53 protein-coding genes are annotated in these 42,251 nt (G+C 72.4%); 18 read left to right on the top strand and 35 right to left on the bottom strand.

What is annotated here, in order from left to right:
• Window positions 1–75: 75 nt before the first annotated feature.
• From HEQ75_RS21800 to HEQ75_RS21650, 32 genes are all read right to left on the bottom strand, one after another.
• Window positions 76–849, bottom strand: a complete 774-nt coding sequence (locus HEQ75_RS21800; RefSeq protein ID WP_168034237.1) for an N-acetylmuramoyl-L-alanine amidase — start codon at window positions 847–849, stop codon at window positions 76–78.
• Window positions 846–1,223: a hypothetical protein gene (locus HEQ75_RS21795; protein WP_168034236.1), complete on the bottom strand. Its 378-nt coding sequence runs from the start codon at window positions 1,221–1,223 to the stop codon at window positions 846–848. Before HEQ75_RS21795 ends, HEQ75_RS21800 begins: the two co-directional genes overlap by 4 nt.
• Before the next feature lie 81 nt (window positions 1,224–1,304).
• Window positions 1,305–1,667: a hypothetical protein gene (locus HEQ75_RS21790; protein ID WP_168034235.1), complete on the bottom strand. Its 363-nt coding sequence runs from the start codon at window positions 1,665–1,667 to the stop codon at window positions 1,305–1,307.
• 236 nt (window positions 1,668–1,903) lie between these two features.
• The gene (locus HEQ75_RS21785; protein WP_168034234.1) at window positions 1,904–2,698 is read right to left on the bottom strand and encodes a hypothetical protein; all 795 of its coding nucleotides are present in this window, start codon (window positions 2,696–2,698) and stop codon (window positions 1,904–1,906) included.
• Window positions 2,698–4,470 carry an SGNH/GDSL hydrolase family protein gene (locus HEQ75_RS21780; RefSeq protein WP_168034233.1) on the bottom strand — a complete coding sequence of 591 codons (1,773 nt, stop codon included), beginning with the start codon at window positions 4,468–4,470 and terminating at the stop codon, window positions 2,698–2,700. The genes HEQ75_RS21785 and HEQ75_RS21780 overlap by 1 nt, the downstream gene beginning before the upstream one ends.
• Before the next feature lie 2 nt (window positions 4,471–4,472).
• Window positions 4,473–4,880 carry a hypothetical protein gene (locus HEQ75_RS21775; protein ID WP_168034232.1) on the bottom strand — a complete coding sequence of 136 codons (408 nt, stop codon included), beginning with the start codon at window positions 4,878–4,880 and terminating at the stop codon, window positions 4,473–4,475.
• 32 nt (window positions 4,881–4,912) lie between these two features.
• A complete protein-coding gene (locus HEQ75_RS21770; RefSeq protein ID WP_168034231.1) occupies window positions 4,913–6,289 on the bottom strand; it encodes a phage head spike fiber domain-containing protein in 1,377 nt (458 codons plus the stop codon).
• Window positions 6,289–7,077, bottom strand: coding sequence for a hypothetical protein (locus HEQ75_RS21765; protein ID WP_168034230.1), 789 nt, complete (start codon window positions 7,075–7,077; stop codon window positions 6,289–6,291). The genes HEQ75_RS21770 and HEQ75_RS21765 overlap by 1 nt, the downstream gene beginning before the upstream one ends.
• A 1-nt stretch (window position 7,078) precedes the next feature.
• Complete coding sequence (locus HEQ75_RS21760; protein WP_168034229.1) at window positions 7,079–8,656, bottom strand: hypothetical protein; 1,578 nt, start codon at window positions 8,654–8,656, stop codon at window positions 7,079–7,081.
• Window positions 8,656–9,762 (bottom strand): hypothetical protein, encoded by a 1,107-nt coding sequence (locus HEQ75_RS21755; protein ID WP_168034228.1) that lies wholly within the window; start codon window positions 9,760–9,762, stop codon window positions 8,656–8,658. The genes HEQ75_RS21760 and HEQ75_RS21755 overlap by 1 nt, the downstream gene beginning before the upstream one ends.
• Window positions 9,763–9,768: 6 nt before the next feature.
• Entirely contained in the window at window positions 9,769–12,903 is a 3,135-nt protein-coding gene (locus HEQ75_RS21750; RefSeq protein ID WP_168034227.1) for a coiled-coil domain-containing protein, read from the bottom strand.
• Complete coding sequence (locus tag HEQ75_RS21745) at window positions 12,900–13,577, bottom strand: DUF6441 family protein (RefSeq protein ID WP_168034226.1); 678 nt, start codon at window positions 13,575–13,577, stop codon at window positions 12,900–12,902. Before HEQ75_RS21745 ends, HEQ75_RS21750 begins: the two co-directional genes overlap by 4 nt.
• Window positions 13,578–13,591: 14 nt before the next feature.
• Complete coding sequence (locus HEQ75_RS21740) at window positions 13,592–13,846, bottom strand: hypothetical protein (RefSeq protein WP_168034225.1); 255 nt, start codon at window positions 13,844–13,846, stop codon at window positions 13,592–13,594.
• Window positions 13,847–13,929: 83 nt separating this feature from the next.
• Window positions 13,930–14,526, bottom strand: a complete 597-nt coding sequence (locus HEQ75_RS21735; protein WP_168034224.1) for a hypothetical protein — start codon at window positions 14,524–14,526, stop codon at window positions 13,930–13,932.
• A gap of 113 nt (window positions 14,527–14,639) precedes the next feature.
• Window positions 14,640–15,815 (bottom strand): hypothetical protein, encoded by a 1,176-nt coding sequence (locus tag HEQ75_RS21730; protein ID WP_168034223.1) that lies wholly within the window; start codon window positions 15,813–15,815, stop codon window positions 14,640–14,642.
• Window positions 15,816–15,818: 3 nt separating this feature from the next.
• A complete protein-coding gene (locus HEQ75_RS21725; RefSeq protein ID WP_168034222.1) occupies window positions 15,819–16,040 on the bottom strand; it encodes a hypothetical protein in 222 nt (73 codons plus the stop codon).
• A gap of 12 nt (window positions 16,041–16,052) precedes the next feature.
• Window positions 16,053–16,547 carry a hypothetical protein gene (locus tag HEQ75_RS21720; protein WP_168034221.1) on the bottom strand — a complete coding sequence of 165 codons (495 nt, stop codon included), beginning with the start codon at window positions 16,545–16,547 and terminating at the stop codon, window positions 16,053–16,055.
• Window positions 16,548–16,551: 4 nt separating this feature from the next.
• Entirely contained in the window at window positions 16,552–16,869 is a 318-nt protein-coding gene (locus tag HEQ75_RS21715; protein ID WP_168034220.1) for a head-tail joining protein, read from the bottom strand.
• Complete coding sequence (locus HEQ75_RS21710; RefSeq protein WP_168034219.1) at window positions 16,866–18,590, bottom strand: HK97 family phage prohead protease; 1,725 nt, start codon at window positions 18,588–18,590, stop codon at window positions 16,866–16,868. The genes HEQ75_RS21715 and HEQ75_RS21710 overlap by 4 nt, the downstream gene beginning before the upstream one ends.
• A gap of 12 nt (window positions 18,591–18,602) precedes the next feature.
• Window positions 18,603–20,105 carry a phage portal protein gene (locus tag HEQ75_RS21705; protein WP_168034218.1) on the bottom strand — a complete coding sequence of 501 codons (1,503 nt, stop codon included), beginning with the start codon at window positions 20,103–20,105 and terminating at the stop codon, window positions 18,603–18,605.
• 4 nt (window positions 20,106–20,109) lie between these two features.
• Complete coding sequence (locus HEQ75_RS21700; protein WP_168034217.1) at window positions 20,110–20,328, bottom strand: phage head-tail joining protein; 219 nt, start codon at window positions 20,326–20,328, stop codon at window positions 20,110–20,112.
• Between the two features lie 9 nt (window positions 20,329–20,337).
• Window positions 20,338–22,368, bottom strand: a complete 2,031-nt coding sequence (locus HEQ75_RS21695) for a phage terminase large subunit family protein (protein ID WP_168034216.1) — start codon at window positions 22,366–22,368, stop codon at window positions 20,338–20,340.
• Complete coding sequence (locus HEQ75_RS21690) at window positions 22,346–22,876, bottom strand: terminase small subunit (protein ID WP_168034215.1); 531 nt, start codon at window positions 22,874–22,876, stop codon at window positions 22,346–22,348. The genes HEQ75_RS21695 and HEQ75_RS21690 overlap by 23 nt, the downstream gene beginning before the upstream one ends.
• A gap of 196 nt (window positions 22,877–23,072) precedes the next feature.
• Entirely contained in the window at window positions 23,073–23,618 is a 546-nt protein-coding gene (locus tag HEQ75_RS21685) for a hypothetical protein (RefSeq protein ID WP_168034214.1), read from the bottom strand.
• A gap of 237 nt (window positions 23,619–23,855) precedes the next feature.
• A complete protein-coding gene (locus HEQ75_RS21680) occupies window positions 23,856–25,799 on the bottom strand; it encodes a hypothetical protein (RefSeq protein ID WP_168034213.1) in 1,944 nt (647 codons plus the stop codon).
• A gap of 1 nt (window position 25,800) precedes the next feature.
• Entirely contained in the window at window positions 25,801–25,965 is a 165-nt protein-coding gene (locus HEQ75_RS21675; protein ID WP_168034212.1) for a hypothetical protein, read from the bottom strand.
• On the bottom strand, window positions 25,965–26,990 hold the full coding sequence (locus HEQ75_RS21670; protein ID WP_235962040.1) for a CHC2 zinc finger domain-containing protein: 1,026 nt from the start codon (window positions 26,988–26,990) through the stop codon (window positions 25,965–25,967). The genes HEQ75_RS21675 and HEQ75_RS21670 overlap by 1 nt, the downstream gene beginning before the upstream one ends.
• The gene (locus tag HEQ75_RS28425; RefSeq protein ID WP_235962039.1) at window positions 26,987–27,235 is read right to left on the bottom strand and encodes a hypothetical protein; all 249 of its coding nucleotides are present in this window, start codon (window positions 27,233–27,235) and stop codon (window positions 26,987–26,989) included. The genes HEQ75_RS21670 and HEQ75_RS28425 overlap by 4 nt, the downstream gene beginning before the upstream one ends.
• Window positions 27,232–27,477: a hypothetical protein gene (locus HEQ75_RS21665; RefSeq protein ID WP_168034210.1), complete on the bottom strand. Its 246-nt coding sequence runs from the start codon at window positions 27,475–27,477 to the stop codon at window positions 27,232–27,234. Before HEQ75_RS21665 ends, HEQ75_RS28425 begins: the two co-directional genes overlap by 4 nt.
• Before the next feature lie 228 nt (window positions 27,478–27,705).
• Window positions 27,706–28,035 (bottom strand): hypothetical protein, encoded by a 330-nt coding sequence (locus HEQ75_RS21660; protein ID WP_168034209.1) that lies wholly within the window; start codon window positions 28,033–28,035, stop codon window positions 27,706–27,708.
• Window positions 28,023–28,526, bottom strand: a complete 504-nt coding sequence (locus HEQ75_RS21655; protein ID WP_168034208.1) for a hypothetical protein — start codon at window positions 28,524–28,526, stop codon at window positions 28,023–28,025. Before HEQ75_RS21655 ends, HEQ75_RS21660 begins: the two co-directional genes overlap by 13 nt.
• Entirely contained in the window at window positions 28,523–29,188 is a 666-nt protein-coding gene (locus HEQ75_RS21650) for a hypothetical protein (protein WP_168034207.1), read from the bottom strand. Before HEQ75_RS21650 ends, HEQ75_RS21655 begins: the two co-directional genes overlap by 4 nt.
• Window positions 29,189–29,214: 26 nt before the next feature.
• Between HEQ75_RS21650 and HEQ75_RS21645 the strand changes: the two genes are divergently transcribed.
• Both HEQ75_RS21645 and HEQ75_RS21640 read left to right on the top strand, forming a co-directional pair.
• Window positions 29,215–29,694, top strand: coding sequence for a hypothetical protein (locus HEQ75_RS21645; RefSeq protein WP_168034206.1), 480 nt, complete (start codon window positions 29,215–29,217; stop codon window positions 29,692–29,694).
• A 15-nt stretch (window positions 29,695–29,709) separates the two neighbouring features.
• Complete coding sequence (locus tag HEQ75_RS21640; protein ID WP_168034205.1) at window positions 29,710–30,285, top strand: hypothetical protein; 576 nt, start codon at window positions 29,710–29,712, stop codon at window positions 30,283–30,285.
• Here the strand turns inward: HEQ75_RS21640 and HEQ75_RS21635 are convergent.
• Complete coding sequence (locus HEQ75_RS21635; protein WP_168034204.1) at window positions 30,282–30,515, bottom strand: helix-turn-helix domain-containing protein; 234 nt, start codon at window positions 30,513–30,515, stop codon at window positions 30,282–30,284. The two genes, HEQ75_RS21640 and HEQ75_RS21635, sit on opposite strands and share 4 nt — an antisense overlap.
• Window positions 30,516–30,599: 84 nt before the next feature.
• Between HEQ75_RS21635 and HEQ75_RS21630 the strand changes: the two genes are divergently transcribed.
• The 14 genes from HEQ75_RS21630 to HEQ75_RS21570 all read left to right on the top strand — a co-directional run bounded on the left by HEQ75_RS21630 (window position 30,600) and on the right by HEQ75_RS21570 (window position 40,170).
• Entirely contained in the window at window positions 30,600–31,070 is a 471-nt protein-coding gene (locus tag HEQ75_RS21630) for a helix-turn-helix domain-containing protein (RefSeq protein ID WP_168034203.1), read from the top strand.
• A 191-nt stretch (window positions 31,071–31,261) separates the two neighbouring features.
• Complete coding sequence (locus HEQ75_RS21625) at window positions 31,262–31,441, top strand: hypothetical protein (protein WP_168034202.1); 180 nt, start codon at window positions 31,262–31,264, stop codon at window positions 31,439–31,441.
• Window positions 31,438–31,614: a hypothetical protein gene (locus HEQ75_RS21620; RefSeq protein WP_168034201.1), complete on the top strand. Its 177-nt coding sequence runs from the start codon at window positions 31,438–31,440 to the stop codon at window positions 31,612–31,614. The genes HEQ75_RS21625 and HEQ75_RS21620 overlap by 4 nt, the downstream gene beginning before the upstream one ends.
• Entirely contained in the window at window positions 31,611–31,883 is a 273-nt protein-coding gene (locus HEQ75_RS21615) for a hypothetical protein (protein ID WP_168034200.1), read from the top strand. The genes HEQ75_RS21620 and HEQ75_RS21615 overlap by 4 nt, the downstream gene beginning before the upstream one ends.
• Window positions 31,884–31,944: 61 nt before the next feature.
• Entirely contained in the window at window positions 31,945–32,286 is a 342-nt protein-coding gene (locus tag HEQ75_RS21610; RefSeq protein ID WP_168034199.1) for a hypothetical protein, read from the top strand.
• Window positions 32,283–32,411 carry a hypothetical protein gene (locus HEQ75_RS28890; RefSeq protein WP_268887795.1) on the top strand — a complete coding sequence of 43 codons (129 nt, stop codon included), beginning with the start codon at window positions 32,283–32,285 and terminating at the stop codon, window positions 32,409–32,411. Before HEQ75_RS21610 ends, HEQ75_RS28890 begins: the two co-directional genes overlap by 4 nt.
• Window positions 32,408–33,556, top strand: a complete 1,149-nt coding sequence (locus HEQ75_RS21605) for a hypothetical protein (protein WP_168034198.1) — start codon at window positions 32,408–32,410, stop codon at window positions 33,554–33,556. The genes HEQ75_RS28890 and HEQ75_RS21605 overlap by 4 nt, the downstream gene beginning before the upstream one ends.
• Window positions 33,557–33,762: 206 nt before the next feature.
• Complete coding sequence (locus HEQ75_RS21600; protein WP_168034197.1) at window positions 33,763–34,341, top strand: hypothetical protein; 579 nt, start codon at window positions 33,763–33,765, stop codon at window positions 34,339–34,341.
• Window positions 34,338–36,593: a ParB/RepB/Spo0J family partition protein gene (locus HEQ75_RS21595; RefSeq protein WP_168034196.1), complete on the top strand. Its 2,256-nt coding sequence runs from the start codon at window positions 34,338–34,340 to the stop codon at window positions 36,591–36,593. Before HEQ75_RS21600 ends, HEQ75_RS21595 begins: the two co-directional genes overlap by 4 nt.
• A gap of 81 nt (window positions 36,594–36,674) precedes the next feature.
• Entirely contained in the window at window positions 36,675–37,739 is a 1,065-nt protein-coding gene (locus tag HEQ75_RS21590; protein ID WP_168034195.1) for a phage Gp37/Gp68 family protein, read from the top strand.
• Window positions 37,736–38,053 carry a hypothetical protein gene (locus tag HEQ75_RS21585; RefSeq protein WP_168034194.1) on the top strand — a complete coding sequence of 106 codons (318 nt, stop codon included), beginning with the start codon at window positions 37,736–37,738 and terminating at the stop codon, window positions 38,051–38,053. The genes HEQ75_RS21590 and HEQ75_RS21585 overlap by 4 nt, the downstream gene beginning before the upstream one ends.
• The gene (locus HEQ75_RS21580) at window positions 38,046–38,411 is read left to right on the top strand and encodes a DUF4326 domain-containing protein (RefSeq protein ID WP_168034193.1); all 366 of its coding nucleotides are present in this window, start codon (window positions 38,046–38,048) and stop codon (window positions 38,409–38,411) included. The genes HEQ75_RS21585 and HEQ75_RS21580 overlap by 8 nt, the downstream gene beginning before the upstream one ends.
• Entirely contained in the window at window positions 38,404–38,739 is a 336-nt protein-coding gene (locus HEQ75_RS21575) for a hypothetical protein (RefSeq protein WP_168034192.1), read from the top strand. Before HEQ75_RS21580 ends, HEQ75_RS21575 begins: the two co-directional genes overlap by 8 nt.
• 213 nt (window positions 38,740–38,952) lie before the next feature.
• The gene (locus tag HEQ75_RS21570; RefSeq protein ID WP_168034191.1) at window positions 38,953–40,170 is read left to right on the top strand and encodes a tyrosine-type recombinase/integrase; all 1,218 of its coding nucleotides are present in this window, start codon (window positions 38,953–38,955) and stop codon (window positions 40,168–40,170) included.
• Between the two features lie 195 nt (window positions 40,171–40,365).
• On the opposite strand, the gene HEQ75_RS21565 is transcribed toward HEQ75_RS21570, so the two are convergent.
• Window positions 40,366–40,590, bottom strand: a complete 225-nt coding sequence (locus HEQ75_RS21565) for a hypothetical protein (protein ID WP_168034190.1) — start codon at window positions 40,588–40,590, stop codon at window positions 40,366–40,368.
• Window positions 40,580–41,194, bottom strand: a complete 615-nt coding sequence (locus tag HEQ75_RS21560) for a hypothetical protein (RefSeq protein WP_168034189.1) — start codon at window positions 41,192–41,194, stop codon at window positions 40,580–40,582. Before HEQ75_RS21560 ends, HEQ75_RS21565 begins: the two co-directional genes overlap by 11 nt.
• A 112-nt stretch (window positions 41,195–41,306) precedes the next feature.
• On the opposite strand from HEQ75_RS21560, the gene HEQ75_RS21555 reads away from it, so the two are divergent.
• Entirely contained in the window at window positions 41,307–41,762 is a 456-nt protein-coding gene (locus HEQ75_RS21555) for a hypothetical protein (RefSeq protein ID WP_168034188.1), read from the top strand.
• Window positions 41,763–41,870: 108 nt separating this feature from the next.
• Window positions 41,871–41,999 (top strand): hypothetical protein, encoded by a 129-nt coding sequence (locus tag HEQ75_RS28885; protein WP_268887794.1) that lies wholly within the window; start codon window positions 41,871–41,873, stop codon window positions 41,997–41,999.
• Window positions 42,000–42,251 lie beyond the last annotated feature (252 nt).

Below are 42,251 nucleotides of genomic sequence, written 5' to 3'. Positions count from 1 at the left end.
CCCCCCCTCAGAACGCACTAAGCCCGCCTGACGCAATGCCAGGCGGGCTTAGTGGTCGTCCTGATCTGCCCGAGGCTACCGCCGCACAAGAGCCCGGAACCGCGCCATCGGAAACGCCGGCCCCGGGTCCAGCTTGCGGCCGGGCGAGAGCTCGTCGTGCCCCACCACCTCCCGCACCGCCGGATAGGCCCGCAGGATCGCGCGGACCAGCGCCTCCGCCGCCCGCAGCTGCGCCTCCGGATAGGCCTCCCACGCCATCACCTGGCCGCCCACCTGGTGCCGCGCCACAACCACCATCTCCGGCGGCAGGGTGCGGCCGAGGCCCTGGCGGGTCCAGCCGGCGCCCGCCCGCCGGTCCAACCAGCCGAGGTTGGCCAGTTCGATCCCGATCGAATGGGCGTTGAGCCCGTTGTAGCCGCGCCAGGTGGAATCGCCGGCGTGGAATGCCATCCGGTTGCACGCCACCGTCTGGATGACGGTGCCATCACGGTCGATGAAGAAATGCGCCGAAAGGCCGCGGTCGGCGATCGCGCGGATCGAACTGCGGGCGGTGCCGCCGGCGGTGTAGTGCATCACCACGAACAGCGGCAGGATCTCCGCCCCGACATGGGGCGACGGATCGAACAGCGCGCCGCGCAGGCGGTGCGCCTCGATGGCCGCCGGGGGCGCGGAGGCCCCGGGCGGCGGCGCCGGCGCGGCCGGGGCATCGCCCACAGCCAGCACCGGGATGGGCGCCACCGGCATGGCCGGGGCGGGGGCGCTGGCGGGGCTGGCGGCGGTGCTGGCGGCCGGCGCTGCGGCCTCCCGCCGCTTGCCCCACAAGGCGGAGAGGAGGGCGAGGATGGTCATTGCGGCGCCCCCGCCCGCTGGTAGCTGGCCGGCATCGAAAGGGTGACGCTGCGCGGCGGCAGGCGGGACAGGAGCCTGGCCGCCTCACCCGCCACCATCTCTGCCGCCGCACCGGGCGGCACGCCCAGCTGCCGCAGCGTTCCAGGCAGCCGCTGCCGCAGGTAGCTGACGCCCACTTCCGCCGCGGCCCCCAACGCCGCGGCGCCGAGCTCCTGCACACGCGGATCCGCCAGCACCAGGCCGGCGGCCCGGCCTAGCCCCGATTCCAGCCGAAGGCGGGCTGCGCGGTCGCGCAGCCAGGCCCAGGCGTAGCCCGCCAGCGCCGTCAGCGCGGCACAGGCCAACGCCAGCGCCGCCTCTCTCAAGGCATCCATGGTCGGTGTCTCCATTTCGGTGATGCCGCCTTGCCCGGGCGGCGCGGGGTCGGGCCGCCGGCGGCGCCGGAGGCGACCGGCTCAGGCCGGGTCCATGGACAGCGCGCTGCGCTGTCTTGATTCCAGCGCGCGCCGCAGCATCTGCGTCTCATCACGCAGTCCCTGCAGCACGGCGCGCATCTCGCCGATCTGCGCCGCGATCAGCGAGGATGCGCCGCGCGCGGCAGATGTCTCGGTCTCCAGGCTCGACAGCCGGCGGTCGTCGCCGCGCTGCTGTTCCGCCATGGTGAGGGTCGCGCTGGCATAGCTGTCCAATTTCTGCCCGAGCTGCGCCACCTGCTGCTGCAGCGCGCCGATCGCCGCCTGGTCCTGGCGGCGCGCCTGGCTCATCTCGCCCCACTGCACCAGCCAGGCCGTGCCACCGAGGGCCAGGGTCAGCGCCATCGGCAAGAACAACTTCGCCCAGTCCGGCAGGCCCCGCGTTGCCTCCACCGCCGTCATCGCCCCATCGGCCCCGAATGGGATTCGGTGGACACCCCCAGCGCACCGCGCGCAAGATCGTTTCGCGTCTCGTATCTCCGCATTGTGAACTCCCATGATGCGGTGGTGCGGCGTCGCCGCGGGAAACCGTGGCGCGCCCCGCCGCCGGTAGGACGGCGGCGGGGCGGCGCAAGGCAGTCTCAGGCCGACCAGGCCGCGTAATTGGTCGCCCAATCCAGCGCCATGATCTCCGCCAGGGTGCGCCCGGACCCGCTCAGATCCTGCATCCAGGCGGCGTAGAATTCGTGCCGCGCCGCGCTGCCGAAGGTGGGCGGGATATGGCCGATGAACGGGTAATCGTCAGCCGCGCCCTCTGTCCAAGCGGAGAACGCCGCCGCGCTCGATTCCCCCACCAGATCCTCGTCGTAGTAGGTCCGGACGATCTGTTCCTCGTCGTCAAGGATTTCGATCTCCGCCACCAGCCGATGAAGCTCGGTGTCGGGCGTCACCCCGGTGAAGGCCTGCGAGGCGCCATTCATCACCGCGGTCAGCCCGACGATGCTGCTGCTGCTGATGCTGCACCCGAATCGCCAGATGCTCTGCGCCGGGGATGCCTGAACGTGGCCCGCCAGGACCAGCGGGTTCGCCGGCGCGGTCAGCGTCGTGAGCCGGAACCAGTAGCCGATGGCCAGGTGGCGCGTGGTATCCGGGATCTTCCAGTTGTCGCCAAGCTGGATGCGGTTCTGGACGCTGACCAGCCCCAGCTTTGTGCCATCGAAGGTGATGGTGGAATTCTTGAAAACATGAGGGTCAACACCCTCTACCAGATCCGGCAATTCCGTGTCGGTCGGCACCGGATTGGCGGCGCTGAACACGCCGGGGGCGGAGGGCACGATCATCCCGCGCGTGCGAGCATCGATGATCGGGTCCGCGTACAACTTCTCGGTCGAACTGGCCAGCGTCAGGCCCAGATACTGCGTCAGCAGTGCGGTCATTACAGCCACCCCCTTGCCTGGATTGCATCGGCCACAAACTGCGCCACCACGGCGTAGCCGGCCGGTTCCGTCAGGTGCAGCGAATCCACCCGCAGAGAGGCCGGCACCACGCCCAGCGCCGCATCGATCACGTCCTGCGGCTCTTCCGGGTCGGCGGCCGCCAGCAGCGTCGGCATCGGATCAACCACGTTGTCCGGATAGGCTGCCAGCAGCGCGGCCAGGTGGCGCTGCCGCTGCTTGTAGCCGATGGACCCGATCGGTTCGTCGGCGCTGTTGATGTAGGGCAGGATCAGGAACCGCTTACCGTAGGTGGACAGGAAGGCGACGAAGGCGGCCACCTCATCCAGATAGCGGCGCAGCTCGCCCGGGTTGTTGTGCCCCGCCCACAGTACGCAGATTTCTTCGTCCCAGCCGGTGCGATCCGGCACGAACGGCGTGCCCGGCGGGCAGGCCGTGGCGCTGCCGCTGCCCGTGCGCTCGAAACTGATCCCGCTGCCCGAGGCACGCAGGTAACCCGGAACCCCCGCCAGCGTGCCCGCCAGGTTGGTCGGGTTGCTGCTGTAGGCGGTGATCGCAGTGTCGCCACTGGCGGCTATTTCATTGCCGGAGACGGTGATGCGCGCCGGCACATAACCAAGCCGCGCCGCGACCCGCGTGGATGTGTCGCCGTTGACGCCCCGGTTCGTCACTTGGACGCCCAGGATATCTTCCAGCGTCTCCGGGTAGCCCCGAAATGTCATAGAGTCCCCAAGGCAGGTGATGCGGCCGTAGGGCCGCAAAGCCCGCTCGCGCGGTGCGGACAACGGCGACCAGAAATGCCCCAGTGGCGGCCCGCTGGCGCGATCGCTTGTCCAGCCCACCGCATCCGGCCCCAGCAAAACGGGCGCCGTGTTGTTGCTGCCGGCAGCGGATAGTTGGGTGATCACGCCCGTGGTCCGATGCTCCGAGTAGACCTGCGAATCGCCCTCTCCGTCCAGCGCGGCATAGACCACGTAGTCGGCGGCGGTCTGCACGGCCTCCGCTGCATCCGCCGAGGCAGGCGCGTAGAGCGGCACGGCGGACAGGATGCGCCGGTTCGCATCCACCTCCACCCGGGCATAGGCGGCCAGGCTGCGCGCGTAGGGCTGCGGCGTCAGCGCCACGCGGGTGACGCCGGCCGGCAGAACCTCCTGCGTCAGCGTCGCGCGGTCCAGGGTGACGGCCGCCCGGTAGCGCATGCCGGTTGGCGACAACTGCCAGATGATGTTGCGCGCGGCATCCAGCCCATAAACCCCATCGCCGCGCTGGATCACCTGCTGCACCGCGCCGATGGCCGGCGTGACCTGCGCTTCCACCGGCGACAGGCGCGTGTCGATGCCGGCCACCGTCGCCGTGCTGATCTGCACCCAGGCGGCGCTACGGCGGGCATACAGGCCGTTCAGGCTGGCGGTGCTGTCGCTGGTCACCTCGACGGACTGGCCATCGGTGTAGTCGGCCAACGCCGCGTCCGCATCCGCCTTGGTGGCGAAGCTGCCGGCCAGCGCGGCGGCGGACAGGGCGTTCTGCGCGGCGGTGCTGGCGGTCGCGGCGAAGGGCTCGGCGGTGGCGGTGGCGACCGTCTCGGCGACGGCCGTTGCCGCCGACTCCGAGGCCGCCACCGCCTGATCCTCCAGCACCCCATACTCGATGCTGCGCACGCCGGCCGCCTGGGTCAGCAGCAGCTTGTCGGCGCGGTCGATCGTCGTCGCGGCTGGGCGCGTGCTGGCCCGGCCAACCTTGATCAGCGTGGTCACACTCAGCCCTCCATCACCGTGCCATCATCCAGCAGGATGAATTCCCCCTCGTCGGTCACCAGCACCGCCGCATCATCGGGGTCCTGCGCGAAGGCGCCGGCCGCCACCGTGAACTGGCGCTCGTCGTACCGGACACCGCTCGCCATCAGCCGGGCCAGCCACACGCCGGCCAGCGCCGGCTCCACCGTCGCGGCGTAGACGCCTGTTGAGACCAGGGCCGTCTCCACCTCCAACTCCACCGCCGCATCCGTCGGTGGCCGCAGCCGCACCACCACGCCCTCGGCCGCGGCCAGCGCATTCGTGGCGGGGTCGCGGAACTCGCCGTAGATCGTGACGCTGCTGCCGAGGAAGATCGTCGGGTCGCGTGCCTCCACGCGCCCGGCAAATCGCAGGCGCCCGATCGGCGCCACGGTTGCTGACATCTGCAGTGTCTCCGGTGGAATCATGCGGCGAGGAGCGCCGCGGCCTCGGCCGCGCTGGGCCAGACAGGGTAGAAATCGGCCGTCAGCCCGCCGCCCATCGGCAGCGCGCCGGCCGCATCGGCATGGCCCAGCAGCGCGGCGGACAGCCCGGCCGGCCGCGCCGCGACGGCCGAGACGATGCCGCCGCCGGACACGCCCAGCCGCACCCCGCCGACCGACCACGCCAACAGCACGCGCGCCGCCGTTCCCGCCGCCAGCGCCGCCGGCGCGGCCAGCGTGGCGAGCGTGACGCCGGCGGAGACCACCAGGGCCTCCACCACGCCGCCGCCCGGCGCCACGCGCACCACGATGCGGTTGTCGTCGGTGCCGTCGTGCAACTGCACCAGGCCGAGGGCGGAGGCGCCGGCCAGCGCGTCCAGCGAGACGGTCAGCACCAGGCAGCCGCGCAGCGGCATGGCCGCCGGCGCCCAGGCCGGCACATCCACCCCGCGCGTGCTGGCCTGGGGCGATCCGGCCGGCGGCAGGATGGGCGCGCCGATATCGCCAGCCAGCTCCACCTGCGGCGCCCACACGCGCACCGTTCGGCCGGTGCCCGTGTGGCTGGGCAGCCGCGCCGCCGTGCCGCTGGTGATGAAGGTCAGGCGCGTGGTGCCGGCGGAGCTGCTGGCCGCCGTCACCGCCAGGGCAATCAGCCACCAGCCATCGCCCAGGTCGGTGATGCTGGCGGTGCAGTTGTCGGCCCGCGTCACGGCGCCGCCCAGCAGGTCGAAATTCGCGAAATGCGCGGTGCCGAAGCCTCCGCCGCCGGAGATCTGCACGTACTGCGCGCCCGCGCCGGCCTGCACGACAAACCCTTGCGCGTGCACAGCACCCGAGACCACCGTGATGCCGCCGGAACTCAGGCTGTGGCTGTTCGTCGTGGTATTCTCGACGATGTCCACCGCCGTCCCTGCGCCGCCATCCGGCCCGGTGACGGGGGTGGCGCTGGCCAGCTGCGTCAGCGTCCAGCCGGTGCCGCCCGGCGTGCGGGCATTGGCCACCAGGTTGGTCCGCGGGCCCTGCACGCGCAGGCGCCCGGCACTGTCGAACCGTGCGGCATCCTGCCCCACCAAGCCCCAGCCGCCGGCGGCCAGGCGGGACGCCACCTGCGCGCCGGTGGGCGAATGGGCCCGCGACACCGCCACCGCATCACCCAGCGCGTAGGCCGCAACCAGCGGCACGGCGGCCGGCAGCGCCGCGCTGACGCCGGCCGAGGCCACCGTGACGTCCAGCAGCGGCACCACGGCCCGGGGCGGCCCACCGGCCACCAGCACCGGCCGCAGCAGCACGCCGCCGGACACCGCCCAGGGCGGCAGCGTGCCCCAGGGGTAGGTCCCGGGCGGCGCGTAGCCCAGCATCACAGACGCTCCACCAGGTTGAGTTGCAGGGACCGGCGCAGCGCCGCGGAATGGGCAAAGCCGGTGGCGCTGCGCGGCCGTGTCAGCCGCCCCCAGACGGACCGGCGATTGAGTTCCGCCTGCGTGTCGGCGGTGTTGGGCACCAGCAGGGCATCGGTGCCGGCGAAGATGTCGTCCCGCAGCGCCAGGTATTCCGCCTGCGTCAGGTAGGTCAGCGCGCCAGCGATGAATCGCGGGTCGCCAAGCGGCGCCGGCACATCGTGGCGGGTGCCCGTGAAGGCATTTTCCAGCGCCTGGCCAAAGGGGACGCGCCCCTCCGTCAGGCCCTGGATACCCACGTCCAGCGTCAGAAGCGGCCCCGCCACCAGAAGGCCGATATCCCGCACGCTGCCGGTGGCGCAGGTGATGTCGATTCGCAGGTAGCGACACGCCGCGCTGGGCGAAACCGGCCGCACCACCTGGCCCTGGCCGGCGTCGCTGGCGGTCGCCGTCAGGGTCACATCCAGCGCATCGCCGGCGGCGCCGGTGGCATCCGCCGTGCTGCCGCGCAGCCGCACCGTGTCGTCGGCCTGCAGCGTCGTGCTGCCCAACAGCACCACCCCCACCTCCACCGCCGCGCCTGCATCGGCCAGGATCGCGAAGGCGCCGGAATCGGCCAGGAAGCGGGCGCGCAGGCGGGGCTGCGCATCCTGCAGGTTTGCCACGGGCATGGATGACACGCCCGCCCCCACCGGCACCGTCAGCGCCGCCGCGGCAAGGGCGTTCGTGGTCAGGATGCCAACGGCCACGTCATGCCCCTCCGCCAAAAATGACCAGTTCCTGCCGCCGCCCGGCTGCTGCCTCGCTCCAGCCCAGCACCACCCCGAACAGGCCGGATTGCAGGCCGGCCCCGGGAAAGGTCACCCGGCCCAGCGTGCCGGCGTCGATCTGGCCGAGGTATCGGTCGGTCGTCACGCGCCGCAGGCTGCGGCCGGCCAGCAGCGCGCCGCCGATCACCTCCGCCCGCGCCTGCGCATCCGCCGCGGCGTGGTACAGGCCAGGCAGGCGCAGCACGCGGCGGCGGGCCACGCGGGCCTCCACCACGGCGGAGCCCCACCGCGCCACGGGGGCGGCGGCATCGGCCAGGCGCTGGCGCTCCGCCTCCTCCACCACCCCGGCGATGCTGGAGACGGGCGCCCAGTTGCGCCCCCATTCCACCAGCACCTCCGCCGGAGTGGGCGAAAGGTCCGCCGGCAGCGGCACCGGCACCGGCTCCGCCAGGATCATCGGCGCCGAGAGGTCGAACTGCACCGTGCTCGCCGTGGTGAACGGGTCCACCAGCCGCAGCCGCCCATCGCGCCCGCCCGCCAGCAGCGCGCGGGAGCCGGCCAGGATCTCGTTGCAGGCCGCCAGCGCGGTCGGGTCGCCGCCGTTGGAATACCAGCCCACCACGCCCGGCAGGTCCGCATCCGCGAATTGCCAGGAGGCCGCATCGCGCGCCGCCTCGCCGAGTTGCGGCCCCATGCCGGAGATCAGCCGCCACAGGATGCCCGCCGTGCTGTCCGGATAGACGCCGCCGAACGCATCGCCGCGCGCGCCGCACGTCACCTCCCCATCCGGGGAGGCGCCGAGCTGGAACACGCCCAGGGTGGGGTGGTCCCGCGCCTCGCCCACGCCAGGGGTAGTGCCGACCAAGTCCTGTGCCACGCCGCGGATGCGGACGGCATCCACGCCGGCCGCGGCGCGCCAGTGGTACTGGTAGGTCGGCAGCGCCCCGTCGCCGAGATCCACATTGCCCAGCGCGATCGGCGCCAGGCTCCACACCTGGCCCAGCAGCACCGGACGCGGGCGGTCCGCCAGCGTCTCGGGCCCCTCCAGCCCGCCGGTGCCGGCGTAGCGGCTGGCCTGCAGCGGCGTGTCCAGCGCCAGCGTGGCGTCGTCCAACTCCAGCGTTGCGCGGCGATCCGTGCCGCGGCGCACGGCCCGCACGGTGCCGGTGAAGAAGGGCTGCGCATCGCGCAGCGGCGTGCCGAGGTCGCTCGCCCGCGGGTCCAGCACCGGCACCACGCGCAGCTGCGCGGCGCGGCCGGCGGCGAGGCCCAGATCCTCGAGCGGCCCAGCCAAGCCGCCATCCGGGTCCCACAACTCCACCGTGCCCACGGTGGCGGAGACGGACAGGCCGCCGGACAGCGCGGCGGTGCCATCCACGGCCACGGTGACATCGCCCAGGATGCCGGCCCGCCAGGTGGTGGAGGCCGGGGTATCCACCGGGTCCGAATGCCAGTCCGTCGTGGCGTAGCGCAGGGTCGAGAGCCCCTGATCCGCGACGGCGGAATCCGGCAGCACGCCCCAGGGCACGCTGCCCCAGGGGGCGAAGCCGAAGGCCATCAGCGGCGGACAAGGCGCAAGCTGGCGGAGCCCGACACGAATGTGCCCGTGCTCAGCCGCAGCCGGATATGGGACGCCGCCGCATCCGCGATGCGACCGCCGGCGAAGGTGCCGTGCAGCAGCGGCGCGCTGGCCGGGTCCGCATAGATCGAACTGCCGGCCCACAACCGGAACCGCTTGGAAGGCGACCCCGTGTCGAACCGGCAGCTGCCATAAGCGCCGCCGATCGAATCCGCCGTGTCGGTCAGCAGGATGGCGGAGCCCGTGGTGGCGTTGGTGTTGGTGGTGGAGGCGCCGGTGACGAAGTTGTAGCTGGTCGAGTAATCACTGCCGCCGGAATCGAAGGTGGACCCGCCATCAGTGGACACGCGCAGGCTCAACTGCGCGTCGGCCGAGAAATTCAGCCGGCTGAAGGCCAGTTCATATTCCGCATCCGTCACCGGCAGCGCGAAGTCGATTTCGGCTGGCGTGCCGCTGACGCTCTGCGTCTGCACCAGCGCCATGCCGGAGGCCAGGCCCACGGCATACCAGGCGGTGCCGTCCGAACAGATCTCCACGCTTTCGCCCGGCATCAGGGCCAGCGTGGTGGCGCCGTTGATCGTCTCCGACCCGTTGGGGTCCAGCAGCAGCGCGGCACCGCCGGTGCCGGCATTGTGCACGCGCGTCATCACGTTGCGCGGCACGGTGCTGGCCACCGGCAAGGACAGCGTGCGGCCGGTGCTGCCGGTCATCACCACCAGCCCGCCGTATTCCGTCGCGGCCAGGGAGGTGCTGGCGGAGAACGTCCACAGCTCCCGCGAGGCCGGCATGGCTTGCAGCCACACATCCTTCACGCCGGCGTCGAAATTCACCAGCGAACCCGGGCCCGAACTGCCCCACAGCACGGTGGTGCGGGTCAGCGTGCCCGGCGTGCCGTCGTCATAGGTGCCGATGCCGAATTCCCACTGCGTGGAGCCCGCCAGCCGGGCGGAGTAGTAGACCGGCTGCGCGCCGGTGACCGCCGCCTCGAACTGGCGGAAGGTCGTGTCACCGGCGATCAGCGTAAGGGTGCCGGTGCCGGTCGTGGTGCTGCCTTGCTTCGTCGCGAAGAACCGCGGAATGGGCATCGTCGTCTATCCCTTCTTCGCTGCGATGGCCCGGACTTCCGCGGCCAGGCGGTCGAACCGCTGGGCGAGATCCGCCACCGCGTCACGGTTGCTGAACAGCGCGATTTCCAGCCGGTCCGTGCCGCGGGTCTGCGACTCGATCAGCGCGGCCATGCCGCTGTAGTCCCCCTCCGGCGCGAATTCGCGCAGCGTCCCGGTGACGCCGCCGACCACGCCGGCATAGGCGGTGCTGGTGCCCAGGTAGTCCCGCAGCACCGGCAGCGTGGCGGTGGCGACGCGGCTGTATTCTGCCACCCGCTCCGTCGTCGCGCCCTGCAGCAGCGCGGCGCGCGCGCTGGCCAGCGATTCCTGCGCCGCCAGCGCCCGCGCCGCCGGCGACAGCCCGCCCAGGTCCCCGAATGCAAGCTGTTCGTACAGGCCGCGGCTGGCATTTACCCGCGCCTGCGCCGCCTGCGCTTCCGCCGCCGCCGAGGCCTCCGCATAGCGGCGCTGGATGTCCAGCCGTTCCAGCGCCAGCACCTCCTCCCGCCGCGCGATCTGCGTCAGCACATCGCCGGCGGAGGTGCCGATGCGTTCCAGCTCCGCGCGCAGGGAAGCCACATCGGCCTCGCCCGACAGCTGCTGCGCCAGCAGGTCCGCATCCTGGTCCCGGCCGATGGCGCGGAAGTAGCGCACCGTGGTGGATTCGGTCGCGCTCCGGAAGGCGCGGCGCTGCTGGTCTACCAGCTGGTCCACCTGGCGCTGCTGCGCCGCCACCAGCCTGTCGGTTTCAAGCGACAATTCTCGCGCGCGCTGGATGGCAGGGTCGGTGGCGGCCTGGATGCTCGCCATGGCCGCGGCAAATTCCGACAACGGCTCCGCCGCCGCGCTGATCTGGGCGTAGAGGCCGGTGACGAAGTTGGAGATCCCCAGCGCTTCCTCCAGCCCCGCATCGGGGCGGGCGGAGAGCGCGCGGGCGATGGTCGCATTGCCGGAGGTGAAGCCGAAGGAGCCGAGGGCATCCGCAAAGGATGCGGACTGGTCCGCGGAGTTCACGCCCGTGATGGCCCGGCGGTTGTCCTGCACCGTCAGCTGCGCGGCGGCCAGCGCGGCATTGGCCTGGGCCACCGCCTGCTGCGCCTGCGCCAGCACCTCCGCCCCACCATTGCCGTTGCCCGTGGTGCGCAGGGCATCCGTGCCGAACCGCCCGCCGGAGGCTTCCAGGTTGAAGCCGAAGGCGTTGGTCTTCGGGCCCGGGCCGATCAGCCCACCGCCACCGCCGCCCAGCGCGCCGCCGATCAGGCCGCCCAGCGCCGTGCCGACGCCCGGGAAGACGAAGGTGCCGAGCGCCGCGCCGCCGGCGGCACCACCGGCGCTGCCGATCTGCGCATTCTGCTGCCGCGCCGCGCTATCCCCGGCGGTGAAGCCGCCGATGATGCTGCCCAGCGCATAGCCGCCGCCGATGCCGCCGGCGACGGCGCCCAGCGTCGGCGCGCCGCTGGCCGCGAAGCCATTGTAGACCGGCCCGGCGACGTTGCCGCCCCAGAGCGGCGTATTCGCCAGCCCGGCGAAGCCGCCCATGTCGGTGAGGCCGAGCGCGCCGGCGACCTGGTTGGCCGCGCTGGTGTAGCCCAACAGCTGCGACAGGGTGCCGCCCGTCTGCTGGTCCCCGGCCAGCCCAAGGTAGCTGACCGCGCCGGAAACGGCCGGCCGAATCGCGGCCTCCACCACGATGCGAAACGGCGCGGTCGCCAGCGTCTGCTGGAAGCCGCGCAGCATGGCATCCAGGCGGAACCCGCCTTCCTGCGCCGCATCGGCCAGGCCATCGGCCAGGTAGCCGGTGATCCGGTCCGTCGTCCGCTCCGCCTGGCGCGCCCGCTGTTCGTCGGCGCGTTCCTGGGCGCGGGCGATCTGCGCCTGCGCGCGGGCCTCCGCGTCGATCGCCGTCTGCGCCGTGCGACGGGCCAGATCCTCGGCCCGCTCATACTCGCGCTGGTCACGCTCCGCCTCGCGGGCCGCACGCTCCGCATCCCGCGCGGCGGAGCCGCCACCGCTACTCCCACCAAGCCCAGGCGGATCGGGCGGGCCGGCCGACTCACCGTAGATCGGCCCCTGAAGAACGGACCGCGTGTTCCGGAACTCATTCTCGGCCTCGCCGAGGCGTCGAATCTCGTCCTCCAACCGGATGCGCTGCTCGCGCAGCTGATTGACGGCGTCCCGCGCTTCTGCCGCGCGCTGCGTCGCACGATTCGCCTCGGGCAAGCTGCTTGCGCCAAGCAGGGCGCGGTTCCGGAGGAGCGGGTTCGAAGATTCGGACGCAGCCTGAAGCGTGAGGCTGGTTGCCCGAGCCTCCGCGTCGGCCGCGGCACGCTCCGCTTGCAGAAGACGCGCGTCGAGCTCCGGCAGCCTCGAAATCAGCGAGCCGCGCGTTTCGATTGTCCTGCCGAATGACAATTCCAGTTCTGCAAGCTGGGTCTTCCTGATTGCCTCAGCGGCGGCATTGGCCTGCCGCGTGGTCTGCTCAAGCGTCGGGTTCAGACGCAGCAGCGTGGCGTTCCACTGCGTCATGGCGTCGTCAGCGGAAAGCGCTGCGTCGCCGGCCTGGGTGATCCCTACGCCGACCGACTGAAGCACGAGGGGAAGCCCCGCAAGAGCGGCCATCCCCAAGACACGCGCATTCAGAAGGTTCAGCACGCCCTCGAACCGGCCGGCCGCCAGGCTGGCCGTGCTGAACAGGTCGGCCAGGTTGCCCGCCGCGCTGGCCACCGGGGCCAGCGCCCCGGCCACGCCGCTGGCGCCCAGCAGTTCCAGCGCGCCGCGCAGCTCGCCCACGCGGGTTGCCGCGCGCTGCGCATTGCCCTCCATGCCGCCCAGCGCCGTCGTCAGGCCGGCCACGCCGCGCGTCTGCGCCTGGGACGCCGCCAGCGCCCTTTCCTGTTCGGCCCGCAGTTCCGCCGCACGCTTCGCCGCGCGATCCGTGGCGTCCTGCGCCGAGGTCAGCGCGCTGGCCAGCTGGGGGCTGGCCTGGATCAGCCGGTTGATGGCGCGGTCCGCCTGTTCCGTCTGCTGCGCCAGCCCGCCCAGGTCGCGGACGAATTCCTGCATCCCCTCGGCGGAGATCCGGAAGGAGTAGAATCGGGCCCCGCCCGCGCTGCCGCTCACCGGCCCAGCCCCATGGCGCGCGCGGCACGGTCCGCCAGGCTGGGCAGCAGGGCCTGCCAGTTCTGCATCACCGCCTCCGGTTTATAGCGGGCCGGCAGGCGAACCGCCGGCACCAGGAAGAACATGACGATCATCTTCGGGCCGCGGCCCTGCCTGCGCCGGCCCGGCGTGGCGCGCCGCACCTTGCCGCTGCGCCCCACCGTCTGCTGGCGCAGTACCAGCATGCCCCAGGCGCGGCCCGTGCTGCCGCGCGGGCGGGGCACCAGGTCCAGCTTCTCCCCGAAGTGCCGCTGCACTTCGTCCGGCGTCATCGGCCGCCGGCCGCGCACCAGCGGCACATGGCGGGTCGGGATTGCCAGCGTGGTGCCGGGCTTCTTCGGTTCGATCAGGGCGCCACGGTGGCCGGTCAGGATCCGGTTGGCGGTGGCATCGCGCGGGAAGATCCAGCCGACCGGGGGCTTGTCGTCGCGCGGCGGGTAGAACTTTGCCGTCACCAGGGTCGGCGTGCGGTTGCCGCGGAACCGGCTGCCCAGCTGCTGGCGCAGCTCGTCCCGCGCGCCGATCGTGGCCCCTTCCACTGCAGCGGCCACCACCTGGCGCGCCGCGTCGCCGAACTGGCGCACATGCTGCGTCAAGGACTGGCCGGCCTGCGCCATGCCGATGCGCACCACCATGCCCCGCCTCCCCGCTACACCCCGCGCCGCGCGCGCTCCGCCTCATCCAGCCGGGCGCCCTCGGCGCTCAGGATCCCGAAGGCGGTGATCAGCCAGGCCGGCTGGTCATTGGCGCCACCAGCCTCCGGCAGCCAGCCGCGGCCCATGCCGCCGGTGCTGAGGCGCCACAGGCGCTCAACTCGCGCCCAACCAGGCGGCTGGACCAGCGCCGGGTTGCGCCACCAGCGCACCGGCACCACCGCCCCGCCCGGCCCCGGCATCTCCCCCACCAGCCACCAGCGGGCGCCCTCCTCCAGTGGCCGCAGGCTGCCGCCGAAGCGGGCCCGGTCGCGCGCGAGGTGGAGGGCGGTGATCAGTTTTTTGCCGCGTCCTGGCCGGGGTTCACCAGCCGCACCGCGACCGCCGCCAGCGCGGCCATATGGTGCGAGGGCAGGGCATCCAGCCCGGCATCCGCCATTTCGACGGCCTCGCCATCGATGGCCACCAGGCAGGCGCGCACCAGCACGCGCGCATCCGCATCCCGCGCCCGCAGCATCGCCGCCCGCGCATCGCGCACCTGGGGGCTGGCCGCTGCCAGGTGCAGCGCCAGCTCCCGCTTCCGGCCGGCCTGCATCTGCCGGCGATAGGCCGCGTGCAACTCCGCGCCGCGTTCCTCCTGCCAGGCGCGCCGGCCCTCCGTCTCCACCTCGGGCGGGCGGGACATGTGCAGCAGCGTCACCTCGTCCTGCGCCACCTCGTAATCCTCCAGCGCCGCGACCAGCTCGGGGTGGGTCTCCCGCAGCGCATCGGCCAGCAGGTACGTCAGCACGGCTTCCGTCGGCGCGAATTCGCCGGCGCGTTCCGCCTGCAGGGCGGAGAGGCGGCCGAGGGTCGGCGGCGCGAGGGTGTAGGCGGTGCCATCCAGCACCACCTCCCGCCGCTGGGCGGCGGAGAGCACGGGGGTTTCCATCTCGGGATCCTCTTGTCGGAGAGGGTGGGTGGCGGGCGGCCCCGACAGGCCGCCCGCCCGTCGCGCGCGCGAACTCGCCCCGGTGTCGGCCGGGACCTCTCAGCCGGCCCGGGTCAGTAGCAGGCCAGGAACATGGGGGCGTCGCCGAGCGAGGGCACGCCGGCCATGGCATCCACGCCCAGCCCGTCGCGCTCCGCATTGCCCAGCTCGGCCAGCATCATCTCCGGGCAGCTGATCATGAAGCGGTTGCCGGCCGTGCTGCCCCAGGCGGCGACCAGCGGCGTGTAGGTGCCGGCGCTGAACAGGCCCTGCCGCAGCGGGCTGTCCGTGGTGTTGCCGTGCGGGTCCAGCGTCCAGCGGCCGCCGGCGCCGGTGATCAGCGGCAGGCCGCGGCCGTTGATGGATTCGGGGTCGCTCGGCTCCACCGCCCGCACACCGCCATCAAAGCTCAGCGTTGCCATGCGGGCCAGCGCCCGGTTAAAGCGGCTGACGCCCTCCGCCCAGCGCGGCGGGTTGCGAGTGACCGGCACATAGGCCGTGGGCAGCGCCACCGCCTCGTTCCAGCCGGTGACCTGGCCGACCAGGGTGAAGACCAGGTCCGCCGGCTGGCCGCTGCGCAGGCCCAGGCGGAAGGTGCCGACGCAGCCCACCATCTTGTGCCGCAGCCCATCGCGGAACAGGTAGACCGTCGCCGTTTTCTCCACCGTCTCGTCGGAGGTCGGGCGGTACAGCACGTTGACCGGGATCTGCAGCGTCGTGTTGCTGTCCAGCACCGGGGAATAGGTGCGGCCCAAGGTGACGACGCGGCCCGCGGTGTAGTCCAACACCGCATCCGCCACGGCCGTGGAGGGATTGCCTGCCAGCAGGATCGGCATGCCGCGATAGGCCTGCGCCGTGGTGCCGAAGGGGCTGGCGGCGGTGGCCGTGGTGGCGGTGCCGGAGGCCGCGGCGGTCGGCGCGCCGACGGCGGAGGCGGTGACCGCCTCTTCCCAGCGGCAGAGCTGCAGCAGGCGGCCCCATTCCGGCGCGGTGCCGGCGGCGCCGGAGCCCACGATGGGAACCCGGATTTCCACGCTGCCGCGCAGACCGCCCGGGATCGGCGGCGGATCGTCATAGCTCGCGGTATAGACGTTGCGCGGGCTATCCTCGCGCGACTGGCGCTCGGTGAACGTCGCGGTGATGTAGTCCCCCGCCACGGGCGTGCCCGCGATGGCGTCCGTGCCGCGGGTGGTTTCGATCTTCACGGCGACGCAGGACCGCATCATCCGCTGGGTGATGGTGGTGGACATCGATCATACCCCCTCAGTCGGACTCGGTGCGGGCGGCCGCGCGGGCCGCGGCGCCAGAGGCTCCGCAGCGCCGGCCGGCGCCGGGCGCGCGGGCGGCGGCGCCCAGGGCTCGACGGTGCCGGGCGGCAGCGCGGCGATCTGCTCATCCGTCAGCGTCAGGGTGGTGCCCGCGCGCACGGTGGCGTCGCCGACCTCCGCCGGGCGCAGGAACTTCACGTTGGGCATGGCCCTCTCCGATCAGGGGGTGGTGAGGAACGGGTTGCCCTCGGCCACCCGCAGGTCGAATTCGAAGGTCACGACGAAGGCCGCCAGCGGCAGCGCGCTCTGTTCAATCGCCGCGCGCGTGGTGACGGAGGCGACCTCCTCCGGCCAGATCTCCGTGGCATTATCGGCCAGCAGCAGGGCGGTGGGCTGTGCGGCCTCGCCGCAGACCACGGCGCGCACCACCTGGGCCCGCAGATGCCCGACGGCATAGGCCAGCGCGGCCTCGTCGCCCTCCACCGCCAGGTAGCCGGCGACGGTCCACTGCATGCGGTACAGCGTCAGGCCGTAGGCGCCCGCGCCTTCGCCGCGCAGGATCGCCATCTCGCCATCGTGGCAGACCAGGCAGGGCGCCTCCTCGGCCGCCGTCTCGGATTCGCGGTTGCGGTCCACCGGCATGTCCGGCAGCCCGGCCTGCAGCCGCGCCGCCAGGGCGGCGAAGGCGGCTTCCGTCGCGGCGATCTCCGGCATGTCATCAGGCCTTCAGCAGCAGGAAGAAGCTTGCGCCGCGCGGGTCGGGGTCCGCCCGTTCCACCACGTAGTTCCCGCCGCCATAGGCCAGCAGGTCGCCGTGCTGCGGCGGGGAGGGCAGCGCGTCGGCGGCCATCGTCACCCGCGCCGCGATGCCGCGCGCGCCGGCGGCGCCAAGGCCGGGGATGGCCTCGCTGGGATTGGACGGCACCACCCGGATGGTGCGGGGCGGGCCGCCGGCGGCGGAGATCCAGGTGGCGTCCACGCCAACATTCGGGTCGGCCGTCAGGTCGCGCAGCATCTGCGCAATGGCATCGCTCACCGAAGGTCTCCCCAGGCATCGCCTTCGAATGTGGCGGTGCCGGAATGGCTCAGCTGCACCGCCGGATCGGCCCAGACATCGCCGCCCAGGTCACGCCAGCGGCGGCAGAAGGCGAAATCCTCCGACAGGTAATTGCCGGTCTCGTCGATCCAGCAATCGAACAGCGCATAGGTGTGCTCGCGCCAGGCGCCCGGCTCACCAGGCCCCGCCAGGTAGCGCAGCGGGCTGACCAGCGGGCCGCCCTTCTTGCGGCGGGTCAGCGTGGCGCGAATCATGCGGTTGATGACGTCCCGCCGGATGAGCAGGAAGCCGGTGCCGACGGCCGCGCAGGAGATGGCGCCGGTGGCCGGGTTCCGCTTCTCCTGGTCCGGCGCCAGCCGGTTCCAGCACCAGTCGCTGGCGGTCAGGGTCTTCCTCCGGTAGAGGCCGCCGATCAGCGGCACGTCATGCGCCAGCAGCCGGAACACGGCATCCGCCGTGAAGCCGACATCCGCGTCCACGAACAGCAGGTGCGAATAGCCGGGCTGTGCCAGGAACTCTGCGACGCAGCGATTGCGCGCCCGCTGCACCAGGCTTTCGTTCCGCACCGTGATGTAGCCGAACGGGATGCCGCGCTGATGGCACGCCATCTGCAGGTCCAGCATGCCATGCAGGGCGTTGTCCAACACCACGCCACCATAGGCCGGCATGCCGACCATCAGCCCGCCAAGGGACAGGTCCGCCGCGATCGGCGGCGCGGCCGCGCGCGCATTGGTCGGCTTGAAGCTCGGCTGGTTGGCGGCAGCGATGGCCTGCGCCATCGCATCGCGCACGGCGGCCGGATCCGTGTGGTCCTGGCCGATCTCCGCGCGCGGGTTCGCCGGCGGCGGCGTCGGCGTGCGCTTGGCCAGCTCGTCCGTCATGCGGATGGCCGCGGCCTCCACCGTCAGGCCGCCGTCGCACATCTCGTCGATCAGCGGCTCGGCCAGGCCGAGCGAGCGCGCCCGCCGGCGGATCTCGGCGACGCGCGCACGCTCCGCCTTGCGGATGTCATCGGGCTTCTCGGCCGCGTTCGCGTCCGGCTGCGTGGTCTCGTCGGCCATCTGGCCCTCCGGGATAGGGGCGCCGGGCGCCCGGTTGGACTGGGGTGGGGGATTCGGGCCGCCATCGACGGCGCGCGTGCCGGCCCCCGCATCGGCGGGCACCGGCACCAGGCTGATCTCGAAGGGTTCCCAGGCGCGCGCGATCCAGCGCGGCACCTGGCCCTGGGCTTCCACCTTCTCCCAGGTCTGGACGCGGTAGCCGATCGAGACGTGGCGCAGATGGCCCCCGGCCACCTTGGCCTCCGCCATCTGCCCTTCCTCGCCGCTGCGATCGAAGCGCAGCCGGGCGGTGCCCTGGCCGCGCTCCACCTTCACGCTGCCCGGCGCCACGCTGCCCACCAGGTTGCGGACGCTGGACCAATGGTCCAGCAGCAGCGGCGCGCCGGCCTGCAGGCGCGCCAGATCCGCGCCGGCCAGGTCCAGCTCCTCGTCGTAGTATTCGCCGCTCCACCAGTCGTAGCGGCGCACAGCGACGCCGGTGGACCACACCACGTCAACCTCGCCGGCCTCCGCGTCATAGGTCGCCGGCGCGAAAGCAAGGCGGACATCCTCCAGCAGCCGCGTCGCGGCGCCGTCTTCCTGCCGCGGCGCGCGCAGGATCCTGGCGCTCCCGGGCGGGGGCGCGTGGCCATCGGGCATGATGCTGTCCTCTCAGGTTTGCGGCTGCGCGCCTTCGACGGCGGCCGGATCGGTCGCCGCCGTCGCCGTGGTCGCCTTCGGCCGTTGCACTCGGCCGCGGCCAACCGGCATGCCGAGCTCAACCAGGCGCGGGTTCCACTGTTCGATCCGGGCCGCCTGTTCTTCCGGATCCATGCCGCGCGCGGCGACCGAATCCGGCCAGGTCGTCAGGCCCAGGTCCAGCTCCGCTTCCACCGCGGCGATATCCTTCGCCGGATCCACCCAGGGACGCTTCGGAAAGGCCCATTCGACGCCGGGCAGGATGCCGCCGGTGGTACGGCCAGCGGCGAAGCGGGCTTCCCCAAAGCGCCGCCAGGCGCTGCGCAGCAGCTGGTCATAGACCATGTGCCACTGCCACTGGTCGACCAGGTCCCAGAACAGCAGCTTGCCCTCGCGCAGGCTGCTGTAGTTCGCCTTGCTCAGATCGCCGGAGACCATGTGCACCGGCAGGCCGACGCCGGCCGCGATGGCAAAATTCCGCGTCTCCCAGAATGTGCGGAAGTTGTCGTCGGCCGGCGGCGTGATCTGCGTCATCTCGTCGCCCGGCGGCAGATCCAGGATCGCCGCCGGCGACAGCTTCAGCGTGTCCCGCCCCTTGGCATCCTTTCCCGCCTGGCCAAGCTGCGACCCCGCCATGCCAGCCCGCCTGCGGATGAGACCGAAGCTTGCCGCCATGCGCGCCTTCCACAGCGCCGCCTTCTCGTACTGCGCCTGGTCATCGAGGTCGACCGCCACCGGCGCCAGCCAGGGCACGCCGCGGCGCTGGCCGAGCCACAGCGGCTCATAAAGCAGGTCGACATGCTCCGCCGCGTAGAAGCGGCTTTGCACCGGCCTTCCATGCAGCGTGTCCAGCGGGTGGCGCTCATAGAGCCACCATCCCGCCGTCAGGCCCTCCGGCGTCACCTCGGCGCCGCCAATCACAGCATTGTCCGGGCTGCTGGGTTGGATCCGCGTAGCGTCGACATAGTCCGGCGGCAGCGCGCGCCAGGTGAGCGGAATGCGCCGCCCCTCCGACGCCGGACGGAAGTTCCACACGATCAGGCAGTCGCCGGCCTCGACCACCGTGCGCACCATGCGCGCCACCTCGGCGTCCCAGTTCGGCCCGCGCGGGCCCGCGGCATTGCCCTGGTCGCGGAACCATGCCCAGTCATCGGCCACGGCCTGGCGGGCGCGCTTGCCCTCGGCCGTCACCCCCGCGGTCACCTGGTAGCCGACGATCGCCGCCGGCAGGCGGCGATAGATGGCGGCGGCCCAGGCATTGTTCCGCCCCATGTCACGCGACCGGCGCAGCGTCAGATGCGCGCCGAGCTGCTGCGCTTGGTTTGGCGATACGCCGGTGGGCATCCAATCCTGCGTCAGGCGCCCCGCCTCGCCCGACTGGTAGCCGCGCAGCTGGTCCAGATGCAGGCGATGCACCGCACGCTCATGCGCCGCGGCAGGGTTCCACCATTCGATCAGCCGTTCCAGCACGGGCATCGGATCAGCACCGGTCCCAGACGCCGTAGCGCAGCGCGGGGCCTCCCGGCGGCGTCAGCAGCCCGGCATTCACCAGCTCCGCCTCCACCTGCGATATGGCCCGGCCGAGGGCATCCAGGCTTTCGTACTGCACCGTGGTGCCATCCGGCGTCGTCACGCGCAGCACGCCACGCGCATACTGCGCCTTCATGGCCGCCAGCTGCGCCACCGTGAATGTCGACATCGGGGTTCCTCACCAGGCGGAAGCGCCGCCCCAGCTTGGCGCAGGCCCCCACGCGGTCATGTTGGGCGGCGGGGCCTCGGGCTCCGCCGCGTTGCGTCCATCCCGCGCGGCCATCTCGGCCCGCGCGGCCTCCGCCTGCGCCACCAGGCCGGGCGTCATCAGCGCCATCAGGTCGCCCTGCGCGGCCTGCGGAGCGCCCTGGGTGCTGGCGATCAGCGCCGCCCAGTCGGCCTCCGTCATCGGCAGCGCCATGGCCCGTGCCAGCGCCCGCGTGTAGACGGCCAGATCGAAGGCCTCGTTGCGTGCGGCCAGGCGCTTCCATTTGCGGATGCCGCTGCGTGGGTCTTCCACAAAGCGTTCGGCCAGCAGCTCATCGACCCAGGCGCGGTCGACCATCTGGCCGTTCCAGCGCAGCGCGCCGACCGGCCAGCCTTCCCGCCCGGGCCCGATCTCCGTCAGCCGCAGGGCGGAGGCGATCTCCGACTTCAGGTCCCAGGTGCCGACCGGATAGATCGGGCATTTCGGCAGCAGCTTGGGATCGATATGCTCCTGCCCGGGGCCCCGGATGGGCCGCCAGACCTCCTTGCCCAGCGGCGGCAGGCGCCAGCCCTCGCGGCCGTCCAGCGCCATCACCTGGAAGGCCCGGCGGCCGGCCTGCAGCATCACATGCCGGTAGACGTGGCCGGACAGATAGCCCGAATCGACGCCCCAGGCTTGCGGCGCCACCTCGCGCCCCCAAGCATCGCGCCAGGTGCGGGTCAGCAGTGCTTCGTGCCGCAGCCACACCTCATCCTGCGTCGGGTCGCCCTGCAGCACGCCCGTGTCGATCAGCCACTGGCCAAAATGCCTGTCAAAACCCCACACCGCCCAGGCCAGGAAGTCGCCCTGCACGTCGGTGGCGCCGGTCAGGAACAGCACCCCCGGCGGGATGCGCCGCACCGGCCAGGTGTCACCGCGCGCCAGCAGGATCTCCGCCTTAGGCAGGTCGAAGGCTTCGTCGAAGGCCTCGCCCAGCCATTGCTGCGCGAAGACCTTCGCCTTCGACGGATCGGCCTCCACCTTCTCCGCCTCGGCCGCGAGGTCGGCCCAAGGCGTGAAGGGGCTGTACAGCGTGTTGATCCGGTAGCTGGCATTCAGCGGGATCATATCCGGGCGCTCGTGCACCCAGCGGCCTCGCCGCAGCATGTCCCGCTTCGCGGTCTCGGCGATCGCCTGGCCGCATTCGGCACAGTGGTACTCGGCCGCCGCCGGCTTTCCCGCGGGCCAGCGCAGGTTCGCGAAGACCAGCTCCTGCTCATGCTGGCAATGCGGGCAGGGCACATGGAAGGTGGCGCGGCTGCCTTCGTCGTAGCTCTTGGTGATCCGGCAGTGCCCCTTGATGCCGGGGGTGGAGATCAGGATCTCCTTGTGCCCGCGCCGGCGCCACTGGATCGTGCGCGCCAGGCCTTGTTCCAACGGGTCACCGCGACCGCCCACATCCTCCTCGAATTCGGACACTTCCTCGGCCAGCAGCGCGCGGACCGTGCGGCTTTGCAGGTCGCGGGAGGAGCCGGCGTTGCCAATTTCAACCTGCGCGCCGCGTGCGCCGCGCTTGAAGTATTTCGTGCTTTCCTCGCCGGTGCGGTCCGTCACCTCCGCCACCGCGCGCATCAGCGCCGGGCTGGCCTGGATCATCCGGTCCAGCTTGTCGCGGTTGTACATCCGCATGCTGGCTTCAGTCGGCAGCAGCACCAGCACATCGGCCGGCGTCTCGCTCAACACCTGGCCGCAGAAGTTCAGCCCCACCTGCGTCTTGCCGCACTGGGCGGAGCCCAGCAGCGTGACGCGCCGCGTCGGGTCGCGCAGGCTGCAGCGGTCCATCACCTCCGTCAGGTAGGGCGCGCGCTCATTGCGCCAGCGGCCCTGGGAACTGCCTTCGCTTACCACCCGCTCGGCCTCCGCCCAGGCGGAGACAGTGCGGCGCGGGTCGGGGCGGATGCCTTCGGCGAACAGTCGCGCCAGGAAGCGTGCGCTGTCGTCAGCCGGTGGCAGCGCCTCCATTCATTCCCCCTGCCGCCAGGCCGGACAGGCGGGCGGCGAATGCTTCGAACACGTCGTTGATCCCATCCTCCAGGGCGGAGGCCTGCACGGCGTCCAGCACCGTGTCGCGGGGCACAGCCAGCACGTTGTCGCGCAGCTCGCGCACCCAGGGGCCGAGCGTGGCGGCGATGGTCGCGCGCTCCACCAGCTCGCCACGCCGCGCCTGCAGTTCCAGCTCGGCGCGGTCGGCATCGGCGCGCGTCTTGCGGGCGCGCTGATGCGCGAAGGTGCCATCCGCCTCGGCCGCTGGTGGCACCGCGCTCGCCTTCGCCCGCGCCGGATCGGCCGCGGCCTCGATGTCCGCCAGCGCCAGGCGCGGGACGATCTTCCGATCGGCGGTCAGGGACGCCGCGGAGATCCTGCCCTCCGCCACCAACTTGGACACGTAGGGCCGCGACTTGCCGATCCGCAGCGCGAAGGCCGCGAAGGTCTCCGGGAGATCGTCACCGTCACCCGTCACGGCGGTCATGACCCGTAACCCAATTTCGTGACCCCTCAACTAGCGAATTCGGACGCCTTCGGTCACCGTATTTGCGCGGCGGCCAGAGGGACCCATGGGCCTGGGCGGGGCGGAGGGCTGGAAATGGAAGCGCCCGGCTCGGGTTTCCCCGGCCGGGCGCGCGACTCCATCATGCCGAACGGATACCGCCTCACCCCACGGCGCGTCAAGCGGCGCGTGCGGCGTCCACCCAGCCCGCGCGAACCGCGTATTCCAGCAGGCTGGCCTGGATCAGGCGCAGCGCGCGGACATCGCTGATGCGGTAGACCTGCCGGAGGTGCCACGGAGTCCAGCCGCGCAGGCAGACATCCAGCGTCACCTGCAGCAGCCGGAGGTCACCGCGCACCGGCTGCGCCTCTGCCCAGCCGGCCCAGCTGCGATAGCGCACGGCGCGGAGCCGGACCGATGGCGGCTCCATAGCGGCCGCACCGCCGCCGCCATCCACCCGGTCATGCAGCCGCCCGGCGCCGAGGGGCAGCACCCAGCCCGCCGCATAGGCTTCGATGTCCTCCGCCGCCCGCAGCTGTTCGTCGCGCAGCCGCCCGGCCTCGTGCAGATCGTGGATGACATGGCCGAGGCTGCGCTTCTCCGGCGCCCGCGGCCGCGCACCCGCATCGATGGCCCGACACATGGCCTGGGCCGCCACCGCATCCGGGGTCACATAGGCGCCGCCCGCCTGGATGACCCCCACCATGCTTCGCTTCGCCGCCATCCCGCCCTCCTGTAACCGCGTAACCAGCCCCGTAACCGCCTCTGTAACCTCTATCCCCTTGATAAGATTAGGTAGGTTACAAGTTACGGGGTCTGTGACCCTTCTCATGAGAAAACGCCCAATAGGGGCCGACCCACTCACCCACACGCGCGCGCGCGAAATGCCGTAACCTGTAACCAAGCGAGCCTTTTCAAAGCCTTGGCGGTTACAGACGCGGTTACGCGGGCGGTTACGCGGTTACGGGTCCACGGGATCGACCCCCACCAGGTCGGCGTCATCGATGCCCAGATGCACCAGCGGCACGAAGACGGCCCGGCTCTGCCCGCCATGGGCGAAGCTCACCGGCCCCCTGCTGAGCTGCGCGCCGGGGAGGTCGAGGAGGGGGCCGCGCCAGGCTTCATCGGGCCAGGGCGATCCGTGGAACACCGCCCGCATGGCGCTGTGCGCCTGGCCGATCAGCAGCCCCGCCGTGCGCGCCCCGGGGAAGGGCCACCCTTTCATGGAGCCATGCGGGTCGAACACCGCCCGCAGCCCCACCGACCCCAGGCGCCGGTCCCAGGCCCGTGCCTGATCCTGCGCCATGTCGCGCGCCTCCCCATGCAGGCGGTCGCTCATCAACGGCACCTGCGCCCGCAGGCTGGCGATGATGGCGCTCTGCACCGTCAGCTGGTCCGAGCTGCGGCGGAACACTGCGATGCGCGAGCCGAGCAGGTGCTGCAGCACCAGGAATCCGGTGTCCGTGAACTCCGCCGCGCTGCGCGTGGTGAGGAATTCCTCATAGGGCGCCATCACCTCCCGCGCCTTGTCCGGCGCCATCACCCCGTCCCGCGCCAGGGTCCACCAGCCGGCGACCAGCGCGCCGATCTGGTCCGCGGAGCGCGAGGTGCCCTCCATCCCCTGCGCCACCTGGCGCGCCACCTGCCAGTTCTCCCGCCACCGCCCATGGCCGCCCAGCGCGCGGGCCAGCAGCTTCGGGTGCAGGTCGCGGGCCAGCTGCATGGCCGCGTCCAGATCGGCGCGCTGCCGCGCCTCCGGCCGGCGCAGATGCAGCAGGGTGATGCGGCTGGCATCGGCATCCGTCATCGACGGCAGCGTGATGGCGGCGAGGAGGAAGGAGCCCGCCACGCGGAACACCTGCACCCCGCCATCCAGCGCGGTCTGCGCGGACTTGCTGCCTTCCCCGTCGGAGCTGCCGCGCATGATCTCGACGATCTGCTTCACGCCGCGGGCATCGGCCTCCCGCTCATCCAGCGGGATGAGTCCGGAGCGACCATCGAATTGCCGCTTCAGGCCGGCGGCGGTGATGTCCGTGGAGGGCTCCCCGGCACCGCAGGCGGCGGCGACCAGGCGCGCCAGCGTGGATTTGCCGGCATCCTTCACCCCGCGCAGGAACACGTGCGGCCGCCACGGAATCGCGGCCCCCAGCAGCCCGCAGCAGACCAGCCCGACCAGCACCTGGGGCCCGACTGGCGAGGCGAAGGCCCACATGCGGAAGGCCTCTTCCAGGTCCGCGACCTCCGCGCGCAGGGCGGGCTCGGCGGCCGGCGGCTCCCGCCGCTCCGGCGCGAAGACGTAGATGGCGCGGCCATCGCGGAAGCCGGGGCGCCGGGCTTCATCCCACCGCCCTTCGGGGCCCGGCAGCAGCACTTCCGTCCCCGCATGGAACAGCACGCCCTTGCCATGCGGCCAGACGCCATCCAGGCGCAGCTCCACCGCGCCGGCATGGCCGGCCGCGGAACAGGCGGACATCAGCGCGTCGCCCACCAGCTCCGCATCGTAATCGGTGGGCGAGGCCCGCTTGCCGCGTGGTGGCAGCGGCCAATGGCCGATCAGGAATTCAGTGGCGGACTGGCCGCCGAACAGCGACTTGATGACGGCGCGCTGGTACAGGTCCCGCGCCGAATGCACCACCTGCAGGCCGTTGGCATCCAGCAGCGCATAGGCCGTGGCGCCCTTGCGGGTGGTGACGCCGATCGGCACCACGGGGCCAAAATGCGCGCCATCCTCGGCGCCGCCGGCACCGGGCGGGCCGCCGCCGCCGCCACCGCCACCGGGGCGATCATCGTCGTCGGGGGGCGCGGGAGCCGGGCCGGTGACTTCGCGATCGAAGGGAATGTCATCCTCCGGCGGGCGCGGGGCAGTGGCGCCGCCGAAGGCGGGGCGGATGACGCGGGCGGTCATGTCAGGCGACCAGCTTCCGCACTTCGTCCACTACGATCAGCAGCATGGTCAGGACGCCGACGACCATCACCACGACGATGAACCCGTCGAGCTGGCGCGAAGCCCGCAGCAAGACGGCCAGCGCGCCGATAGCGCCCAACATCGACACAGCCAGAATAATCTGCATCACGCCGCCCTCCCCCGCATCATCAGCACGTCCGCGTAATCCTCCGCCGGCGGCACCGGGACGCGGATGGTGGCGGCGAGGCCGGCTTCCACCATCCGGCCCTGCAGTACGCGCGCCGAATGCAGCCCCTGGCCCTCCGGCCGCCACGGCTTGCGCCGCGGCTTGTCGCGATCCGCCAGCACCAGCAGATCCGTGCAGGCCTCCGGCGGCTCGAACCCTTCGATGCCGCCGGCGGAGATCGCGCTCCACACCGGCCGGCCGAACAGCGCGGCGCCGGCCAGGCTGGTCTCGATGCCCTCCGCCACGCCCATCGCCGGGGCATCCGGGCCCAGCCGGATGGCGGCGCCGCGCGGCAGCGGCCCGAAGACCCGCTTCGCGCTATCCACGCCGCCCAGCTTCCCGAAGCCGCCGCCGGGCGCCGGCGCCAGATAGGTGCGGTGCACGGCGCACAGCGCACCATCCGCCGCCTGCACCTTCGCCAGCATCACGGGATGGATCGCCCGCCCGGTCTCCCGGTGCTCGAGATCCGTCTCCCGCAGCACGGCGGCGGCGCCGCTGGGCAGCGGCCACAGGCGGCGCCCGGCCAGATAGAGTTGCGCGGGCTGGCCGAGGCGGATCGGCCGCGCCGCGCGCCACAACTCCGCCGCGCGCCGGATATCCGCGCTGCGATCGACGGGCGGCGGCGGGGGCGGCGGCGGCGGCAGCGCCTCGCGCCGTTCCCCGGGCGCCAGGTCCAGCTTCATGCCGGCTTCCTCGGCGCAGCGCGCCACCGCTTCCCGGAAGTCGCAGCCTTCGGTCTGCATCACGAACGCAAAGACATCGCCATGCGCGCCGCAGCCGTAGCAATGGAAGGTGAAGCGGTCCGCGCGGACCTCGAAACTCGGCGTCCGCTCGCCATGGAAGGGGCAGAGGCCGGAATAGCGCAGCCCGCGGCGCTTCAGCTGCACCCGCCGTCCGACCACCGCTTCCAGCGGCAGCCGCGCGCGGATCTCCGCCAGGACGGATTCGGGCAGGCGGCCGGTCAACCCTGCCCCTCCGCCCTGCCATGCAGGCCGATGGACCGCACCAGCCCGATCTGCACCCCGGCCAGAACCGCCTTGCGCGCCTTCGGCGCCGTGGCGCGGGCGATCAGGAAGCCGAGGGCGCAGATCAGCACCGCCAGCGCCGGCAGCAGGTTGGTGCCGGCAGCGCGCAGCACGGCATCCAGCCGTTCCGCGGAGACGGCGGGCAGACGCAGCGCCTCGGCCGGTTCGCGCGGCGATGGCGTCATGCGCCCAGCATCTCCCGCAGCCGCGCCGCGCAGCCCGCGGCATCACCGGCGCGCAGCAGCGCCCGCGCCGGCTGCAGCGCGGCTTCCTGCCGGAAGGACAGGATATGATCCGCCAGATCGGCCAGGCCGACATCCAGAAGGTTCAGCGCATACTGCGCATCGCCGCGGGCGGGCTCGGTCAGCACCGGCGCGGACATCACGCCGCCCGCCCCTGGCGCCAGGTGCTCCTCCGCCCCGATCATCGGACGCACCTCCACCCAAAAAGGCGGCCCGGCGAGGCACGAAGCCCCGCCGGGCCAGTTTCAGGGAGGAAACGTCCACCGCCGTGTACCCCCAGGCGGCCATGGGGAGGGGTGGGGCGGCCGGCGTGGGTCATTGCCCGAAGGCTCACCGCCGGTGCGGCACCGGCCGCCCCTGCGCCCCGGCGGGAGATCCGCGCGGACGGGCGCATCTGGTTGCGCGCCACGGGCCTACACCCCGCCCGGCGGCACATAGACACACAGCACGGCGCCGCCCCGGCTCAGGCAGGCATGCCGATCCTCGTCGCCGGAGACGCGGATGCGCCGGTCGCCATGCGGCACGAAGGCATCCACGGGCGGCGCGCCGGGCGGCAGCATCGGGTGACTGCCCGGCATCACCCGCACCCGGTAGCCGCCCGCAACCTCCGCCACCGCGCCATCCGGCACCGGCGCGCAGTCCCGCGTGTGGCAGCAATCCTGGTCATAGTCCCAGCCGGAGGGCGCCTGGTGCGCGGCGGCGGGCAGACTGGCGACCAGCGCCAGCAGCATCAGGCGGCGCATGGGCGCGCCCCCTTGGCGGCGATCGGCAGCGGCGGTCCGCCGAGGATGCCGCGGCAGCGCGTGGCGGCATCCATCAGGCTGTCCAGATGCTCCGCCAGCGTCGCGCGCTCCGCATCCGTCAGCGCCCCGTCTTCCATGGCTTCCAGATGCGCCGCCGCCAGCTCCGCCGCTTCCCGCAGCAGCGCGGCGGCGGCGCGGCCCAGCTCCCCGCTGCCGACCTCCACCGGGATCTGCTGGTAGCCCACCTGGCGCGCCATGAGGGCGGAGACCAGCGGCCGGCCGCCCATGGCGACGAAGGCGCGTTCCAGCCGCACCACCACATCCACGGGGGCGAAGCTGGCGTGGTGCAGATTGCCGTAGCCGTGCAGGACTGAGGCGGCGCGCCCGGCGATCATCGCCGCCAGGTCATAGCCGCCGACCCGTTCCACCAGCAGGTGGAAGGCGGTCTTCTGGGCCGCCCTTTCGTAATCCGCGAGGCTGTCGGACTTCATGGGGCGACCTCCGGGCAGGCAGGCTGGGGCTCATGGCCGCACGCCCCGGACGCCATCACGGCGCCGCGCATCTGCGCCAGCGGGCGCAGCCTGCGGATGGGGCAGAGGCCGGCATCGGGGGCCGGTCGTTGCGGACCCGCCCCCGATGCCTCCACCATGGGGTTGCCGAGACCGACCATGGAGGAAGGGATGGATGACGAGACCGCATCCGCGCTGCGCGCGGAGATCGCCGCGCTGGCGGAGCTGCTGGGGCTGGTGATGGCGCTGGGCAGGCAGCAGGAAGGCTCCGACGAATGGGCCTCGCTGCTCAGGGAGGCCGAGCGGCGGTTCCGCGCCAGGTTCGGCACGGACGTGCCGGCCTCGCTGCAATCGGCGCTGAGGATCGGCAGGTCCGGCATCGCCGGCGGGTTCTGACCCGCGCGCCAGGCGCTGGCCTCTGCCACATCGGCGGCGATGACGCCCCGGACGCGACGCAGCTGCGCCCGGTTCAGCCGGGCGTGCTGGTCGAAGCTGCGCGGGTACAGCGCGCCATCCACCGTCACCGTGGTGGCGTGGCGGATCTGCTCGACCAGCGCGCGCAGCTCCGCATCCGGTGCCGGCGCCGGCGAGGCCGGCCGCGCCAGCCCCGCAAGGATGGTGGCGAAAAGCCCACGGCGGTTCATCCATGACGCTCCGAAATGGATTTCGCATGTGCGAGATAACGGCGCATGGTTTCGTCCCCGGCATGGTGACGACGCGCTATGGTGCCGCCCTCGCAACGGAGGGAGATGAGATGAACCTGCCCCGCACCCTGGCCTTGGCCGCCCTGGCGGGCCTTGCCCTGGCAGGCGCGCCACGCGCCCAGCCGGCACCCCCGCAGGCCTATGGCAGCTTGGGCGACGTTCCGGCCTTTGGCTGGACTGCGCTGCGCCTGGCGGCCGACCTGGCCGCCCTGGCTGTTGCGCGGAACTACTGCAGCAGCGAGGCGGAGTTGGGCGTGGCCGCGGAGATTCTGGCCCCGCGCCTGCTGGCGCGGATTGAGGCCGGGGTGCCCGATCCACGCTGGCGCGATGCGGTCCAGGGCGCGGCCCTGGCGCTGATGATTCAGGCCGAAGCGCGCCGCGCCGAGCGGTGCTTCGAGGCCCGGCAGCGCATCAGCCGCATGGCCATTGAAGCCCTGACCCCGTGAGGACGTGACATGACCTTGAGCACCCTTGCTGTCCTGGCCCTGACCGCGCTGGTCATCGCCCTGTTCATCCGCGCGACCGTCCGTCGCCACGCGGAGGCGCCACGGCGCCAGGCCACACGCGGCGCCTTCCTGCGCTTCCTGGGCAACGCCGGCATCGTGATCGGCCTGGTGGCCTCGGCCGGCGGCGTGCTGCTGGCGCTGCAGAACCTGGGCGACCGCGACGTGGCGGAGCGGGCGCTGCTGATGATCGGCATCGACGCCGCCTGCTTCGGCATCCTGATCACCCTGTTCGCTGCCATCGGCCTGCGCGTCGACGATCAGGCCGCGGCGGCGGAAGAACAGGCTTCGCTGCAGACGGCGCTGCCCGCGATCCTGGAGGCCGTGCAGAGCGCCGCGCTGCGCGCCGAGATGGCCCCGGTGCTGGCCCGCCTGCGCGAGAGCCTGGAGGAGGAGGTGGCCAGCACCGCCTTCCGGCTGTTGCTGGAAGCGCGCCGCGCCGGCCAGCCGCTGAGCGAGGCCTACGCCATCGAACGCGCCACCCGCGACGTAGCCTATCACCGGCAGAGGATGTCGCAGACCCGCCACGGCTAGGCCGCAACCGCGGTTGCCGAGGGCGTGCGCAACATGTCGCGCAGGCCCTCGGCGCCAGGCGGCGTCCATTCCACTTTGGCCGCCAGCGCCATTTCCCAGAGGACCAGGTGATGCTCGGCAGGGATGGCGTCGGCCGCGATCCAGTTGGAGACCGCCGCTTGGCTCACGCCACAGCGCTCGCCAACCGCCTTGTTCCCGCCCAGCCCGACCACGAGGAGTTTGACCTTCATGCAAGCAGCATTTCAGGCTCGCTTAAAAAAATCAAGCGCCGAACTGAAAGGCATTCATCAGCCGGCCTTGCTACCCATCTGGCCATGGAAACCAAGGCCACGCCCTTCTCGGAACTGGTCGTCGGGTGCGGCGATAGGCTGGCCGCGATCCGCCTAGCCCTGGGGTTCGAACGCCAGACCGCGTTCGCGGCGTCCATTGGCATCAGCACCCAGCGCCTGAACCAATGGGAACAGGAAAAGCATCCGCCCGACCTGCATGTGATGTGCGCGCTCAAGCGCCGGCACGGCGTATCGCTGGACTGGATCTACATGGCCGATCCTGGCGCCATGTCTCTCAACCTGGTGCAGGCACTGGTCTCCCTCGGCGCGCGCCCGGGCGCCCCGCTGTCCGCCCGGCGCCTGCGCCACACGCTGGGTCACGACCCGGACGAACCGCGCCCCGCCTTCCTGCACGAAGACCAGGCCGGCCGGCCCGGCTTTCGCGAGGAGCAGGCGCCCGCACCCCTGCCGAGGGCCCGGCGCGGCCGCCCACCAAAGGCCCGCCCCGAAGACTGAGTTTCAGGGCCGCTGAATTTTTCCATTTGATTATTTAAGCGAGCCTGATATTTTCGCCTGCGTCAAACGACGGAGGCGACCTTGCCCGCCCTTGCCACCTCCACGCCGCTCCGCGTCGAGCCGGATTTCCGCGTTCCGGAGAGCCTGTGCGGCCCGCTGCTGCTGGCCGCCGCTGCGCAGGCCGCAGCGTGATGCAGGCTCCAGAGCCAGACGCCGCGCTGCGCGAGGCCGCGCGCGCCATGGATGCCGCCCTGTCCGGCCTGTTCCGCGACGGCCCCCAGGCGGCGGGGTCGGACACCTATCTGGGTGGGGTGGACGAGGCATGGCGCAAGTTGCGCGCCGCGCTTGCGCCCGCGGCGCCCGCGCCATGACCCGCTTCATCGTCATCTGGCACGACGAGCGCGGCGCGGAGATCGCTCGCGACGATTTCCGCGTGCACGGCCGCGCCGTGGTGCAGGCCTACGCGCTGGACCAGATGCGCCTGCACCCCAAGCGCTGCTTCCGCATCGTGGAGGAGGCGGCGCTGGCGCCGCTGGCCGCATGAGCGCGGAGCTGGAGGCGCTGGCCGCGGTGATCCGGGTGGACATCGCCATCCGCCGCATCGCCGGCAGCGGCAACCCGGCGGCCGCCGACCTGCTGCTGACCCTGGCGGACCAGCTGGAAGCCGTCGTCATCGCCTCGGACCATCTGGCCAAGGTTTGCGTCGCGCCGGGCCTGTCCGCCGCCTGCATGACGCGCCTCGCCATCCGCCGCGCGCGCGCCCTGGCCCCCATCGTCGCCCCGGTTCCGATGAAGGAGACGCCGCTGCCATGAGCATTTCCCGCTCGCCGCGCGACTGCGCCATCGACCTCAGCCGGATGGAGGCCGGCACAGCATGACCCAGATCGTCTACCTGCAGCACCTGGCCGGCGAACCGCGCCAGCGCGTGCCGCTGCCGGAGCCGGCCGGCGCCTATGTCACCCGTCCGCAGCGCATCCTGCGCGATGCCTTCGGCGCCGTCGCCTATGTCGCGGCGGGCAGCCCCACGGACAACCGCGGCCACGGCCAGGTGCTGGCATGGCTGGTGCCGCCGGGCTGCACCGCGCCGGACTATGCGGAGGTGCGGTTTCCGTCCGGCGCGGTGGACCGGCACGTGCCCGTGGCATGGCTGCACGATCCGCATGCGGTGGCGCAGCTGCGCCCGGCGCAGACCCCGGCGCGGAGGATCTCCGCATGAGCCCGCGGCAGCGCAGGCCATTCGCCCAGCGCGCGCGGGACGCGGTGCTGGCCACGCTGTTCCTGGCCACCCTGCTGGCGGGACTGACGGCGCTCGGCATCCTGGCCGGAGGGTGGCTGGCATGACCGCGCTGGACCGCATGCGCGTGCGCCAGGATACGATCCAGGCCCTGCTGCGCGAGGCCGGGCCGGCCGGCAATGCCCTGCTGCGCGGCGCCGCCGTGATGGCCAGCATCGCGGTGGACGAGCTGGCCCAGGCCGCGACCGCGCCCGCTCCGGCGCCGCCACCCGGCCCCGCGCCTGAGGAGGCCGCGCCAGCCCTGCCGGCGGACGACAGCTGGACGCTGCGCAACGGCGCGCCGGTGGTGCGGGCCGCGCCGCCGGGGCCGGATGCCGCCGACCCAACCTGGACCCCGCAGGCCGGTCTGCCGGCCTGGGCCGAGGCGATCCCCGCCATCCAGGTGCCCGAGACCCCGGCGCCCGAGCCGGTCAGCGCGGAGGCCGAGGCCGCCGGCGCACCCGGGCAGAGCCTGCCGGCCGAACCTCCCCCGGCCGGGGCGCAGCAGGTGGAAGCCCTGCAGGCCGTCGCGGAGCCGCCACCCGACCGCGACCTGTGCGAGGCGCAGATCGAGGCGCTGCGCGCCACCTGGCCGGACCGCGACATGACCGTGGAACAGATCGCGACGCGCCTGGCGGAGGCCGACGACCGGCGGCCGCCCCGGCCGCGCATGAACTACAGCGCCATCCGCAAGGCGGCGGTCGCGCTGGGCCTTCCGGCGTCTCGCTTGGATGCCTTCGATGCGGCGGCGCGCCAGGCAGCAGCACAGGCCGATGCGCGAGCCGCGGCGGCCGAGGCACCGCCGCCCGCGCCCGCGCCCGTGAAGTGGACGCCGGAGCGCAAGGCCGTCATCGCCAGCATGTTCGGCGCGCGCGACGACGCAGCCATGGCGGCCGCCATCAACGCCCTGCCCGGGCCCGCCGCGACCATCGAACAGTGCATCGCGCATGCCGGCTACATGGGCCTTAAGCGCCCACGCCCGCCGGCCGCGCCTCCGCTGCCGGCCGCGCCGCGTGACGGTGCCGCCGATGGCAAGATGCACCGCGCCACGCTGCCGGCGGAGAACCCGCACAAGGCGGAGGCCATGAAGCTGCTGCTGGCCGGCATGTCCGGCCGCACCGTCGCGGAGGAGATGGGCCTGCCGCTGTCCGACGTCTCCAACTGGGCGGCGGAGGCGCGCGAGATCCTGCGCCAGCAGCGCAGCGCCGCATGACCCAGCGCCGCGCCTGGCCGCCGCCCGAGATGCGCAGCATCGGCGCTGCCGCCCTGGCCCGTCCCAGGGCGGCAGCGCCTCGGCAATGACCAGGCGCTGGTGCTGGTGAAGGACACGGCCGGCAGCGCCGACCGGATCGACGCCGCCCGCCAGCTGCTGGCCGGCACCCCGTACACGCTGACCCCCAGGCCGTGGAGCCCGACACGATGAACGAGATTCTCCAACAGATCGCCGCCCGCCGTCGCGGCCAGGTGGCGCACGGCTACGATGCCGCGCACGACGACGCGCACACCGGCGGCGAGCTGGCGCTGGCCGCCGCCGCCTACGCCGCCGCCGCGACGACGCACGGCATGAAACGCCGTGCGTTGCAGCAGCGGCGCGGCCTGGCGGCCGCGCTCTACCCGTTCGAGGGCGTCGGCTACCTGTGCCAGCCCCGCCGGGACAGCCTGCTGGCCGCCGCCGCCCTGCTGGTGGCGGAGATCGAGCGCCTGGACCGCGCCGCCGGCGCGCCGGCCGAGGATCATGGCGCCGCACCGAAGCCGGACATGTTTGCTGAATTCGACAGCGATGACTGGCGCGAGAGCATGGAGGAGGCGCTCGAAATCACCGGCGTGCTGGACATCGTCTGCGTCCAGCGCGCCCAGCGCCTGCCGGATGTCTTTGCGGTGCGCATGCCGCACGAGGATTTCAGCGGGATCATGGAATTTGCCAGCCTGGCGGAGGCCGAAGCCTACGTCGCCGAGCTGACGACCCTCTACGACGCCGCCGTGCCGGGTGACGCATGAGCACGCCGAACCACGCCGCCGCGCTGCAGATCCGGCCCGGCAGCATCGTGGTGCCGACGCAGGGCCTGCGCCGCGCCGCCACCACGCAGGAACAGGATGCCGGCCTGCTGGGCAGCATCCGCGCGCTGGGCATCCTGCAGCCCATCATCGTCCGCGCGCATCCGGCGGAGGCCGGCATGTATGTGCTGGTGGCCGGACGCCGCCGGCTGCGCGCGGCGCAGGCCGCCGGGCTGGACACCGTGCCCGCCATCGACCGCGCCGACCTGTCGGACGCCGACTCCGCCGCCATCGAGGCCGCGGAGAACATGCAGCGCGCGGCGATGGCGCCCACGGATCAGTGGCGCGCCATCCGCGAAATGCAGTCCCTCGGCTGGTCCCTGGACGGCGCGGCGGAGGCGCTGGGCATCCCGCACCGCACCGCCCAGCGCCTGGACAAGCTGGGCCGCCTGCACCCGGACGTGCTGGCGGCGATCGAGGCGCACGGCCTGCCGGACGCCGAGGAACTGGCCAGCATCGCCCAGGCCCCGCTGGATGTGCAGGCCGCCGCCATGCGCGCCCAGGCCGGCATGGCGCAGCCCTGTTGGTGGAACGTGGCCGAGGCCTGCCAGGATGACCGGACGCCGCGCGAATGGGCAGTGTTCGACACCGCCACGGCCGGCGTGGTGTTCGAGGAAGACCTGTTCGCCGAACCTGGCACGGAGTGGCAGTTCACCACCCACGACAAGGCCGGCTTCATGGCCGCGCAGCGCGCCGCGCTGGCGCAGATGGCGGCCGATTCCAAGGGCCGGCTGCGCGTGGCCGACCTCGACAAGCACGGCCACCCGCGCCTGCCGCAGGGCTGGGACCGCCTGTGGGGTTGGCGCCACGCGGACGGCAAGCCGCCCCGTGGCGCCGTCGGCTTCCTGTGGCTGTCCCAGGATGGCCGGCTGCAATCCGCCGCCGCCAAGCCGCAGGCCACCGCCGACACCACGCCCGCCCCCGCGCCAGCCACGGCCAGCGCCGGCGACGCGGAAGCGGAATCGCCCGAAGAAGACGCCGACCACGAAGCGCCGCCCCTGCCGCCGCCGCCCGATCCGCCCGCCAAGCCGCGCCTGACGCAGGCGGGGCGGGAATTGCTGGCGGCGCTGCGCACCGATGGCCTGCGCGCCGCGCTGCGCGACCGCGCCCCGCCGGTGCCGCCGCTGGCGCTGCTGCTGCTGGCCCTTTCCGCCCGCAACGTCACCGTGCATGGCGAGGTGGGCAGCAAGTTCAGCCCCACCCTGTTCGGGGACATCGCCGCCGCCACCTTCGCGGCCCTGGACCAGCCGCAGCCCTTCGGCCTGTACGACCGGCTGGAACGCATCGCGCGGGAGGCGGTGGCCCGCATCCTGATCTGCGACGGCACCAAGGCCGGCAATGGCAGCGGCGACGCGGCGGAGTGGATTGGCGAGCTGGTCCGCGCCGACGCCACCCTGCCCCGCCTGGACCGGGCGGAGTTGCTGGCCGCCATGTCCGGCGACCTGCTGCGGGAGATTGCCGTGGGTGCCGGCATCAAGGACAGCGGCAAGGTTGCCGGGCTGCGCCAGGCGCTGACGGGCGCCGTGCCGGACCTCCGCCTGCCGGAAGCCCGGTTCGGCGCGCCGCGCCCGGAACTGGAACCCCCGCCCGAATGCGACCGCGCGGCCGGCCACAAGCAGTGCGATTGCGGCTGGGTGGAGGGGGACAGGGAAGACACCGCGTACTGCGGCCTGGGCGAATGGCAGGCGCAGATGGAACGCCTGGGGCTGCGGCCGTCGCCGGCGGCACCGGAACCCGCACCGCCGGCCGAGGCCCCGTCCGAACATTTTCCTGACACCAGGGAAATGGTCCCCGCCCCGCCCGCCGATGCCCCGCCGCCGGCGCACACCTGCCCGTGGGATGGCGCCAGCCAATGCCCGGACGACCTGAAGCGCAGTTGCACCCACGAATGCCCGCGGCGGGAGGAATACGACGCCTGGTGGGAAAGCCCGGCCGCTGACCGCGCCGCGCGATCGCCCCAGGAACTGGCCGCCGCGCAGCTCGCCCAGCCGCCCGCCGCGCCGGCAACCGGCTGCGGCTGGAACGGCGAAAGCCTCTGCCGGGAGGAGGGCACGACGGTGTGCCACAAGCTGTGCCCGCGCCACGCCCGCTACGCCGAGTGGGTGACCACGCCCCAAGGCAAGGCGGCCCGCCGCCGCCAGGAGAACGCCGAGGCCCGCGCCCGCCTGCGCGAGGGGCGGAGGCCGCCGGCATGAGCCTGGAACAGCGCATCGCCATCACCGCCCTGGCGGTGCTGGCCGCGATCGTCGGGACGGTACTGCGGAGGGTTGCGGCCCATGGGTGAGAACAGCGCAATCGAATGGTGCGACCACACCTTCAACCCGTGGATCGGCTGCACCAAGGTGAGCCACGGCTGCGACCACTGCTATGCTGAGGCGCTGGCCACGAACCGCCTGGGCGTGGCCTGGGGCCCGCAGGCGGAGCGCCGCCGCACCGCCGCCAGCACCTGGCACCAGCCGGCGGCGTGGAACCGCAGGGCGGAGCGGGAGGGCAAGCGGGCGCGCGTGTTCTGCGCCAGCCTGGCGGACGTGTTCGACAACCAGGCGCCGGCCGAATGGCTAGCGGACCTGCTGGACCTGATCCGGCTGACGCCACACCTCGATTGGCTGCTGCTGACCAAGCGCCCGCAGATGATCCTGGCGCGCCTGCGGGCGGCGCTCGAGCGCCTGGCGCAGGGCACCGGCCGCGACGACCTGGTTGCTTGGCTCGCCGCCTGGATCTCCGGCCACCCGCCGGCAACCGTGTGGCTCGGCACCACGGTCGAAAACCAGGCCGAGGCCGACCGCCGCATCCCGCACCTGCTGGCGGTGCCGGCGGCAAAGCGGTTCCTGTCCTGCGAGCCGTTGCTGGGGCCGGTGAGCCTTCACCCGATGGACCAGCCGGGGGGATGGGAAGAACTTCGACCGCTCTACCGAATTGCGCCCGGCGATTTTGACGGCGACGGCGACCCGATAGCGCCGCGCGGCCGCATCGACTGGGTCATCTCCGGCGGCGAATCCGGCCCCGCCGCGCGCCCCTCGCATCCCGACTGGCACCGCAGCCTGCGCGACCAATGCGCAGAAGCCAAGGTGCCGTTCTTCTTCAAGCAATGGGGGGAGTGGCGCGAGTATTCGAGGCCAGGCGCTCCGGAAATTATCGGCATCGAAGCCGAAAGCGATGAAGCCGCCGCCATCTTCTGGTCTGCGACGGCGCCGGCGTTCATCAACCACGACGGCGACGTGTTCAACTATCCCGACGATCTGCCGGACGACGGCACCCCCTGCCGCCTGATGGAGCGCGTCGGCAAGAAGCGCGCCGGCGCCCTTCTGGACGGGCGCGAGCATCGCGAGGTGCCGGCATGAGCCCCACCGGACAGGACGCCATCCACCTCCAGATCGGCGGCTACGATTGGTGGTGGGTGCCCGGCTCCCGCCACGTCTCCGGCGGCACCGACGATCCCGCCGACGACATCACCCTGCCCGGCGAGGTGGACCCCATCCAATTGGCCGTCAGGCTGTATCTGCTGGGCTGGTCCGATGGCCGCATGGGCGGCCTGTCGGACGGCCAGAAGCGCGGCGCGGAGGCCGCCCGCGAAGACATGCGCCGCGCGCTTGGCGTGATGAGCGGCGCCAGCACCAACCTGCGCCTGTCCCGGCTGGAGGATGCCGATGACTGACACCCCGCGCCGCATCCAGCGCCTGCGCACCAAGGGCTGGCGGCTACCGGCGGGCGCCGTCACCGTCTCCCGCCCCAGCAAGTGGGGCAACCCCTGGCGGGCGGAGGCGGTGGACGGCGTCGGCTGGTGCTGCGCGGATGCCGGCGGCCGCATCGTCCAGGCGCGCGACCGGCAGGATGCGCACTACCTGGCCGTCGCCCATTTCCGCGCCTGGCTCGCCAAACACCCCTCCCTGGTCGAGGAGGCGCGCACCGAACTGCGCGGCCGCGTCCTGTGCTGCTGGTGCCCGCCGGACGTGGCCTGCCATGCCGATGTGCTGCTGGCGATCGCCAACGCCCCGGACGCCACCGATGGCTAACCCCGCACCCCGCCGCAGCATCCACGACGGCGACGCCCGCGCCATCCGCCAGCACAGCGGAGACCCGGCCGCGCGGTGCTTCCTGGCCGGCCTCCGCCTGGCAGAACAGGCGCTGCGCGACCGCGTGGACGCGAACTACGACCAGGCGGACCGCAGCAGCGGCGCCGATCGGCGCGAGGCAAACCAGCGGGCGGCGGAGGCGGTGGCCCGCGCGGATTACGTGCGAGACCTGTCGATCGCCGCCGCCGGCGCCATCGGCCAGCGATCCACCCGCCGCGGCCTGCGCGCCATGCTGGCCCGGCTGGTGGGGGCGGGCGAGGCGGGATGAGCGCCAGGCGCCCCACGCTGGGCTGGCCGCTGCTGATGGACCAGGCGACCGCCTGCGCCTTCACCAGCACCACCCGCGCGCGGTTCGGCGCGCTGGTTGCGGCCGGGCTGCTCCCACCCTGCCGTGAAGTGTCACCCGGGCTGAAACTGTGGCACCGTCAGGAATTGGAGGGCTTTGCGGCCCGCCTCTGGCAGATCGAGGAGGCATCAGGCCTTGAGCAAGCGAGAGCCGACGCGCGGCGCGCGCTCAACGATTTCCAACCCGTGGCCGCACCTGGAACGGACACGCGGCGCCGGCGGGCAGACCTACCTCTACTACCGGCGCGCCGGGCGTAGGACACCGCTGCCGGGGCCGGAGGGCTCCGGCACGTTCATCCGGGCCTATGAGGCGGCGCGCGCGGCGACCGAATCACAGGCGCCGCGGACCACCGGCCGCCACACCCTGGACGACGCCATCACGCTGTACCTGGCCAGCGCCGATTTCCTGGCGCATGCCGCGAACACCCGCACCGATTACCGGCGGGTGCTGGACCCGTTCCGCGCGCAGTTCGGCACGCTGGCGCTGCCGGCAATCGACGAGGCGTGGATTGCGGCGCTGCGCGAGAAATACGCCGCCGCGCCCGTGGCCTGGAACAGCCTGCGCAGCCGGATGATTTCCGTGGTGCGGCTGTACCGCACGCTACAGCCCGGCGTGCTGGGCGCCAACCACTGGGAGACCTCGCGCCGACTGAAGGTGCCGAAGCCGGCGGTCAAGGCGCACCGGCCCTGGCCGGCCGCGGTGCTGGTGGCGGTGCTGCGCGCGGCGACGCCCGAATTCCGCTGCCTGCTGGTGGGCTACCTGCTGACCGCGCAGCGCGGCGGCGACGTGACGCGGCTGGAATCGCGGCAATGGAACCAGGCGAACGCGACGCTCAACCTCGGGCAGCAGAAGACCGGCGAGCCGCTGCTGATCCATGTGCCCGAGGCCCTGGCCGCCGCCTTCAACGCCATGGCGGACCGCCACCCGAAGCGGCTGTTCGTGACCCCGCGCGGCGAGGCCTGGACCACCAGCAACGCGCAGGAGACGCTGCGGCGGTTGCTCGGCATCCTGGGCCTGGACCGCTACACGCTGCATGGGCTGCGCGCGACGGGGCCGGTGGCGCTGAAGATGCTGGGCTTTGAGAACCGCGCCATCCGCAGCCTGACCGGCCACCGCACCGATGCGAATTTGGAGGTCTACCTGGACGGCGTCGACCACTACCCGCTGGCCCGCCAGGCGCAGGAAGCCCTGGCCGAGACCTTCGCGCCGGTGCTGACCCAGGCCCTGTCCGGCGCCAATGACCGCCGCTTCAGCGGGGTGACCGGCCGCGCCGCCCGCAAAAGCCGCGCGGAGCCCTGCCAACAGGCTGCCAACAGCCAACAAGGCGGCCCCGACGAGGGGGGAAATTCATAGCGATTTGAAGGGAATGCCCCGTACGGGATTCGAACCCGTGTTACAGCCTTGAAGGCCGAGACGATAGCGATATCAACGGGTTAATCTGGCAACCACAGCACAGTTTCAGGGCGGCATCTGGCCGCAACCCAGCGGCGGACCGCAGATCCGCAGCAAGATGCCCGCGCTATTGCCAGCAGCGGGTCGTTTCTTGCGTCATAGACCAGGCTCCATGTTGGCAGCCGACGCCTTGCCAAGCGGCGCCGCCAGCGGTTCGCTGGTGATCGTCCACCCGTCTGCCTCATAGGCGTCCCACCGCAGCGATGGATGGCAGAACAGGCGAATGGCCTGCTCCAGCGTCTCGCAGGCGTGTGTCTCGACCCAATTCCCGTTTTCGTCGCGGACCACCCAGCGACTGGTCGTCTTGTTCTCAGGTTGCACGGGGCGACCTCCTCTTGCTGGTCATCTTGCCGAAGGCGGGCCGGTGGCGCTTGCCCAAGGCGCGGTAGATCAGCCGCTCCGGGCGTCCGATCTTCTCCACCGCCTCGGCATTGGTCAGCGACTGGTCGAACCAATAGACCGCCGCCCGCGCGCGCTCCGCCTCATCCATCTCAGGCGCCTTGCCAGGCCGCGCCTTCACATGGGATCGCGCCCGCGCCAGGACGATGCGCCGTTCATCCTCCCGCATGTCAGCCGCCAGGCGCAGCGCATCGGCCACGTCCTGAGCGGCCTCGGGTCGGACGCGGTAGGTGCGGCCGGTGCCGGCGTCCTTCAGCGTGGCGCCATGCTCGGCAATGGCAGCGGCGAACCGCAGGGCAGCGGCGTCGGAGGTGGCCAGGACGCCCAGCCGCGGCACCAGGATCACATCACCCTCCCGCGCCGCGCCGGGGATGTAGTCGCGCTGGGGCTGTTCGGGCTTCTTCCGGCAGTCGTCGCGGTAGGCCTCGGCCAGCTCCTCGGGCGAGGCACCGCCCGCCAGCAGCGCGGCATCCTGTTCGGCTTCGCTCGGGAGCCCCTTCCGGAGGCACTTATAGCACAAATGCACCGCTCGCGCCTTGTCTGTCGAAGCGCAATTTGCGGTTGACCATACAGCAGCGCAAGAGCAATATCCTCTCACACCGGGCGCCTCGCCGGATCACAGGGGCAGGACGAAGACAATGCTGGAAATTCAGTCTGGCCGCGCCGGCACCATGACGGAAATCACCGTCACCCTCTCAAGCCCCGACCTGCTGGATGATGTCTGTGCCGCGATGGGCGCATGCAGCGCATTTACCCGCCGCGCCGGCCTAGTTCAGTTTGTCAGGTGCAACAAGCGCGAGGCTGAGACCATCAATCGCCGCCTCGCCGCACTACAGTCTGCCCGCCGCGCCGCCGCCCAGGCCGCCTCCGCCGAGAACGTAGTTCAGTTTCCGGTCGCGACGCCGGCTGCGCGCCAATGGACGCGCCGCGTGATGCACCTCGAATATTCCGCGGTGAAGCCTGCCGCGACCATCGCCGGCCCTGGCGGCACGTCGCTGCGGTTCACCGGCTGGGGGAAGTCGTTCATCTGCACCAGCGAGTTGGCCGAGCCCGAATTTCAGGGCCAGGCCGTGCGCTACGCCTACTACGCGTGAGGCCAAGAAATGCCGAATCACCCAAATCGTAGCCTGCGCCGCCCAGTGTGCGACGCAACCGACAAGGCCCAGATCATTGGAGACGCTGCGAGCGAGGATGAGGCGCTGATGATCCTGCGCCGCCATTTCGGGGGAGATGTCCCGATTTCCAGCGCGCGGCGGCAGGATGTGATCCTAGCCCGCGATCTGGACGGAAGCCGCGTGATCCGCGCGTGGGTGCCTGTTCTGTCCGCATAACCCCAGATCCCGCGAGGGATGGCGACAACGGCCCCGCCGCTACTGGGCTGGAGCGTGGCCCTGGCCGTCACGCAGAGGCGGAGGTTCTGGCTTATGCCAGTGCCAAGGCCGCAGAGGGTGGAAGCCCCTCACCCAACTGAACATTAAACCCCCCCCCCTCAGAACGCACTAAGCCCGCCTGACGCAATGCCAGGCGGGCTTAGTGGTCGTCCTGATCTGCCCGAGGCTACCGCCGCACAAGAGCCCGGAACC

The organism is Falsiroseomonas selenitidurans (assembly GCF_012103215.1).
Taxonomy (GTDB): Bacteria; Pseudomonadota; Alphaproteobacteria; order Acetobacterales; family Acetobacteraceae; genus Falsiroseomonas; species Falsiroseomonas selenitidurans.
This window is presented reverse-complemented; position numbering and strand designations above follow the sequence as displayed.

Bases quoted from the DNA above. Each gene is read 5' to 3' on its own strand.
- HEQ75_RS21800 (WP_168034237.1), bottom strand. From the start codon at position 849: ATGACCATCCTCGCCCTCCTCTCCGCCTTGTGGGGCAAGCGGCGGGAG.
- HEQ75_RS21795 (WP_168034236.1), bottom strand. From the start codon at position 1,223: ATGGATGCCTTGAGAGAGGCGGCGCTGGCGTTGGCCTGTGCCGCGCTG.
- HEQ75_RS21790 (WP_168034235.1), bottom strand. From the start codon at position 1,667: ATGGCGCTGACCCTGGCCCTCGGTGGCACGGCCTGGCTGGTGCAGTGG.
- HEQ75_RS21785 (WP_168034234.1), bottom strand. From the start codon at position 2,698: ATGACCGCACTGCTGACGCAGTATCTGGGCCTGACGCTGGCCAGTTCG.
- HEQ75_RS21770 (WP_168034231.1), bottom strand. From the start codon at position 6,289: ATGCTGGGCTACGCGCCGCCCGGGACCTACCCCTGGGGCACGCTGCCG.
- HEQ75_RS21760 (WP_168034229.1), bottom strand. From the start codon at position 8,656: ATGGCCTTCGGCTTCGCCCCCTGGGGCAGCGTGCCCTGGGGCGTGCTG.
- HEQ75_RS21755 (WP_168034228.1), bottom strand. From the start codon at position 9,762: ATGCCCATTCCGCGGTTCTTCGCGACGAAGCAAGGCAGCACCACGACC.
- HEQ75_RS21745 (WP_168034226.1), bottom strand. From the start codon at position 13,577: ATGGTGGTGCGCATCGGCATGGCGCAGGCCGGCCAGTCCTTGACGCAG.
- HEQ75_RS21735 (WP_168034224.1), bottom strand. From the start codon at position 14,526: ATGGAAACCCCCGTGCTCTCCGCCGCCCAGCGGCGGGAGGTGGTGCTG.
- HEQ75_RS21730 (WP_168034223.1), bottom strand. From the start codon at position 15,815: ATGTCCACCACCATCACCCAGCGGATGATGCGGTCCTGCGTCGCCGTG.
- HEQ75_RS21725 (WP_168034222.1), bottom strand. From the start codon at position 16,040: ATGCCCAACGTGAAGTTCCTGCGCCCGGCGGAGGTCGGCGACGCCACC.
- HEQ75_RS21720 (WP_168034221.1), bottom strand. From the start codon at position 16,547: ATGCCGGAGATCGCCGCGACGGAAGCCGCCTTCGCCGCCCTGGCGGCG.
- HEQ75_RS21710 (WP_168034219.1), bottom strand. From the start codon at position 18,590: ATGCCCGATGGCCACGCGCCCCCGCCCGGGAGCGCCAGGATCCTGCGC.
- HEQ75_RS21705 (WP_168034218.1), bottom strand. From the start codon at position 20,105: ATGCCCGTGCTGGAACGGCTGATCGAATGGTGGAACCCTGCCGCGGCG.
- HEQ75_RS21700 (WP_168034217.1), bottom strand. From the start codon at position 20,328: ATGTCGACATTCACGGTGGCGCAGCTGGCGGCCATGAAGGCGCAGTAT.
- HEQ75_RS21695 (WP_168034216.1), bottom strand. From the start codon at position 22,368: ATGGAGGCGCTGCCACCGGCTGACGACAGCGCACGCTTCCTGGCGCGA.
- HEQ75_RS21690 (WP_168034215.1), bottom strand. From the start codon at position 22,876: ATGACCGCCGTGACGGGTGACGGTGACGATCTCCCGGAGACCTTCGCG.
- HEQ75_RS21685 (WP_168034214.1), bottom strand. From the start codon at position 23,618: ATGGCGGCGAAGCGAAGCATGGTGGGGGTCATCCAGGCGGGCGGCGCC.
- HEQ75_RS21680 (WP_168034213.1), bottom strand. From the start codon at position 25,799: ATGACCGCCCGCGTCATCCGCCCCGCCTTCGGCGGCGCCACTGCCCCG.
- HEQ75_RS21675 (WP_168034212.1), bottom strand. From the start codon at position 25,965: ATGCAGATTATTCTGGCTGTGTCGATGTTGGGCGCTATCGGCGCGCTG.
- HEQ75_RS28425 (WP_235962039.1), bottom strand. From the start codon at position 27,235: ATGACGCCATCGCCGCGCGAACCGGCCGAGGCGCTGCGTCTGCCCGCC.
- HEQ75_RS21665 (WP_168034210.1), bottom strand. From the start codon at position 27,477: ATGATCGGGGCGGAGGAGCACCTGGCGCCAGGGGCGGGCGGCGTGATG.
- HEQ75_RS21660 (WP_168034209.1), bottom strand. From the start codon at position 28,035: ATGCGCCGCCTGATGCTGCTGGCGCTGGTCGCCAGTCTGCCCGCCGCC.
- HEQ75_RS21655 (WP_168034208.1), bottom strand. From the start codon at position 28,526: ATGAAGTCCGACAGCCTCGCGGATTACGAAAGGGCGGCCCAGAAGACC.
- HEQ75_RS21650 (WP_168034207.1), bottom strand. From the start codon at position 29,188: ATGAACCGCCGTGGGCTTTTCGCCACCATCCTTGCGGGGCTGGCGCGG.
- HEQ75_RS21645 (WP_168034206.1), top strand. From the start codon at position 29,215: ATGTGCGAGATAACGGCGCATGGTTTCGTCCCCGGCATGGTGACGACG.
- HEQ75_RS21635 (WP_168034204.1), bottom strand. From the start codon at position 30,515: ATGAAGGTCAAACTCCTCGTGGTCGGGCTGGGCGGGAACAAGGCGGTT.
- HEQ75_RS21630 (WP_168034203.1), top strand. From the start codon at position 30,600: ATGGAAACCAAGGCCACGCCCTTCTCGGAACTGGTCGTCGGGTGCGGC.
- HEQ75_RS21625 (WP_168034202.1), top strand. From the start codon at position 31,262: ATGCAGGCTCCAGAGCCAGACGCCGCGCTGCGCGAGGCCGCGCGCGCC.
- HEQ75_RS21620 (WP_168034201.1), top strand. From the start codon at position 31,438: ATGACCCGCTTCATCGTCATCTGGCACGACGAGCGCGGCGCGGAGATC.
- HEQ75_RS21615 (WP_168034200.1), top strand. From the start codon at position 31,611: ATGAGCGCGGAGCTGGAGGCGCTGGCCGCGGTGATCCGGGTGGACATC.
- HEQ75_RS21610 (WP_168034199.1), top strand. From the start codon at position 31,945: ATGACCCAGATCGTCTACCTGCAGCACCTGGCCGGCGAACCGCGCCAG.
- HEQ75_RS28890 (WP_268887795.1), top strand. From the start codon at position 32,283: ATGAGCCCGCGGCAGCGCAGGCCATTCGCCCAGCGCGCGCGGGACGCG.
- HEQ75_RS21605 (WP_168034198.1), top strand. From the start codon at position 32,408: ATGACCGCGCTGGACCGCATGCGCGTGCGCCAGGATACGATCCAGGCC.
- HEQ75_RS21600 (WP_168034197.1), top strand. From the start codon at position 33,763: ATGAACGAGATTCTCCAACAGATCGCCGCCCGCCGTCGCGGCCAGGTG.
- HEQ75_RS21595 (WP_168034196.1), top strand. From the start codon at position 34,338: ATGAGCACGCCGAACCACGCCGCCGCGCTGCAGATCCGGCCCGGCAGC.
- HEQ75_RS21590 (WP_168034195.1), top strand. From the start codon at position 36,675: ATGGGTGAGAACAGCGCAATCGAATGGTGCGACCACACCTTCAACCCG.
- HEQ75_RS21585 (WP_168034194.1), top strand. From the start codon at position 37,736: ATGAGCCCCACCGGACAGGACGCCATCCACCTCCAGATCGGCGGCTAC.
- HEQ75_RS21580 (WP_168034193.1), top strand. From the start codon at position 38,046: ATGACTGACACCCCGCGCCGCATCCAGCGCCTGCGCACCAAGGGCTGG.
- HEQ75_RS21575 (WP_168034192.1), top strand. From the start codon at position 38,404: ATGGCTAACCCCGCACCCCGCCGCAGCATCCACGACGGCGACGCCCGC.
- HEQ75_RS21555 (WP_168034188.1), top strand. From the start codon at position 41,307: ATGCTGGAAATTCAGTCTGGCCGCGCCGGCACCATGACGGAAATCACC.
- HEQ75_RS28885 (WP_268887794.1), top strand. From the start codon at position 41,871: ATGATCCTGCGCCGCCATTTCGGGGGAGATGTCCCGATTTCCAGCGCG.